At 45.1% G+C, this 57671-nt stretch carries 50 protein-coding genes, 1 tRNA gene and 2 pseudogenes; 15 read left to right on the top strand and 38 right to left on the bottom strand.

Translation table 11 applies throughout. The features are described 5' to 3' along the window. Positions 1-41 precede the first annotated feature (41 nt). Positions 42-653: a YecA family protein gene (locus QTN94_RS05955; RefSeq protein ID WP_331427176.1), complete on the bottom strand. Its 612-nt coding sequence runs from the start codon at positions 651-653 to the stop codon at positions 42-44. 257 nt (positions 654-910) lie between these two features. Between QTN94_RS05955 and dusC the strand changes: the two genes are divergently transcribed. Beyond that, positions 911-1864: a tRNA dihydrouridine(16) synthase DusC gene (gene dusC / locus QTN94_RS05950; protein WP_331427175.1), complete on the top strand. Its 954-nt coding sequence runs from the start codon at positions 911-913 to the stop codon at positions 1862-1864. Here dusC and QTN94_RS05945 read toward each other — a convergent pair. From QTN94_RS05945 to cysB, 6 genes are all read right to left on the bottom strand, one after another. Next, a complete protein-coding gene (locus QTN94_RS05945) occupies positions 1861-3324 on the bottom strand; it encodes a GGDEF domain-containing protein (protein WP_331427174.1) in 1464 nt (487 codons plus the stop codon). The two genes, dusC and QTN94_RS05945, sit on opposite strands and share 4 nt — an antisense overlap. Before the next feature lie 124 nt (positions 3325-3448). Further along, positions 3449-4243: an ABC transporter ATP-binding protein gene (locus tag QTN94_RS05940; RefSeq protein ID WP_269376053.1), complete on the bottom strand. Its 795-nt coding sequence runs from the start codon at positions 4241-4243 to the stop codon at positions 3449-3451. Then, complete coding sequence (locus tag QTN94_RS05935) at positions 4240-5184, bottom strand: ABC transporter permease (RefSeq protein WP_138970751.1); 945 nt, start codon at positions 5182-5184, stop codon at positions 4240-4242. The genes QTN94_RS05940 and QTN94_RS05935 overlap by 4 nt, the downstream gene beginning before the upstream one ends. 63 nt (positions 5185-5247) lie before the next feature. Then, positions 5248-6213, bottom strand: coding sequence for an ABC transporter substrate-binding protein (locus tag QTN94_RS05930; protein WP_138970752.1), 966 nt, complete (start codon positions 6211-6213; stop codon positions 5248-5250). 326 nt (positions 6214-6539) lie between these two features. Next, on the bottom strand, positions 6540-7733 hold the full coding sequence (locus QTN94_RS05925; RefSeq protein ID WP_331427173.1) for a methyltransferase: 1194 nt from the start codon (positions 7731-7733) through the stop codon (positions 6540-6542). 54 nt (positions 7734-7787) lie between these two features. Further along, positions 7788-8762 (bottom strand): HTH-type transcriptional regulator CysB, encoded by a 975-nt coding sequence (cysB, locus tag QTN94_RS05920; protein ID WP_138970754.1) that lies wholly within the window; start codon positions 8760-8762, stop codon positions 7788-7790. A gap of 289 nt (positions 8763-9051) precedes the next feature. Here cysB and QTN94_RS05915 point away from each other — a divergent pair, with 289 nt between their 5' ends. Together QTN94_RS05915 and miaE are read left to right on the top strand one after the other, a co-directional pair. Next, on the top strand, positions 9052-9816 hold the full coding sequence (locus QTN94_RS05915; protein ID WP_331427172.1) for a DNA repair protein: 765 nt from the start codon (positions 9052-9054) through the stop codon (positions 9814-9816). A 74-nt stretch (positions 9817-9890) separates the two neighbouring features. Next, complete coding sequence (gene miaE, locus QTN94_RS05910) at positions 9891-10667, top strand: tRNA isopentenyl-2-thiomethyl-A-37 hydroxylase MiaE (RefSeq protein WP_331417520.1); 777 nt, start codon at positions 9891-9893, stop codon at positions 10665-10667. A 56-nt stretch (positions 10668-10723) separates the two neighbouring features. On the opposite strand, the gene pyrF is transcribed toward miaE, so the two are convergent. The 13 genes from pyrF to tig form a co-directional block, all read right to left on the bottom strand. Continuing rightward, entirely contained in the window at positions 10724-11419 is a 696-nt protein-coding gene (gene pyrF / locus QTN94_RS05905) for an orotidine-5'-phosphate decarboxylase (protein ID WP_331417519.1), read from the bottom strand. 81 nt (positions 11420-11500) lie between these two features. Then, positions 11501-12670 (bottom strand): lipopolysaccharide assembly protein LapB, encoded by a 1170-nt coding sequence (gene lapB, locus QTN94_RS05900; protein ID WP_138970758.1) that lies wholly within the window; start codon positions 12668-12670, stop codon positions 11501-11503. Positions 12671-12697: 27 nt separating this feature from the next. After that, a complete protein-coding gene (locus tag QTN94_RS05895) occupies positions 12698-12976 on the bottom strand; it encodes a LapA family protein (protein ID WP_006881263.1) in 279 nt (92 codons plus the stop codon). 140 nt (positions 12977-13116) lie between these two features. After that, positions 13117-13398 carry an integration host factor subunit beta gene (gene ihfB, locus QTN94_RS05890; RefSeq protein ID WP_006881264.1) on the bottom strand — a complete coding sequence of 94 codons (282 nt, stop codon included), beginning with the start codon at positions 13396-13398 and terminating at the stop codon, positions 13117-13119. 210 nt (positions 13399-13608) lie between these two features. Then, positions 13609-15279, bottom strand: a complete 1671-nt coding sequence (gene rpsA, locus QTN94_RS05885) for a 30S ribosomal protein S1 (protein WP_138970759.1) — start codon at positions 15277-15279, stop codon at positions 13609-13611. Between the two features lie 102 nt (positions 15280-15381). After that, positions 15382-16062, bottom strand: a complete 681-nt coding sequence (gene cmk / locus QTN94_RS05880; RefSeq protein WP_138970760.1) for a (d)CMP kinase — start codon at positions 16060-16062, stop codon at positions 15382-15384. Between the two features lie 142 nt (positions 16063-16204). Then, the gene (locus QTN94_RS05875) at positions 16205-16498 is read right to left on the bottom strand and encodes a ComEA family DNA-binding protein (RefSeq protein ID WP_331427171.1); all 294 of its coding nucleotides are present in this window, start codon (positions 16496-16498) and stop codon (positions 16205-16207) included. 135 nt (positions 16499-16633) lie between these two features. Further along, positions 16634-18493: a peptidylprolyl isomerase gene (gene ppiD, locus QTN94_RS05870; protein ID WP_331417518.1), complete on the bottom strand. Its 1860-nt coding sequence runs from the start codon at positions 18491-18493 to the stop codon at positions 16634-16636. 178 nt (positions 18494-18671) lie between these two features. Then, a complete protein-coding gene (locus QTN94_RS05865) occupies positions 18672-18950 on the bottom strand; it encodes an HU family DNA-binding protein (RefSeq protein ID WP_269376233.1) in 279 nt (92 codons plus the stop codon). Positions 18951-19136: 186 nt separating this feature from the next. Next, the gene (gene lon / locus QTN94_RS05860) at positions 19137-21488 is read right to left on the bottom strand and encodes an endopeptidase La (RefSeq protein ID WP_331417517.1); all 2352 of its coding nucleotides are present in this window, start codon (positions 21486-21488) and stop codon (positions 19137-19139) included. 129 nt (positions 21489-21617) lie between these two features. Beyond that, positions 21618-22901, bottom strand: coding sequence for an ATP-dependent protease ATP-binding subunit ClpX (gene clpX, locus QTN94_RS05855; protein ID WP_138970764.1), 1284 nt, complete (start codon positions 22899-22901; stop codon positions 21618-21620). 65 nt (positions 22902-22966) lie between these two features. Next, on the bottom strand, positions 22967-23593 hold the full coding sequence (gene clpP, locus QTN94_RS05850; protein ID WP_138970765.1) for an ATP-dependent Clp endopeptidase proteolytic subunit ClpP: 627 nt from the start codon (positions 23591-23593) through the stop codon (positions 22967-22969). 105 nt (positions 23594-23698) lie between these two features. Then, positions 23699-25000, bottom strand: coding sequence for a trigger factor (gene tig / locus QTN94_RS05845; protein ID WP_331427170.1), 1302 nt, complete (start codon positions 24998-25000; stop codon positions 23699-23701). 502 nt (positions 25001-25502) lie between these two features. On the opposite strand from tig, the gene QTN94_RS05840 reads away from it, so the two are divergent. Beyond that, positions 25503-27281, top strand: a complete 1779-nt coding sequence (locus QTN94_RS05840; protein WP_331427169.1) for a sensor histidine kinase — start codon at positions 25503-25505, stop codon at positions 27279-27281. Positions 27282-27294: 13 nt separating this feature from the next. Beyond that, a complete protein-coding gene (locus tag QTN94_RS05835; RefSeq protein WP_138970768.1) occupies positions 27295-28638 on the top strand; it encodes a sigma-54-dependent transcriptional regulator in 1344 nt (447 codons plus the stop codon). Positions 28639-28785: 147 nt separating this feature from the next. Here the strand turns inward: QTN94_RS05835 and QTN94_RS05830 are convergent, their stop codons facing one another. From QTN94_RS05830 to QTN94_RS05775, 12 genes are all read right to left on the bottom strand, one after another. Further along, positions 28786-30147, bottom strand: coding sequence for a TRAP transporter large permease (locus QTN94_RS05830; protein ID WP_331417513.1), 1362 nt, complete (start codon positions 30145-30147; stop codon positions 28786-28788). Positions 30148-30150: 3 nt separating this feature from the next. Then, positions 30151-30822, bottom strand: a complete 672-nt coding sequence (locus tag QTN94_RS05825) for a TRAP transporter small permease (RefSeq protein WP_331417512.1) — start codon at positions 30820-30822, stop codon at positions 30151-30153. A 100-nt stretch (positions 30823-30922) separates the two neighbouring features. Then, a complete protein-coding gene (locus QTN94_RS05820; protein WP_331427168.1) occupies positions 30923-31918 on the bottom strand; it encodes a TRAP transporter substrate-binding protein in 996 nt (331 codons plus the stop codon). 411 nt (positions 31919-32329) lie between these two features. Then, on the bottom strand, positions 32330-33445 hold the full coding sequence (locus tag QTN94_RS05815) for an ABC transporter ATP-binding protein (RefSeq protein ID WP_331427167.1): 1116 nt from the start codon (positions 33443-33445) through the stop codon (positions 32330-32332). 5 nt (positions 33446-33450) lie between these two features. Continuing rightward, entirely contained in the window at positions 33451-34308 is an 858-nt protein-coding gene (locus QTN94_RS05810; protein ID WP_138970773.1) for a carbohydrate ABC transporter permease, read from the bottom strand. Continuing rightward, positions 34305-35228: a carbohydrate ABC transporter permease gene (locus tag QTN94_RS05805; RefSeq protein WP_331427166.1), complete on the bottom strand. Its 924-nt coding sequence runs from the start codon at positions 35226-35228 to the stop codon at positions 34305-34307. Before QTN94_RS05805 ends, QTN94_RS05810 begins: the two co-directional genes overlap by 4 nt. A gap of 117 nt (positions 35229-35345) precedes the next feature. Beyond that, complete coding sequence (locus tag QTN94_RS05800) at positions 35346-36593, bottom strand: ABC transporter substrate-binding protein (RefSeq protein ID WP_138970775.1); 1248 nt, start codon at positions 36591-36593, stop codon at positions 35346-35348. A gap of 143 nt (positions 36594-36736) precedes the next feature. Then, the gene (locus tag QTN94_RS05795; protein ID WP_331427165.1) at positions 36737-38197 is read right to left on the bottom strand and encodes an ATP-binding protein; all 1461 of its coding nucleotides are present in this window, start codon (positions 38195-38197) and stop codon (positions 36737-36739) included. Continuing rightward, positions 38187-38909 carry a response regulator gene (locus QTN94_RS05790; protein WP_138970777.1) on the bottom strand — a complete coding sequence of 241 codons (723 nt, stop codon included), beginning with the start codon at positions 38907-38909 and terminating at the stop codon, positions 38187-38189. Before QTN94_RS05790 ends, QTN94_RS05795 begins: the two co-directional genes overlap by 11 nt. Positions 38910-39113: 204 nt before the next feature. Beyond that, on the bottom strand, positions 39114-40580 hold the full coding sequence (locus QTN94_RS05785) for a protein adenylyltransferase SelO (RefSeq protein ID WP_331427164.1): 1467 nt from the start codon (positions 40578-40580) through the stop codon (positions 39114-39116). Between the two features lie 465 nt (positions 40581-41045). After that, a complete protein-coding gene (locus QTN94_RS05780) occupies positions 41046-41657 on the bottom strand; it encodes a DUF2913 family protein (protein ID WP_331427163.1) in 612 nt (203 codons plus the stop codon). Positions 41658-41869: 212 nt separating this feature from the next. Further along, a tRNA-Arg gene (locus QTN94_RS05775) sits at positions 41870-41946 on the bottom strand. A 202-nt stretch (positions 41947-42148) separates the two neighbouring features. Between QTN94_RS05775 and folD the strand changes: the two genes are divergently transcribed. Beyond that, on the top strand, positions 42149-43012 hold the full coding sequence (folD, locus tag QTN94_RS05770; protein ID WP_269376082.1) for a bifunctional methylenetetrahydrofolate dehydrogenase/methenyltetrahydrofolate cyclohydrolase FolD: 864 nt from the start codon (positions 42149-42151) through the stop codon (positions 43010-43012). 34 nt (positions 43013-43046) lie between these two features. On the opposite strand, the pseudogene QTN94_RS05765 reads toward folD, so the two are convergent. The 3 genes and pseudogenes from QTN94_RS05765 to QTN94_RS05755 all read right to left on the bottom strand — a co-directional run. Then, positions 43047-43112 (bottom strand): annotated as a pseudogene (locus tag QTN94_RS05765) (IS200/IS605 family transposase); the annotation flags it as partial. Positions 43113-43275: 163 nt separating this feature from the next. After that, positions 43276-44241, bottom strand: a complete 966-nt coding sequence (locus tag QTN94_RS05760; RefSeq protein WP_138971567.1) for a lytic murein transglycosylase — start codon at positions 44239-44241, stop codon at positions 43276-43278. Between the two features lie 44 nt (positions 44242-44285). Further along, positions 44286-44576 carry a YcgL domain-containing protein gene (locus QTN94_RS05755; protein ID WP_331427162.1) on the bottom strand — a complete coding sequence of 97 codons (291 nt, stop codon included), beginning with the start codon at positions 44574-44576 and terminating at the stop codon, positions 44286-44288. Positions 44577-44737: 161 nt separating this feature from the next. Between QTN94_RS05755 and minC the strand changes: the two genes are divergently transcribed. Genes minC through minE form a run of 3 tightly spaced genes read left to right on the top strand, consistent with a single transcriptional unit; the run spans position 44738 to position 46495 of the window. Further along, entirely contained in the window at positions 44738-45400 is a 663-nt protein-coding gene (gene minC / locus QTN94_RS05750) for a septum site-determining protein MinC (RefSeq protein WP_331427161.1), read from the top strand. Positions 45401-45418: 18 nt separating this feature from the next. Further along, positions 45419-46231 (top strand): septum site-determining protein MinD, encoded by an 813-nt coding sequence (gene minD / locus QTN94_RS05745; RefSeq protein WP_138971564.1) that lies wholly within the window; start codon positions 45419-45421, stop codon positions 46229-46231. Further along, entirely contained in the window at positions 46232-46495 is a 264-nt protein-coding gene (minE, locus tag QTN94_RS05740) for a cell division topological specificity factor MinE (protein WP_138971563.1), read from the top strand. A gap of 342 nt (positions 46496-46837) precedes the next feature. Here minE and adhE read toward each other — a convergent pair whose 3' ends face one another. Continuing rightward, a complete protein-coding gene (gene adhE / locus QTN94_RS05735) occupies positions 46838-49537 on the bottom strand; it encodes a bifunctional acetaldehyde-CoA/alcohol dehydrogenase (RefSeq protein ID WP_269376089.1) in 2700 nt (899 codons plus the stop codon). Between the two features lie 633 nt (positions 49538-50170). On the opposite strand from adhE, the gene QTN94_RS05730 reads away from it, so the two are divergent. Together QTN94_RS05730 and QTN94_RS05725 are read left to right on the top strand one after the other, a co-directional pair. Further along, the gene (locus QTN94_RS05730; protein ID WP_138971561.1) at positions 50171-50809 is read left to right on the top strand and encodes a YchE family NAAT transporter; all 639 of its coding nucleotides are present in this window, start codon (positions 50171-50173) and stop codon (positions 50807-50809) included. Positions 50810-50872: 63 nt separating this feature from the next. Further along, on the top strand, positions 50873-51709 hold the full coding sequence (locus QTN94_RS05725) for an ion transporter (RefSeq protein ID WP_269376091.1): 837 nt from the start codon (positions 50873-50875) through the stop codon (positions 51707-51709). Between the two features lie 151 nt (positions 51710-51860). Here QTN94_RS05725 and asd read toward each other — a convergent pair whose 3' ends face one another. Next, entirely contained in the window at positions 51861-52991 is a 1131-nt protein-coding gene (gene asd / locus QTN94_RS05720) for an aspartate-semialdehyde dehydrogenase (protein WP_331418472.1), read from the bottom strand. A 449-nt stretch (positions 52992-53440) separates the two neighbouring features. On the opposite strand from asd, the gene nhaC reads away from it, so the two are divergent. Next, positions 53441-54886, top strand: coding sequence for a Na+/H+ antiporter NhaC (nhaC, locus tag QTN94_RS05715; RefSeq protein ID WP_331427160.1), 1446 nt, complete (start codon positions 53441-53443; stop codon positions 54884-54886). Positions 54887-54930: 44 nt separating this feature from the next. Here the strand turns inward: nhaC and QTN94_RS05710 are convergent, their stop codons facing one another. Then, a complete protein-coding gene (locus QTN94_RS05710) occupies positions 54931-55164 on the bottom strand; it encodes a hypothetical protein (protein ID WP_331427189.1) in 234 nt (77 codons plus the stop codon). A 178-nt stretch (positions 55165-55342) separates the two neighbouring features. On the opposite strand from QTN94_RS05710, the pseudogene QTN94_RS05705 reads away from it, so the two are divergent. The 3 genes and pseudogenes from QTN94_RS05705 to QTN94_RS05695 all read left to right on the top strand — a co-directional run bounded on the left by QTN94_RS05705 (position 55343) and on the right by QTN94_RS05695 (position 57648). Continuing rightward, a pseudogene (locus tag QTN94_RS05705) lies at positions 55343-56743 on the top strand (IS3 family transposase). A gap of 123 nt (positions 56744-56866) precedes the next feature. Continuing rightward, a complete protein-coding gene (locus QTN94_RS05700) occupies positions 56867-57265 on the top strand; it encodes a hypothetical protein (protein WP_331427159.1) in 399 nt (132 codons plus the stop codon). Continuing rightward, positions 57262-57648, top strand: a complete 387-nt coding sequence (locus QTN94_RS05695; RefSeq protein ID WP_331417851.1) for a hypothetical protein — start codon at positions 57262-57264, stop codon at positions 57646-57648. The genes QTN94_RS05700 and QTN94_RS05695 overlap by 4 nt, the downstream gene beginning before the upstream one ends. Positions 57649-57671 lie beyond the last annotated feature (23 nt).

Below are 57671 nucleotides of genomic sequence, written 5' to 3'. Positions count from 1 at the left end.
AATATGACCGAACAAGGTTAACTTTGTTCGATCAATTTTGTTTATTTTCCGCAGCACTGCTTGAATTTTTTACCGCTCCCACACGGACATTCATCGTTACGACCAATGTTTTTGTATGGGTTAACGCTTTGTGCTTTGGCACCTGTCATTGCTGCATCAGCGGCTTGCGCTACTTCAGCAATCATCAGGTCTATTTGGTCAATAAAGTCACTCAGTAACGGTGGGGTTTCAATGCCCGACGCTTGCATTTGACTACGAGTTTGCTCTTCATCAACCGCTAACATAAAAGTCGTTAACATCGCCTGAAGCATACGCAGTGTTCCATCTCCTACACTGGTCTCCATCCACTGCTCTTCGACAGTCGGCCACAAGGTCATAAAGCCTTCTGCGAAGTCAGCCAGTTGTTCGGCTTGGCGTTCAGGTTCGAGTAAGTTCAATAGCGAGTATTCACCTCGCTGCAAATAAGCGTATTGCTGATGAATATGCGCTTCGATACTCGGTCTCACCTCTACACGCTCAGTAAAAACCGACCCTAGCCAACTTTCTGGGGCTAAAGGTTTGGTTGCCATATTGGCCGCGAGCGTTAAGCCTTCAATAAAGAGTGGTGATTCGGCAGTAATTGAGTCTTCGAGTGTCAGAATTTGATACTTCATTTTCTTGTTCTAGTGTTAATCGTTGTTTAGCGACATTATAACCCTATGCAAGGTCTGCGGTCACTTCGAGACTTCCCTCCCTGATTCGATGACCATACCTTGCTGAAATTTTTGCTACTGTTCCCGTCACGGCTAGTCTCAACGTTTGGTGGCTAGCCTTTTCTTTTTTCTCATTGGCTTTGCACAATCTTAGTTGAGGGATGACTTTATCGGCTAATACCTCTAAAATCACGCCTCCTAAATCTGAGGTGTAATTTATGCGTGTAGTTCTGGGGCCTATGGAGGGCGTGTTAGATCACTTAATGCGAGAGATCTTAACGGATATCAATGACTATGACTTGTGTGTCACTGAATTCGTCCGTGTTGTCGATCAACTCTTGCCTGATCACGTCTTTCACCGCCTGTGTCCAGAGTTACTACAAGGCTCTCAGACAAAATCTGGGGTTCCTGTACATGTACAACTGCTTGGTCAAGATCCACACTGGATGGCTGAAAATGCCGTTCGTGCAGCACAACTTGGTGCCAAAGGCATTGACCTCAACTTTGGCTGTCCGGCTAAACTCGTCAACAAAAGCAAAGGGGGCGCGGCATTGCTGCAACATCCTGAGTTGATTCACAATGTGGTTAAAGCATGCCGAGAAGCGGTTAGCTCAGATATTCCTGTCACAGCTAAGATTCGTTTGGGCTGGGACAACCCTGAAGACTGCTTCGAAATCGTCGACGCGATTCAAAGTGCCGGGGCAAATGAATTGACCGTCCATGCCAGAACCAAAACGGGTGGCTACAAAGCGAGCGAAATCAAGTGGGAGTACATCAACAAAATTCGCCAACGTTTCGATATTCCGCTGATTGCCAATGGTGAGATATGGAATTATCAAGATGGTCAAGCCTGCATTGACACTACTGGAGTTGACTCTTTAATGGTCTGCCGTGGTGCGTTCAACGTGCCGAATTTGGGTAATGTGGTCAAACATGATCATGCGGTGATGCCTTGGTCACAAGTTGTTGAACTGCTCTTGGTGTATTCTCAGTATGAAATGAAAGGCGACAAAGGTCTTTACTATCCTAACCGAGTTAAGCAGTGGTTCGCGTATTTACGTCATCAGTATCCACAAGCAGATAGGCTATTTAGAGAAATTCGCACCTACAACAAAGCTGCACCCATTATTGAGCATATCACCCGATACCGAGATACACTCGTCGCAGCTTAGAACACCAACTGGTCTTTACCTGCGTTTTTCGCTTGATAAAGCTTTTCATCAGCAGCTTTGAATAACACTTCGAAGCTGCTTACTCCTTCTGCTTCAACCACTTCAACACCACCAGACACAGTGAAACCGTTTTCTACAGCCGCCTCTGAATGCTGACAAATATCGTTCCTTACCCTGAGCATACTTTTCTTCAGCGGCTCTATCGCGTTTCCAGTCATATAAATCACAAACTCTTCGCCGCCAATTCGAGCCGCGGCATCACTACTACGAATGCCTAGGCTAATCTGTTCTGCCATATATTTAATAACGGTATCGCCAACATCATGGCCGTGGTTATCATTAATTTTCTTAAAATCATCAATGTCGAAAACCCCGAGCGCGATATAGTGACCGTGCAAGGCGTTATTGGTTAAAAACGCTTCTAAGCCACGTCGATTTAGCAGGCCTGTCATAGGATCTGTCGCGGCAAGCTCTCTGAAATAACCATGCTCAACCCTTGTATTAATCAAAAATAACACCACAACAGAGAACACATAGATAAAGGCCGTCACTAGAAGGCTGTATCGTTGAAAGTAGAAAAAGTGGCGAATCTCTTTTTGTAGATCAAAGAGATAATAGAGAGCATAGTTGCTTGCTACCCCTTCTACGTTAATCATTTTCAGCCTAAACGCATTGTCAGGTGGAGAGAGGTCACTGGTGTTTAGGATATGCAGTTCGCCCGCTAATTTGCCTTGAGTTGCGAGCAGGCGTTGGTAAGAGATATCTACTGACAGCATCCCCTGATGGATATCATTTAGGTAGACTGGCATCGTCATACTCAAAATGGTGTCATTGCTTGCAATGATTGGGGTTGGCCCAGACAAAGTAATTTTATCTCGGTTACTGGCGGTCACCTGCCAGTATGGGCGAGCTTGGATGGTGTCGAGTAATTCCACCGTCAGACTCTTTGCATAATCATCAGGCGAAGACATTACATAGCCTGCTCTGTCGATATAGTGAATGCCTAGCAGATACCCATCGATATCGTGTAAGAATGACAAAATTGGAGCAAGTGACACTTGGTTGGAAACTCGCTGATAGATGTCACTACCCGGAGTACAAAGGCTTTCTCCGCCAACCAACATATAGTTAATGTCGACAGCGGGAATGTCATAATCCCGCCCTTCGGATCTCAGTAGAGCGTCAATCGGCCACATCTGACATAAGCCCTCGACAATTCGACGATTATGTTCAAGCAGCATAAAGTTTGCGTTCTTATCATGGTTGGAAAAGCTATAGTCTATCGCGGCAACGACTTTAGCGGCGCGAGAAGTTGCCTCAACGACACGAGTGTATTCATCATCGATATCGCGATTAACGGCGTCATACTGGTTTTTTAGCGTCAATGCAAGCACGACTAAGGACCAAACCATAGGTGCTAAAAATACAAACTTTAAACTAAAGTGCCTGTCAACCTGCATCTATTTCCTCACTAAAACTAAACCCATCAATACTGTAATACAATTGATGGGTTTAGTAGATATCCAGATTGATATTATCTCATAGATTTGGTGGATATTTCGGTAGCAATTTGTCAGCAACTCGTTAATTTAACAATAAGCTATCATCCGCCAGTTCTTCTCCACGAACCTTAGAAAACATCTCTAAAAGATCTGGAACTCGCATATTCGCTCGCTGTTCACCGGATACATCGAGAACAATCTCGCCTTGGTGAAGCATCACGGTACGGTCACCACAAGCTAACGCGTCTTTCATTGAGTGAGTAACCATCATCACAGTGAGGTTGAACTCCGAAACAATTTTCTTTGTCAAATCAATAATAAACGCAGCCATACGTGGATCCAGCGCTGCTGTATGTTCATCCAATAACAATAATTTGCTATCGGAAAGCGTCGCCATCACAAGGCTCACAGCTTGACGCTGGCCGCCCGATAATAGGCCAATGCTGTCACCTAAACGGTCTTCCAATCCTAGCCCTAGGATACTGATACGCTCCTGAAAAAGTTTGCGACGCTGAGATGAAAGAGAAAGATTCCACCCTCTCTTTTTACCACGCATATATGCGAGTGCCATGTTCTCTTCAATCGTCAACTCTCCACACGTACCAGCTAAAGGATCCTGAAACACTCGAGCACATTGCTTGGCTCGCTGATCCACTGTTTGACGAGTAACATCGAGTTCATCAATCACTACGCGTCCACCGATCATTGGCGTTTCACCAGTAACAGCTCCAAGCAGCGTTGATTTACCTGCACCGTTCGAACCAATCACGGTTAGGAATTGGTGCTCCGGAACCTCAAGAGAAACACCACGCAAAGCACGATTTTCTAAGATGGTTCCTGGATTGAACGTCACCTGAATATCTTCTAGACGAATCATGCTACTTCTCCTGACTCTTTATCCTGCTTAGATAGATTTTTGCTCTCCATCGCAGGGCTAAGCTTTTTTGATTTAAGGTTACCTTTAATCTTGGGCGCAATCAGCGCTGCTGCAACCAGAACTGCCGTGACCAAGTTGAGGTCTGAGGCTTGCAATCCGAACATCCCTGAACTGAGTGCAAATGCTACCGCCAGACGGTAGAGCACTGAACCGACGATAACTGCAACAACAGCCACCCATATTTTTCTTCCTGGAATAAGCGTTTGACCGAGTATCACCGCAGCCAAACCAACCACGATAGTCCCGACACCAGAAGTCACATCAGCAAAGCTGTTCGTTTGAGCAAACAAAGCCCCAGCAAAGCCAACAAAACCATTGGATAACGCCAGACCAAAGTAGGTATAAAAGGATGTGCTCGCCCCTTGCGCTGAAACCATGCGGGCATTGACTCCCGTCGCGCGTAGGCCTAGTCCGAAGTCGCTGTTTAGTAAACGTACCACCAGCCAGGCAGAAACCAACACCAATATGCCGACCAACAGTGGGCGAACTAACATAGGATCGCCGTACGCCTCAAACGGGGTCAGAATAGTCTCCTCACCAAGCAAAGCTAAGTTTGGTCTACCCATGATGCGGATATTGATAGAAAAAGCCGCGATCATCGTTAATATCGATGCCAAAAGATGGAGGATTCCACAGCGAACCGCTAAAAACGCGGTCACCCAGCCAGTCGCAGCACCCGCTACGATCGCCATCAAGGTCGCCAACCACGGATTGATACCGGCAACAATTGCAGTAGCGGCAACGGCGGCTCCCATAGGAAAGCTACCATCTACACTTAAGTCAGGAAAATCAAGCACGCGAAAGGTGAGATAAACGCCGAGGGCTACGAGACCATACAGTAAGCCAATTTCCAAAGCGCCAAAAAATGCAAAAGCAGACATAACAACTCCCTTTTCTGCTAAAGACTCACACCCCCAAGCAACGAGGTTGCTTGGGGGATTGGTTTATTTCACGCTTGTCGCACGGTCTAGTACAGACTGTGGAATCACCACACCAAGTTTGGTCGCAGCGCTTTGGTTAACAACCAGATCTGAGCCCTTTGCCACTTTGACATCAAGCGAACCAGGCGCTGCACCTTCAATGATCGCTGCAACATAATCCGCGGTTTGAACACCCACCTGGTAGTAGTCAAATCCTAAGCTCGCAATGGCGCCTTTTTCTACGTATGAAGTCGCACCACCCAATACTGGTGTCTTAGCCTGATTAGCCGCAACAATCATACCCTCAATCGCACTCGCTACCGTGTTGTCTGTTGGCGCATAAATCACATCTGACTTCGCTGCGATAGCTTGCGTAGCAGATTGCACGTCAGCACTTTTCAGAGCCGTCGCTTCGATAACTTGAATGCCCTGCTCTTGTGCGCTGCGTTTTAGAAGTTCTACTAACGTCACCGCATTCGCTTCACCTGGGTTGAATACCACGCCGATAGATTTGACCTGTGGAAGAATCTCTTTGATCAATTCAACATGCTGGCTGACGGGAGAGAGATCGGACAGACCAGTCACGTTCTTACCTGGTTGTTCCAATGTCTTAACTAACTTCGCACCAACTGGGTCAGTAACCGCGGTAAATACAACTGGGATCGTACGAGTAGCTGAAACGAGTGCTTGGGCAGTAGGAGTCGCGATACCAACTAAAACATCCGGTTTTTCACCCACATATTGACGCGCAATCTGAACCGCAATAGCAGGATTGCCCTGTGCAGTTTTGTAATCGAATTCTAGGTTTTTGCCTTGCTCGTAACCTTTGGCTTTTAGCCCGTCGATTAGACCTTGGCGAGTGGCGTCTAGCGCGGGATGCTCGACAATTTGTGATACGGCTACCTTAGCCGTTTTTGCCATGATACTGGTTGATGAGAGTAACGTAACACCTGCGAGAACGGCGGTCGCAATAGCTTTTCCTGCTTTCATCTTGACTCCTTGATGTCGTACCAACGCCACTGACTATCTAAACATTCTTCGAGGCCAAGAGTGCAATCACTAAATTACGGTGATGACGCCATAAGAATGACAAAGTAACCGCCACTGGTACGGTGCTCTCAGTCCCTTCTGCCTAGCAATAACCTGAGTACACAATTAATGGCGCTGGTATAAGCAATAATATGTTGTGTGAAGTTCTGTTTTGTATTTATAAATTGCACACTTTATGTGCGCATCAATTATTATTACCAGCAAGCTGTACAAAAGAAAAGCACGTTTTAACATTGGAGTAACAAAAAGAGACACCACCTTGCTATCTACACTTTCACAGCATGAATCAGTATGTTACGGGGAGTCATCTCTCGTGAGCAAAACTCCGAGATTTGAACGCGATAGCCGTTCTCATTAAGGAAAAGTCCCTTATCCAGCACTAGCCACATTTCCAAACATCGCCTGAATGGTTGCTGAATCAAACTGATGCGTTCCATTTGCCAATACTTTTCCAAGCCCAATTGTTCAAAATGACTAAAATCAACATCCGGTAGAAGGATACCTTTACTATCACTCGCCCAACGACAAAACGCTTCAAAGCCTTGAGAAAGCTGCGACTTCTTAATACTTGGCACAGGTTGATAGCGTTCGAATCCCAGCACATTACGTAACAGCAGATCAAAGCCAAGACGATATGACATCTCTTCGATTCGGTGCCTTCTCACCCGCTCGCCGCCAGTAACCGTTTCTTGAAGAGGGATCCGCAGCTCAGACTTGCTTAACCCAAGCTTAGATTGTTTCCCTTGGATAGAGAGTGCTTGATAGTGCTCATTGGCGATCAAATGATAGCAACAGGGAGAAAAAGTAATCACTGGTAGCCTCTTGTCGGTAGCATGGTTAAGAAGCGATATATGCAGATCTCCGCAAGCATGCAGAGCGACGGCGTGCTGATTTGAACTGAATACCTGTTGTGCATCGCGACTCAACGCGTCGCCCTGAACAAAGTGCATCGGCAGGTTGTGTTTGTCCGCTTCAAACTGCCCCGCATCACAAAGCATTTGCTGAAACTCAAAACTGGTCACCTTATGCTGGGTTTGACTCGCGAGTATTCTGCCGAGAAATCCCTTACCTGAGCACCACTCTAACCATTCGCTACCGTGGTGATCGCGCAGCGCCGCCTCTCCCATGGATAGGATTTGCTCAAGCTTACGCCCTGGGACACCATTTTCGACACCACGCGCTAGTGCTAACCCCTGCTTGTCGATAGAGGGCAATGTCGTCCACTGGGAAGTTTGCACAACACAAGCCAGATAAGGCGTTAAGGCGTTAATAAGGCTTAGGTTATTCTGTTTATAGCCTTCAATTTCTTTTGGGCTCAAGCCGTCTAACCAAGCACACAGCTGTGGATTAGACTCTTTCCAGGGCAAATGGCTATCTAAACATGAAATGAAAGCCTCAAAACGCCAATATTGCTGATTTTGCGTTAGAAACTGATCGAGTGATTTGAATTGAGTATGCATGACTTCCCCCCGGTGTGCGTAGTGTAGAGGGAAGTCACTAGAGATGGTAGTCGCTTAACGAACAGGAAGGTCGATATCTTTGAACATTTCTTCGATTTCTGCACTCGATTTAAGCGACAACGCCCGCTCAACAACTGGACGTGTTAAATGCGGTGCAAAACGTTCCATAAAGTCGAACATGTAACTGCGTAAGAAGGTGCCGCGTCTGAAACCAATACTTGTGGTGCTCGCACCAAAGATATGACTCGCATCAATTGCGACCAAATCAGTGTCTTGCTCTTTGTCGATCGCCATACTCGCAATAACACCAACGCCAATCCCCATACGCACGTACGTTTTGATCACGTCTGCGTCTGTAGCGGTAAAGACAACTCGCGGTGTTAGGCCATATTTATTGAACGCAGTATCCAGCTCAGAGCGACCTGTAAAACCAAATACGTACGTCACCAACGGATAGGAAGCCAGATCTTGAATAGTCACCTTTTCCTTCTGTGCCAGAGGATGGGATTTTGGCACAACAATGGAACGATTCCAGTGGTAACAAGGCAGCATGATCGCATCTTGGTAAAGATGCAGTGCTTCCGTCGCAATGGCGAAATTAGCGGTACCTTTGGCAATCGCCTCTGACATTTGAGATGGCGTACCTTGGTGCATATGGAGTGATACTTTAGGGTAACGAGCGGTAAATCCTTTAATAACGTCAGGAAGCGCATAACGAGCTTGAGTGTGTGTCGTCGAGATATTGAGAGTTCCCATCTCAGGATGGGTATGCTCACCGGCAACGGCTTTGATGCTTTCGACACGAGCTAAAATTTCCTGAGAAATGCGAATAATATCTTCACCAGCCCCCGTCACTTGAGTAAGGTGTTTTCCACTGCGTTCGAAGATCTGAATGCCCAGCTCATCTTCCAGCAAACGTACCTGCTTACTGATGCCCGGCTGAGACGTATACAGACTTTCCGCAGTAGCTGATACATTTAAGTTATGGTTAACGACCTCAACAATATACTTCAATTGTTGTAATTTCATTCTCGACCTCGTAATCCCTTACTCTACGCCCCATAGCGAGCGAACATAGTTTATAATATTTAGTTATAACGCCTATGGGTTCAAATTGATAGTCCAATCGTTATCAAGCCGTAGAAAAGCAGAGGCTTGTGGCTATTTTGTAATCAAATACGCAGAATCAACCTTGCATTGGTATTTTTCATTAATAAAATCGAACATTTGAGCAATAATACAAAACAGGTGCAGGGAGTGATTAGAATCGTGTATGCTTGCTTGCCAGTAAAATAATAAAACATAAGATACGGAATTTATGAATATAGGGTTAATCATAGCTTTAGTTGCCATCTTACTTGTCTTGGTATTGGGCTATAACATAATGCTTCAATACAAAGTCAAAGCTGAAACTGCACGGAAGCAGGAGAGTTCGCGCTATCTTCAAATCATAGATGCAACAGAAGAATTAATCGGTCACGCACACCATATGCCTTATAGTAAGGAGTTATTGGTGTGTCTAAACACCCGTATCTTAGACGCACTACAAAGTATGCATGAGCTGGATCCAAAGAATAAACAGCTTGAACAACGCGTCGAACACGTCAAACAACAGATCAAACAACTTGAAGAAAATTACCAAGGTGGCGAGAGCACAACCTTTAAAGTGCCAAGCAGTGATAAGCAAGCGATTGTTATGCTTAAGCTGGTTAAACGCCTTCGCGACACTATCCGTAGTGAACACAACAAAGGTCGCTTTGAAACTCAGGCCTACGTTACCGAAAATGCTCGCTTGGAAACCATCCAGATACGCATCAACATTGAAAACGTCATCAAACGTTCAAATGATGCTATCGTACGTGGTCAACCGGGTACGGCTGTGCAACTGCTTCGTAAAGGACTTGATGCTCTTAGCACCAAAAATGACAACTATTCGAATCAAGCACGCGAAAAACTTCAAGGAATGTACGACGACCTTGAATCGAAAAGACAAACTCGAAACGCTGAAGAGTTACACCAAATCGAAGAAGACCAACGTAAAAACGATATGGATGCGCTCTTTGGTGAGAAGAAAAAATGGTAATATAACTGCCATTACACATCCTCTAAAGGTCGCTGTTGCGGCCTTTTTCATTTCAATTGACAGATTTGTTCAAGATGATTGAGTTAAACCAATACCAAACCTTGTTAGAGCCGATAAACGGCTTCTTACACTGTTCTACGCCCGATGCATGGGTTGTGGAAGCCCGCAAACCCGAAAACCTAAAGGTGGTACTCATCGACCACCTCCTTTGCGAGCTCAAGGCCGGACAGTCCGCAATGTACCTAATCCGCAAGTACGCTGTCGATAAGGAAAGCGCACATAGCCTCTTAGATTGGTTCAAACCTTACGAAAACTTCGCCTATCGCAAAATGGGAAGTCTGGAAACATTAAAAGGGAAAAGCCAAATATCGAAAACGATCATGGCCAAATCTGAATCGCCTTACAGCCAAGATCTTATCGACAAAATGGTGATGCTGATTAAAGAAGAGTTACACCATTTTTATCAAGTCTTGGAAATCATGGACAAGCGCAATATAGCCTATGAGCCTGTCCAAGCGAGTCGCTATGCAAAGGGATTAATTAGCAGCATGGCAACGCATGAGCCTCAAAGCTTGATCGATAAGTTAATCATCGGCGCATATATAGAAGCTCGATCGTGTGAACGATTCGCTAAACTCGCACCGCATATGGATGAGGATATTGGCAAGTTCTATGTCTCTCTCTTACGCTCAGAAGCCCGTCACTACCAGGACTATTTAACGCTTGCAGAAGAGATTGCTGACAAAGACATCAGTGAGAGAGTGGCTTACTTCGGTCAGATTGAAGCAGAGCTAATTACTTCTCCCGATAGCGACTTCAAGTTCCACAGTGGCGTTCCAGGTTGCATTTAGCCTTAGATGAGTGACAAAAAAGCCAGCAAATGCTGGCTTTTTAGCACAATCAATCTTTACACAAGTGTCGCATTGATGTTTGCCAACACTGCGGCAGGATCGGCGGCTTGGGTAATTGGACGACCAATAACCAAGTAATCTGAGCCAGCCGCGATAGCATCGACTGGTGTCATGATACGTTTCTGGTCTCCCACTGCCGCACCAGCTGGACGAATGCCAGGAGTGACCAGTTTAAACGCCTTACCCAGCTCACTTTTCAGCATTGATGCTTCTTGTGCGGAACAGACTACACCATCCAGGCCTGAATTTTTTGTCAAATTAGCCAAACGAATCACTTGTTCCTGCGGCGCGATATTAAGGCCAATGCCTGCAAGGTCGCTTTGCTCCATGCTGGTGAGTACAGTCACACCAATAAGTAGCGGACGATCTTTACCATAAGGCTCAAGAATCTCTCTCGAAGCCGTCATCATACGCTCCCCACCACTCGCATGGACGTTAACCATCCACACTCCCATTTCAGCTGCCGCACGAACCGCTTTCGAACACGTGTTAGGAATGTCGTGGAATTTGAGGTCTAGGAAGACTGAAAAGCCACGTTTGTGCAGTTCTTTGACGAAGTCAGGACCAAATAAGGTAAACATTTCTTTGCCGACTTTTAGACGACATGAGCTTGGGTCAATTCTATCAACAAAAGCGAGTGCATCGGCTTGGTTGTCATAATCCAGTGCAACAATTACTTTTTGGTCGATCATTTCATCTCCTAACTATAAATAAATCGAAAAAAAGCAGCGGGATCACCGCTGCCATTTTGTAATGGGTCAAGCCCATAAAAACTATTCACCATCCAACCCACGGATTGGCTTAATCGTTCCCCACCCCTTACACGAGGGACAATGCCAATACATTGAGTGGGTCGAGAAACCACATTTACGGCATCGATAATGCGGTTTCACTTTTAACTGTTCACCAACCAGTTTTTGTAGCGTACCTAAACTGGCCTTTGCCCGACCCTCTTCAGCCTCTGCTAAATGGTAGTCCATCAGACGGTAGAAGCCCTTCATCGTAGGGTTTTTTACCAACTGTCGCGTTAATAGCTCTTGAGCGGCGCCGACACCATCGTGTTGAGCAACGAGTTGAGCCAGCATTAGCTCCGCTGATACACCGACTTTATTGACGATACACTGGCGTAAAAAGCTCAGTAGCTCATCTTCTTGGCCAAGATGGTGATAACATTCCGCTAGTGTTGGGAGAACCTCACTAACAAAATCGCTATCTTGCTCTAAGACACGCTCCATATACTCAATGGTGCTGCGATAGTCTTCAATGTCTAGATAGAGTTTTCCTAAAGCGATAGAAGCTCGTACACACTTTGGGTCTTCCGCTAATGCACGTTTGAAGTACTGCATTGCCTGAGCGTCATGTCCTTCCGCTTTTTCCTGCATCGCCAATTCACACCAAAAGTGACCAATACTCGTACGCATTCGTTTACGACCCATCTTAACGAGTAGAGAGGCATAATTGATCGCCTTGTTCCACTCTCGAGTCTGTTGATAGATAGCGACCAGTTGCTGTAGCGCAGCTTCACGGTGATCCGGTTCATCAACCAACTGCTCAAAGATTTTTTCAGCACGATCAAGAAAACCCGAAGCCATGTAATCTTTTGCTAATTGCTGCAAAGCAATGTTTTTTTGGTCGATGGTTAACCCAGAACGGGAGATGAGGTTTTGGTGGATACGAATCGCTCGGTCAACTTCCCCTCTCGATCGAAATAGGTTTCCGAGAGCCAGGTGAGTATCAATCGTTTCGTTATCGACTTGGAGAAGTTCAATAAAGTGGTCGACCGCCTTATCAGACTGATCCGATAAAAGCAGGTTCAAACCCGTCACATATTGACGTGAGATTTGATTGGATTGTTTCTGCTTGTCTTGCTGGGCGCTGCGATTACCCATATACCAGCCGTAAGCGGCTGCGATTGGCAATAACAAGAACAGGATTTCTAACATCGAGTGACAGCCTACCTAATACGACTTTTAAGCTTTGCCTTGAGTTGGTTCACTTGCTGCTGGAGAGAGCTTAGTTAACTGTTTTCTTAGTTTGCGTACTTGCAACTGAGATTTAAGATGCAAACTACCAAATATTAGCCATGCCAGAAGGAAACCAACAATAAACACACCACCCAACAGTGTGGACAGGTGGAACTCTCCCTGAGCTAACAAATAGTTAAATGTTACAATCGCTTGATTCTGAGAGCCTAAGGCCAGTGCAATCAAAAATAGGGCCAGTACAAGAACGATTTTTATAATTTTCATAGTCCATCACCTAAGATAAGTTCTGCCGCTACGATTATGCAGTAAAAGCATCAAACAAACCATGGTTATCTCTGTAATTCGAATGATAAAAAAGCGGCATACGCTATGTATGCCGCTCATTTTACAGTCAATTCGAGTTACTAACCGATGTTTACTCGCTCACGCAATTCCTTGCCAGGTTTAAAGTGAGGAACAAATTTTCCTTCAAGCTCTACTTTGTCACCTGTTTTAGGATTACGTCCCACACGTGGCTCGCGGAAATGAAGAGAGAAACTACCAAAACCACGAATCTCAATTCGGTCGCCACTTTCCAGTGTTGAAGCCATATGCTCTAAAATATCTTTTACAGCATCTTCAATCTCTTTAGCCGAAAGGTGAGTCTGTTCTGCACAGAGTCTTTCGATCAATTCAGACTTAGTCATAGTTGCCCTCATAGAGTAATTTATCACTTATTATAGTAAGTAATACCAGTTCCAACAAACACTTGCCTACAATTTTAGACAAAAATTGAACAATGTGTGGAATGAAAAACTACATTTAACAAAACATCTTGCAGAGATTGGTATTACCACTAGCCATGAATGAAACATAAAAAAGGAGCCTTTCGGCTCCTTTTTCTTAAAAGCGACTAATTATTCGCCTTTAGCTGCTTTGAAAGCGTCAGCCATAGCGTTACCGAATGCCGCTTCATCAGCGCTGTTCAGTGTAGCCATTGCTTCTTGCTCTTCAGCTTCATCTTTAGCTTTGATAGATAGGTTGATTACGCGGTTCTTACGGTCTACACCTGTGAACTTAGCTTCAACACTGTCACCAACACTTAGGATTAGAGTAGCGTCTTCTACGCGGTCGCGAGAAACTTCAGAAGCGCGGATGTAACCTTCTACGCCTTCTTCAAGTTCGATAGTTGCACCTTTAGCGTCTACTGCAGTAACAGTACCGTTAACTAGTACACCTTTCTTCTTCTCAGAAACGTAAGCATTGAATGGGTCATTTTCCATTTGCTTAACGCCTAGAGAGATGCGCTCACGCTCTGCGTCTACTGCTAGAACTACTGCAGAGATTTCGTCGCCTTTCTTGTACTCACGTACAGCTTCTTCACCAGCAACATTCCAAGAAATGTCAGATAGGTGAACTAGACCGTCGATGCCGCCGTCTAGACCGATGAAGATACCGAAGTCAGTGATAGACTTGATCTTACCAGTAACTTTGTCGCCTTTAGCTTGCGCTTCAGCGAAAGATTGCCATGGGTTAGCTTTACACTGTTTCAGACCTAGAGAGATACGACGACGCTCTTCGTCGATTTCAAGAACCATAACCTCAACTTCGTCGCCAACATTAACAACTTTAGATGGGTGGATGTTCTTGTTAGTCCAATCCATTTCAGAAACGTGTACTAGACCTTCAACGCCTTCTTCGATTTCAACGAAACAGCCGTAGTCAGTTAGGTTAGTAACGCGACCAGATAGTTTGTGACCTTCTGGGTAACGCTTAGCGATTGCTACCCATGGATCTTCGCCTAGTTGCTTAAGACCTAGTGATACGCGAGTACGGTCACGGTCGAACTTAAGAACTTTAACTTGGATCTCGTCACCAACGTTAACGATCTCAGAAGGGTGCTTAACGCGCTTCCAAGCCATGTCAGTGATGTGTAGAAGACCGTCAACACCGCCTAGATCTACGAACGCACCGTAGTCAGTAAGGTTCTTAACGATACCTTTAACTTCTGCGCCTTCTTGTAGAGTCTCTAGAAGCTCATCACGCTCAACGCTGTTCTCAGATTCGATAACTGCACGACGAGAAACAACTACGTTGTTACGCTTCTGGTCAAGTTTGATAACTTTGAACTCTAGCTCTTTGTTTTCTAGGTGAGCAGTATCGCGGATTGGACGCACGTCTACTAGTGAACCGGGAAGGAAAGCACGGATACCGTTTAGTTCAACAGTGAAACCGCCTTTAACTTTACCGTTGATGATACCAACAACAGTTTCAGCTTCTTCACAAGCTTTCTCAAGTACGATCCAAGCTTCGTGACGCTTCGCTTTCTCACGAGAAAGTTGAGTTTCACCGAAACCGTCTTCTACAGCGTCTAGAGCCACGTCTACTTCAGAACCAACTTCAACTTCAAGTTCGCCAGCAGCGTTCTTGAACTGTTCAGCAGGGATAGCAGACTCAGACTTAAGACCAGCGTCAACAAGAACAAAACCGTTCTCGATAGCTACTACAGTACCTTTAACGATAGTACCTTGTTGGAATTCAGTCTCGTTTAGAAACTCTTCAAAGAGTTGAGCAAAAGATTCAGTCATTATTTAATCTTCAATAAATTAAACGTCCACGGGTGTCCTACCACATGGGGTTATTAACTTCGCCGGTCATCATCCTTGCGACCAACGTTCTTACCTAGCAGCCTAGGCTACTAGCTTAGATTCGATATATTGTAGTGCCTTTTCTACCACTTCGTCGATACTCATCGTAGTAGAATCTAGCAAAAGCGCATCCTCAGCAGGGCGTAATGGCGCTACTGGGCGGTTACGATCTCGGTCGTCACGCTCTTGGATCTCGCTTAAAAGGTCGTCAAATTTAACATCTAACCCCTTGCCTTGCAACTGTTTAAGACGGCGACTTGCTCGCTCTTCAGCACTTGCGTCCAGAAAGATTTTCACTTCAGCTTGAGGGAAAACAACCGTCCCCATGTCACGACCATCAGCCACCAAACCTTGACCTTCTGCAAAAGCACGCTGACGACGCAAAAGGGCTTCACGAACACGCGGTAAAGCAGCGACCTTTGATGCAGCCATGCCCGTTTCTTCTTTACGCAGTTCACGAGAAACATCTTCGCCTTCAAGGATAACCTTGACCAGCTCGCCTTCAGCCACAAACTGTACATCCAAATGGGTCGCCAAAGGAACCAGCGCATCTTCCGATTCAAGATCAACGCCATGATGAATTGCAGCTAGAGCTAAGACACGATAGATAGCGCCAGAGTCTAGTAAATGAAACCCTAGTTTTTTTGCAAGCAGCATACAAAGTGTGCCCTTGCCGGCACCACTTGGTCCATCAACGGTTACTACCGGTGTATGAGACGACATGTTTTACTCCGTGTTGTTTTCTGATCAACGTTCGACTCGTTGACCTTGTTTCGGCGTGGAATTATAGAGGGAAATACCCACAGGTTCTAGGCAGGATTTGTCGTATGCGTAAAAAAGAGCGCCAAGGCGCTCTCCAATAAGTTTATAGCTTAATTCGGTCTCGGTTCTGCGCCACAATTGTAGCACCAATACCTTTGACTTTCTCGAGATCCTCGGCACTTGTGAAGTGACCATTGAGCTGACGGAACTCGACGATTGCCTGAGCCTTCGCCAATCCGATGCCTAACAACAGGTCGGCGAGCTCCTCAGCACTGGCTTGGTTGATGTTAACCGTGATCTCGATACCTTGATACTTGGCATCGGTGCTAGCGTCTTCAGCTTGGGTGATGGCAGGAAATGATAGTAGAAGAGTAACTAGCAGTAGTTGTTTTAACATTTTAGTTTCCTTGTTTACTTATGTGCAGGCCCAGACTAACCACTCATCACCAAAAGAAAACCATGTAAACATTAAAACAAAACGGACTGCTGATGCAGTCCGTTAATATAGATATATCAATTACATTTGAGCTGATTATTGCGTCACAATGTAATATTCGATATCGATAGTCTTGCGCAGGATACTGATCAAGCCAGAAAGGTCTTGCTGAGCATTCACTTGTGTCAGTTGTGCACCAATCTGCTGGTTGTATTGCGGGTCAAACTTTGATGCGACATTAACAAGCTCAACCACGACCACATCACCATTGAGGTCTTTCGCCTGAGCAAACTCCTTTTCGCCATCGACAGGTTTCGCCATTGAGAAAACAACGTCTGAAAATGGTGAACTGCGGTCTAGTGTTTCCATCTCACCGAATGACAAACCACTCTCAGCCAATAGCTCTTGCTTACCTTGCTTAAGTTCAGCAACTAGGTTTTGAGCGAGTTCGATAGCGGCTTGCTCGCCTTTCACATTGGCAAGTGACTTAGTAACGTCAGCACGAACTTGCTCCAACGGTAGAACCGTTTCATTGCGGCTATCTTCAACACGGACAACAACGACATGCTCAGGGGCAACTTCAATCACTTCTGAGTTGAGACCATCTTCTTTCACTTCAGGACTTACAATCGCTTGTAATACCGCAGGGGCATTCAAAAGCTCAGGAGCGTCTACTTGAGAGATAAAGTCTGTTGTCTCGATCTTAGCGCTGATTGCTTTCGCAGCTTCATCTAGTGAATCCGGATACTCAAACGCCACTTTCTCTAGTTCACTTTGAAGCGCATAGTATTGATCAACGGCTTGCTGGTCTCGTAGCTCTTGTTTAACTTCCTCTGCAACTTCTTGGTACGATTTCGCAACTGAATCTTTGAGCTCATCAAGTTTAATGATGTGGTAGCCAAAGTCTGATTTAACAAGACCTGTCATATCACCCACATTTTTAAGCGCAAACGCAGCTTCTTCGAATGAAGGATCCATCACATCACGTTCGATCCAACCCAAAGAACCGCCTTCAGATGCACTACCGAAGTCATCAGATTTCTCTTCAGCCAGTGCAGCAAAATCCGCACCTGCATTAAGCTCATCTAGGATGGCTTGCGCTTTAGCTTCATCATCACCCTCAATTAGGATATGACTTACACGACGCTGCTCTTCTGAAGAGTATTTATCGATGTGCTCTTGATAGTATTTTTCAGCTTGCTCGTCAGAAATCTCAATGTTTTCTTTTAGCTTTTGAGCTGATAATTCTACGTAAGCTACTTTAACTTGCTCTGGGCGCGTATAACGCTCAGGGTTTAGTTGGTAATATTCGTTGATCTCTTCTTCTGATAACTCTGCTTTAGCTGCAAAGTCTGCCAGAGAAAGGGTAACCTTTTTGATATCACGAGTTTGGGTCAGTAACTTGCTTTGAGCTTCTACTTCACCCGGCAATGAGAAATCACTACCTTGAATTGCGGTCATCAGTTGATTACGCACTAGGTCACGGCGTAAATATTCTGCAAAGCTATCTGCTGAGAAGCCAGCTCGACGTAGCGCAGCCTGGTAGATTTCTTGATCAAATTTGCCATCAACTTGGAACTGAGGCATTTCTAGAATCATGGTACGAACTTGAGTGTCGCTTACGCGCAGCCCTAGCGACTCTGCGTGTTGCTCTAGAAGCAAGTCATTGACCATACGATCAAGAACTGATTTACGGAAAGACTCTACATAGCTTGGGTCAGCCAATAGATTTGAGAAGTAATCACCAAGCTGAGCTTGCATACGATTACGTTCGTTTTGGTAAGCCTGTTCGAACTCACCACGACCAATTTCAACATTGCCTACTTTCGCCGCAGAGTTATTTGAGCCACCTACAATGTAACTACCAACACCTGCAAATACGAACGATAGGATGATAAGCCCTAGGATAATTTTAACCGCGATGCTGTTAACGCCTTCGCGTAATCGGTCCATCATACTTAAACTACTCTCCGCTTATGTGCCGTACATAAGCCCACTTTAAATCCGTGAGTTCGGCACATTTCATAAATAAAAAATTGAATAGCGCGATAATACCAGAAAAAGAAATGCGCATCAGTATGATGCGCATAATTTAAAAAGGTTCTAAAAAATCACCTCAAGTGACGATTTTTTATTAGTTGCAAGAATCTTTAAGAGCTTTACCAGCTTTGAATGCAGGAACTTTAGCTTCTGCAATTTGAATCTCTTCACCAGTCTTAGGGTTACGGCCTGTACGTGCTGCACGAGTACGAACACTGAAAGTACCAAAGCCAACTAGAGCAACTTGATCACCAGATTGAAGAGTTTCACCAACTGCTTCGATGAATGCATCTAGAGCACGACCTGCAGACGCTTTAGATAGATCTGCATTTTCTGCGATTTTTTCTACTAATTGTGTTTTATTCACTGTGATTCCCCTTTGCGCTGCCTGTTTATATTTTTATGGCAGCTATACGTTCCATTTCATTTCAAATTTGCGACAAACCCTTATTTTTCAAGGCTCGCAGCTATCGTCGATAACGTTAGCGTCCAAAAAAAACGCTGACAAGCATTTTTGTACTTATCAGCGTAATCTTTTACTTATTTTTGCTGCACATCACTATTTTGCGGCAGAAAACTCCACGCCTGAAGGCTCTTTTTCTAACGCAACTTTCAATACTTCATCAATCCACTGTACCGGAATGACCTTAAGATCGGCGATAACATTGTCAGGAATTTCCTCCAAATCACGCTCATTATCTTTAGGAATCAGCACTGTTTTGATGCCGCCACGGTGCGCTGCTAGGAGCTTCTCTTTAAGACCACCGATTGGTAAAACTTCACCACGAAGGGTAATTTCACCTGTCATCGCGACTTCTGCTTTTACAGGGTTACCCGTCAAGCTCGACACTAGCGCTGTACACATCGCAATACCCGCACTAGGGCCATCTTTCGGCGTTGCACCCTCTGGTACGTGAACGTGAATATCACGCTTCTCATAGAAGTCAGAGTTAATACCCAAAGCTTCTGCGCGAGAACGCACCACTGTCATTGCAGCCTGAATTGATTCCTGCATGACATCACCAAGAGAACCCGTCTGAGTTAGCTTGCCTTTGCCTGGCATTGATTGCGTTTCGATCGTCAGCAGGTCACCACCGACTTCAGTCCACGCCAAGCCAGTCACTTGACCGATGCGGTTGCTATCGTCTGCTTTGCCATAGTCATGACGTTGAACCCCTAAGTATTCTTTGAGGTTGTCCATGTTGACGGTGACCGTTTTAAGCTCACTGTTGAGCAAGATGTTTTTCACTGCTTTACGACAGATTTTTGAGATCTCACGCTCTAGGCTACGAACGCCCGCTTCACGAGTGTAGTAACGAATAATGCCAATGATTGCTGAGTCTTCAATGGTAATCTCGTTGGCTTTTAGGCCGTTACGCTTGATCTGCTTGTCGACCAAGTGGCGTTTAGCAATGTTGAGTTTTTCATCTTCTGTGTAACCCGACAGACGGATCACTTCCATACGATCCAATAGAGGACCTGGAATATTCATCGAGTTAGACGTTGCAACGAACATCACATCAGACAGGTCGTAATCGACTTCGAGGTAATGGTCATTGAATGCGTTATTTTGCTCAGGGTCCAATACTTCCAATAGCGCCGATGATGGGTCACCACGCATGTCTGAAGACATCTTGTCGATTTCATCGAGAAGGAACAATGGGTTCTTCACACCAACTTTCGACATTTTTTGAATTAGCTTGCCTGGCATTGAACCGATGTAAGTACGGCGATGACCACGGATTTCCGCCTCATCACGTACGCCGCCAAGTGCCATTCGTGTATATTGTCGACCAGTCGCTGCTGCGATTGAGCGGCCTAGGGAAGTTTTACCCACACCAGGAGGCCCCACTAGACACAAGATAGGACCCTTGAGTTTGTTGATACGGTTTTGCACCGCTAAGTACTCAAGAATGCGCTCTTTAACGCGCTCTAATCCATAGTGGTCTTCGTTAAGGATCTCTTCTGCTTTAGCAAGGTTCTTCTTCACCTTAGTTCGTTTGTTCCAAGGCACCCCTAGCATCCAGTCGATATAACCACGAACAACCGTGGCTTCTGCCGACATCGGAGACATCATCTTGAGCTTTTGTAGCTCTTGTTCTGTCTTCTCGCGCGCTTCTTGAGGCATCTTAGAGTCGATGATTTTCTGTTTCAGAGTTTCAAACTCATCAACACCATCTTCACTTTCACCAAGCTCTTTCTGAATAGCTTTCATTTGCTCATTCAGGTAGTACTCGCGCTGAGATTTTTCCATCTGCTTCTTAACGCGGGTACGAATGCGTTTTTCAACTTGTAACAGATCGATTTCTGATTCCATCTGCCCCATGAGGAACTCTAAACGTTCTGTAACGTCAAGTAACTCAAGAACAACTTGCTTGTCTGCCAATTTCAGAGGCATATGGGCTGCAATGGTATCCGCAAGACGTGCGGCTTCATCGATACCATTCAGAGATGTCAGGACTTCTGGTGGAATCTTCTTGTTGAGCTTAATGAAGCCTTCAAACTGGTTAATTGCACTGCGGACAATGACTTCCTGCTCACGCTCATCTAACTCAGCAGTCGTGAGATACTCAGCATCAGCATAGAAAAATTCGTTTTCAATAAAGTGGTTAATGCGCGCGCGCTGCTGGCCTTCAACGAGTACTTTAACAGTACCATCTGGCAGCTTTAGTAGTTGAAGGATGGTCGCAACGGTACCAACATCAAACATATCGCCTTGAGTCGGTTCATCGGTATCCGCTTCTTTCTGCGCTACCAATAATACTTGTTTGTTGTTGTCCATTGCTGCTTCTAAGCAAGCAATAGATTTTTCACGACCAACAAACAATGGAATTACCATATGCGGGTAAACGACTACATCTCTTAGAGGTAGTACGGGGATCTCGATACGTTCGGAACGTTCCAAGTTCATATTCTTCTCTCTTCCGCTTAGTCCTATGAGCAGTATATGGGGGCTAATTGGTTGGATTCAATGAAAGAATAAAAAAAAGGGAGTAATTGATTACCCCCTTTCTATCTACTTCAATTTCTGTGAATCAGATTATGATTCTGCACCAGCAGCTTGATTATCTGAGTTGCTGTAAATAAGCAGTGGTTCAGACTCACCCTTAATTACCGACTCATCAATCACAACCTTACTTACATCTTTCATCGATGGTAGTTCGTACATGGTCTCAAGTAGCACGCTTTCTAGAATCGAACGCAGACCACGAGCACCAGTCTTACGCTCCATTGCTTTCTTAGCAATCGCACGCAGTGCATCTTCACGGAACTCAAGTTCTGAGTTTTCAAGCTCGAATAGTGCTGCATACTGTTTTGTCAGCGCATTCTTCGGCTCACACAGAATTTGAATCAGTGCTTCTTCATCCAGTTCTGTCAACGTTGTTGTTACTGGTAAACGACCAATAAACTCAGGGATCAAACCATATTTCACTAAGTCTTCCGGTTCTACCTGAGTAAACAGTTCGCCGACAGTCTTAGTTTCGTCTTTAGAACGGACTTCCGCTCCAAAACCGATACCCGTACCTGTCGCTACACGTTGTTCAATCACTTTATCTAGGCCAGCAAAAGCGCCACCACAAATAAATAGAATCTTAGATGTATCTACTTGTAGGAACTCTTGTTGAGGGTGCTTACGACCACCTTGAGGTGGAACTGATGCAACCGTACCTTCAATAAGCTTCAATAGCGCCTGCTGAACACCCTCACCCGATACATCTCGTGTAATAGATGGGTTTTCAGCTTTACGAGAAATCTTATCGATTTCATCGATGTACACGATACCACGCTCTGCTTTCGCTACGTCGTAATCACATTTTTGCAGAAGTTTCTGGATGATGTTTTCTACATCTTCACCAACGTAACCCGCTTCAGTCAGCGTCGTTGCGTCGGCCATAGTGAACGGTACATCTAGGAAACGAGCCAGTGTTTCAGCCAGTAGCGTTTTACCACTACCCGTTGGACCGATAAGCAAAATATTACTCTTACCTAGTTCAACACCTTCGCTCGTTGTATCTCCGTTACGTAAACGCTTATAGTGGTTATAAACGGCTACTGCTAACACTTTCTTAGCGTAATCTTGTCCAATCACATAGTCGTCAAGGTGTTCACGAATGTCTCTTGGCACTGGTAGCGCCTCAGACTGCTTCTTAGGGAGAACATCCTTAATTTCTTCACGAATGATGTCGTTACATAAGTCGACACATTCATCACAAATATAGACTGATGGACCAGCGATTAGCTTGCGAACTTCGTGCTGGCTTTTACCGCAGAAAGAGCAGTAAAGAAGCTTACTACTACCGCTCTCTTTGCTTTTATCTGTCATTCGCTAACCTCTTAGCCTTTACTCATATGACTTGAGTGTATATCAATATATACCAATGTTGCTAGTTATTCACCGCGATGAGTCAGAACCGCGTCAACTAAGCCATACTCTACTGCTTGTTCAGCCGCCATGAAGTTATCACGATCAGTATCGCGCTCAATCACTTCTAGAGGCTGACCTGTATGCTCTGCAAGAAGTCTGTTTAACTTCTCTTTGATCGTTAGAATCTCTTGAGCATGAATTTGAATATCCGAAGCTTGGCCTTGGAAACCACCTAGCGGTTGGTGAATCATTACACGCGAGTTAGGCAATACATAACGTTTACCTGGCGCACCACCAGCAAGTAGGAATGCACCCATTGAACACGCTTGTCCCATACATACTGTGCTCACGTTTGGTTTAATAAACTGCATAGTGTCGTAGATTGACATACCCGCAGTTACGCTGCCACCCGGAGAGTTTATATAAAGGAAGATATCTTTGTCAGGATTTTCTGATTCGAGGAAAAGTAGCTGTGCCACGACAAGATTTGCCATGTGATCTTCTACTTGACCAGTTAAAAAAATAACACGTTCTTTTAGCAAACGAGAGTAGATATCGTAAGAACGTTCACCACGGGAAGTTTGTTCAACCACCATCGGTACTAGCGCGTCTAGAATTGGCGACATTGCATTTTTTTCTTGGTAGCTCATATTCTTATGTCCCTAAAATAAATGGCCCGGATGATAATTATCATACGGACCATTGTTAGCAGAATAGTTAACGCTAAGTCAACCTTCTAAGCAATATATTGCTTATTACGCAGACTGTTGGTTCATTAGCTCGTTAAAGCTAACCGTTTTTTCAGTAACCTGTGCTTTAGCGATGATAGCGTCGATCGCTTGTTCTTCTAGAGCAACGTTACGCATATTGTTCATCATTTGCTCGTTTTGCTCGTAGTAAGCAACAACTTCAGCTGGATCTTCGTAAGCAGTCGCCATCTCTTCGATAAGCGCTTTCACTTTCTCGTCGTCCGCTTTTAGCTCTTCAGACTTGATGACTTCACCTAGTAGAAGACCTACAACTACGCGACGCTTAGCTTGCTCTTCGAACAGCTCACGTGGAAGTTGAGCAGCCGCTTCTGGGTTGCCACCGAAACGCTGTGCAGCTTGCTGACGTAGAGCACCAATTTCTTGGTCGATTAGAGCTGCTGGTACGTCGATTTCGTTCTCTTTCACTAGACCGTCGATAGCTTGCTCTTTGATGCGGTTCTTAACAGCTTGCTTAAGCTCACGCTCCATGTTCTTACGCACTTCAGCTTTAAGAGCGTCAACGCCACCTTCAGCAACGCCGAACTTAGCAACGAACTCGTCGTTTAGCTCTGGAAGCTCACGAGCTTCAACTTTGTTTACTTTGATTGCAAACTTAGCCGCTTTACCTTTTAGGTTTTCTGCGTGGTAATCTTCTGGGAAAGTCACGTCGATGTCGAATTCCATACCAGCAGTCTTACCTGCGATACCGTCTTCAAAACCAGGGATCATGCGACCAGCACCCATTTCTAGTGGGAAGTTTTCAGCTTTACCGCCTTCGAACTCTTCACCGTCGATAGAGCCTACGAAATCGATTGTTGCACGTTTGCCGTCTTCAGCCGCTTCTTCAACTACAACCCAAGTTGCTTGTTGTTTGCGTAGAGTGTCGATCATCTCTTCAACATCTGCGTCTTGAACTTCTGTTGCTGGTTTTTCAACAGTGATGTTCTCTAGACCTTTAAGCTCAACTTCTGGGTAAACTTCAAAAGTCGCGTTAAATACTAGATCTTCGCCTTCTTTAACTTCAACTGGAGCGAAAGTAGGTGCGCCTGCTGGGTTGATCTTCTCTTTAACGATCGCTTCGATGAAGTGACGTTGCATTACTTCACCCATTACGTCTTGACGTACTGCTTTGCCGTACATCTTCGCAACCATTTTTAGAGGCACTTTGCCTTTACGGAAACCATCGAAACGACGGTTTTTTGCGATGTTGCGTAGTTCCGCTGTTACAGCATCTTCGATGTTTGCAGCAGGAACAGTAATGTTTAGACGGCGCTCTAGGCCCTCTAGCGTTTCAACAGTAACTTGCATTATTCATTAACCTCAAAACTGGCTCAGAAAACTGAGCTTATGTGCCCTATCCTCTTTCGGACAGAACCCATCCTTGTTTGTACTCTATGAGTACTCTTTTATAAACCGAGTATCGACAATCGAACAAGCCAATTGTCGGACTAATGAGTGATATCTTTTCGAAGGATATTCGGTAAAGGTATCTCTGATTAGCCTCAAGATAAAATTCAGACGCAGCATTCTACCGAGCAGATCGTTAGCTGTCGAGCCGAACCCTACGATCGCTGCGGGATTACCCTAAAAACTCACTTAACTGCTAAAAAAAACACCAATAAAGCAGTCTTTGTTTCCAGAAATGGGGACATTAATGCCTTTTTCAATGGAAACTAACGTTTTTTTTTGATTAAAGATTAAAAGTCGATCTAAGTCCGGTTTTATCACTCAATTTATCATGATGAGTAAACACATTTGTAACAAAAACATTTACGCTATGGCGGAGTGATGTAGTTTGGCAAGGATTAAGATGTTGACGTATCGACGGGGTAAGTTCTCTCTGCTTGTTCTGTACGTAATTGCGATCATAGGTGGCTCTAGTTGGATTTGGAATTCAAGCGAAAACCACCTTATCGTAACGCATAAGGAACAGCTCGAACGCTTTGCTGAGTTCATCTCCAGCAAATTGGACAAATACGCACACCTGCCACAGTTGATTGCTAAAGATAGTGAGCTAGTTTCTGCACTTCAGTCGCCTAATAACTCCGCCCAAATCGATCTGACCAACCGTTATTTACAGCACATCAACCAAACCATCCAGTCGACTGACGCCTATCTGCTCGACGAGTTTGGCAATACTATCGCATCGAGTAACTGGGACCTAGAACGATCCTTTATCGGCCGAAACTATGCTTGGCGTCCCTATTTCTCTGACGCGATTCTCGGTAAGCCTAGCCAATACTTTGCGCTCGGTTCTAGCTCAAAACAGCGTGGTTATTACTTTTCACACCCAGTCACTTATGCGGCCGAGATCATCGGCGTGATCGTCATTAAAATGGATTTAACTGCGATTGAAGCTAACTGGCAAGACAAGAACAATATCTTTGTTGCTACAGACGCCAATAACGTAATTTTTATGTCAAGCAACGATGACTGGCTGTTTAAGAGTCTAACCACGCTCTCAGAATCAGATCGTCAGTCCATCCTTAACAGTCGCCAATATCTGGATACACCGATTCGCTCATTTGGTCTGGTGGGCGATCTAACTCCGGAACATTCCGAACTGAGGAACCCAAACCTACCCGGATTTGAAAACGACTATCTCGTTTCATCTCGTTCATTGGATAAACACAGCTTAACTCTGCGTGTCCTCACCTCTAAAGTGACCCTGTTGTGGTCAGTGCTGAGTTACTCGCTCATAATCAGTTTAATGTTCGTCATTGCGTATCTCTCGTTTGCACTGGTACACCAGCGTCAACTCAAAAAGCGTCAATTCGAACAGTTACAGTCGGAAGCGAAGCAGAAGCTTGAGTTTCTTGTTATGGAACGAACCTCTGAACTTCAAGCTGAAATCAGTGAAAGAAGCAAAACAGAGCAAGTGCTACGCCAAACACAAAATGAGCTAATTCAGGCAGCTAAATTAGCGGTATTGGGGCAAATGTCAGCCAGTATCAGTCACGAGCTCAATAATCCCCTCGCAGCAATACGCAGCTTTGCTGACAATGGTCGACGGTTTTTGGAGAGAGAAAGTTACGATCGAGTCGATGATAACCTCTCACGCATTTCCGCTCTGACGGAGCGCATGGCAAAAATCAGTAACCAGCTGCGCACTTTCGCCCGTAAAAGTGACAGTAATGATGTGAGCAAACTGGACGTGAAGCCGCTGATTTGGTCGGCGAAAGAGTTACTCTCTCCCCAGTGTAAGGCCAAACAGGTTGAGCTAATTCTTGAACTTGACGAAATATTGCCCGCTGTTGAAGTCAACCCAATACAATTTGAGCAAGTACTAATTAACCTTGTTACCAATGCAATGCAAGCGGTCGAGGAACAAGAGAAACGCAGAATTAAGATCTCGACCTCGGTGTCCAATCACCAACTGCACATTTTTGTCGATGATAATGGACCCGGTATCGCTTATAGTGAGCAACATCAACTGTTTGAGCCTTTCTATACCACTAAGAAGAATGGACTTGGATTGGGGCTATCAATTTCACAACAGATCACCCAAGCGATGGGAGGGGAACTCGACGTCGCGGACTCGCCTCTGGGAGGCGCCCGATTTGTAATCACTCTCCCTGTCGATGCCTAATCAAGGAATTAAGATGTACGATGTTATCTTCATTGATGATGAAAGCGATATTCGCCTAGCGATCGAACAGAGTTTCGAGCTGGAGGATATCAGTGCCCGTTTTTTTGCGAACGCTGAAGATGCTCTATTGGCGATAAAAAGTGACGGTCTACCGAAAGTCGTCATCACCGATATCTGCTTACCGGGTTTGTCTGGCGAAAATATTTTATCCAGCATACTGCACCAAGACGAAAACATTCCGGTCATTCTGATAACGGGACATGGCGATATCTCGATGGCAGTTAATGCCCTACGCAATGGCGCGTATGACTTTATTGAGAAGCCCTTCCCAATTGATCGTTTGATCGATACCACCAGACGTGCGTTGGAAAAACGCGAACTCACTTTAGAAAACCAAGAATTAAAACGCAGCCTTAAAGCGAGTCAAGCGCTGGGTCCACGTATCATCGGTGACACCCCTTCCATTCAACTCCTCCGTGATACCATCGTCCATATTGCAGACACCAATGCGGACATCTTGCTGTTTGGCGAGACAGGCACAGGTAAAGAGCTGTTTGCCCGTTCTATTCATGAGCAAAGCTCTCGACGCGATAATAACTTCGTAGCGATCAACTGTGGTGCCGTACCAGAAAACTTGATTGAAAGTGAACTGTACGGCCACGAGAAAGGCGCTTTTACTGGTGCAGATTCAAAACGAGTGGGTAAATTCGAACATGCCCAAGGCGGTACACTTTTTCTCGATGAAATTGAATCGATGCCCCTTCAAGCACAGATTCGTTTGTTGCGGGTTTTGCAAGAGAGGGTCATTGAACGTGTGGGCTCCAACGAACTGGTTCCTATTGATATTCGCGTCATTGCCGCGACTAAGGTCGATTTAAAACAGGCGGCGGCTGAGGGCTCATTTCGCGAAGATCTCTACTATCGACTGAATGTGGTCACTTTAGAGCTTCCTCCGCTCAGGCAGCGCAAGGAAGATATTCCGACGCTATTTCATCACTTTTTGCTGGTTGCCGCTTCACGCTATGGTAAGTCCGCACCAGCTATCGAAACTCAGCAGATTCATCAACTGATGACGCACGATTGGCCGGGAAACGTTCGCGAACTGAGAAATGCCGCCGAACGTTTTGTACTATTGGGAAGATTAACTCAATTTGATTCAGAGTCTGCGTTCGCAAGCCGAGAGATGAGTCTCGCCGAACAAATTGCGGAATTTGAAAAGAGTGTTATTGAACAAGCACTTAACCAGTGTCATGGCAGTATTAAGCAAACCATGGATAGGTTACAACTCGCGCGTAAAACTCTATATGACAAGATGCAAAAATACGGTTTGGATAAAAGTAACTATAAAGGTGAATAAGCGGTTCATTTTATATTCAGATTGAAAGCGTTAAGTTAGATTCATCAAAAGGAACTGATACAAATGAGCTAAGAATTTAGTTCATCCACTGTCCTAGCAACAAAGCCCCGGATAACGAGTTATTCGGGGCTTTCTTTTTTAGTTCCGTTATTTGGTGATGATTTCAGGGCCCATCAAGGTGGTTGGTAACCACGTTGACACCCAAGGAACATAAGTCACGATAATCAGGAATAAGAACATCACCCCTACCCAAGGCAAGGCGGCTTTCACCACTTGCATCATCGACATCTTAGCGACCCCTGCGGTAACAAACAGGTTGAGACCAACGGGCGGCGTGATCATCCCTATCTCCATGTTCACGACCATCATGATACCTAGGTGAATCGGGTCAATGCCTAGTGCAATAGCTATTGGGAACACCAGAGGTGCAACGATGATAAGTAGACCCGATGGCTCCATAAACTGACCGCCAATCAACAGCAGTAGGTTGACCACAATCAGGAAGGTAATCGGACCAAGACCAGCAGATAACATCGACTCCGTAATCATTTGAGGAATACGTTCTTCTGTTAACACATGCTTAAGGATCAAAGCATTGGCAATGATAAACAGTAGCATAATGGTCAGTTTACCGGCTTCATAAAGCGTATGTTTGGTGTCTTTATGCACAAATGCTTGAACGACTTTCACCAATATAGGCTTGGTATTTTCCTTGTCAGCAAACGGGCCCATATCCTTGTAGATAAAGTTCGCGATTAAGAACGAGTAAACCGCAGCCACGGCAGCCGCTTCCGTTGGCGTAAATACCCCACCGTAAATACCACCTAGGATAATAACGACCAGTAATAAACCCCAGCTCGCATCTTTTGCTGAATCAAACATCTCCTTCCAACCGACAAATGGCTGTTTTGGCAGGTTCTTAACACGCGCAGCGATGTAGATGGCAATCATCAGCATCACCCCAGCCAGAAGACCTGGGATCACGCCACCTAGGAACATACGACCAACCGATACATCCGTCGCCGCTGCGTAAACCACCATCACGATAGAAGGCGGGATCAAAATACCCAGCGTACCTGCATTACAGATAACCCCAGCCGCGAACTCTTTTGAGTAGCCGTTTTTAATCATACCCGCGATAACAATACTACCGATGGCAACAACTGTCGCAGGCGATGAACCAGACAGGGCTGCAAACATCATACACGCAACAACCGATGCCATGGCGAGACCACCACGGAACCAACCGACCATGGCAATAGCGAAACGGATAATACGTTTAGCAACCCCACCCGTAGACATAAAACTAGAGGCAAGAATGAAGAATGGAATCGCGAGTAGCGTATAGTGGCCAGCAAAGGCATTAAATAAGGTCTGAGCAACGGAAGCCAGTGACGCATCAGAGTGCATCATCAGGAAAATAATGCTCGATAAACCAAGGGAAATAGCGATTGGCACACCCACAAGCATAAAGCCAATCACCATGATGAATAAGAATAGAATTTCCATGGCTTAGCCCTCCTTGCTCTGGTTATTATTACTTTTCGGTTCCATTGCTTCTCCAGCGTCTTTGAGTTCCTCTTTCAGAGCTTCGAGCTCTTCTTCAGCCTCATGACCTGCGATCAAGCGGTCCAACTTACCAGTAATAATTTGCAACGTAACTTGAACAAAGCGGAAAGTGAGTAACGCCATACCTATAGGCAGTGCCATGTACGGAATGAATCGAGGTAATTTTTCGTAACGCTCACCTTCATTCAACCAGTCAGCCAAAAACTGCAACATTTCCGGCATCGGAATATCGTCGGTTTCATACCATGCACGTTCAGTTGCGAACGGGTACCAGTAGTTCCAAGAGCCAATAAGCAGCAAGATTGAAAAAGCCAAACAGGATGCCGCAGCGATCAGCGCATAAACTTTACGCAGATGGTCTGGCGCTAGGTTAATAACAACATCAACACCAATGTGAAAATGTTTTTTCACGCCGTATGATGCCCCGACGAGTACCATCCAAGCGAACATGAACACGGTTAGCTCAAGTGCCCACAAGATGTTGTCATTAAATACGTAGCGAAATACTACATTGGCAAAGGTGAGCATGGTCATCGCACCCAAGAAGAACGCGATCAGAGTTTCCTCAATTGCGTCTGTCACCCTGCCAATTCTGGCAAAAATAGACTGTTCCATAAGTTACTTCACTTTCTCAAAAGAAAAGAAAGGCCCTCTTCCCGATATATCCCGAGAAGAAAGAGATACTATGAGGGCCAAAGGTTAGGGGAAATTGTTATTATTTATTTGATGCGATAGCCGCTTCGATCAGGTCAGAGCCGATATCTTTCTCGAACTTCTTCCATACTGGCTGAAGCGCAGTTACCCACTGTTGGCGCTCTTCGGCAGTCAAGGTACGAACGACACCACCCGCTTCGATGATGTTATTTTTGTTCGCTAGGTCGACACGCGAAGATTCAGCATTACGCTCAGTCGTCACTTCTTCAATGATTGTCGCAAGCTGCTGACGTTGGTCTTCTGGTAGACCGTTCCAGAAATCGTTTGACGTAACGACTAGGTAATCAAGAATACCGTGGTTTGTTTCAGTGATACCGTCTTGAACTTCGAAGAATTTTTTACCGTAGATGTTAGACCAAGTGTTTTCTTGACCATCAATAACTTTAGTTTGTAGACCACCGTAAACTTCTTTGAATGACATTTTCTGCGGGTTACCGCCTAATTGCTCAAACTGAGCAACAAGAACATCGGATGCTTGCACGCGGAATTTCAGACCTTTTGCATCTTCAGGAGTGATAAGTGGCTTGTTCGCAGACATCTGTTTCATGCCGTTGTGCCAGAACGCTAGACCTTGAAGGCCGCGACGTTTCATCGCATTTTTCAGCTTCTCACCCGCTTCTGAGTTTTGGAAACGGTCAACCGCTTCTACATCTTCAAATAGGAATGGTAGGTCGAAAATACGGTACTTCTTGGTGAACTTTTCAAACTTTGATAGAGAAGGGGCAGCAAGTTGCACGTCACCGTTAAGAAGAGCTTCTAGAACTTTGTCATCATCATACAGAGTTGAGTTCGGGAATACCTGAAGACACACTTTACCGTTCATCTCTTCATTAACACGTTTTTCAAGTAATGAAGCCGCGATACCTTTTGGGTGCTTATCTGTATTCGTTACGTGACTGAATTTAATCACTGTTTCACCTAGATCACAATTAGCCGCAGCGTTGAAACTGGTCACAGCAAGAATCGATGCAGATAGTAGGGTCAATGGCTTGAACATTATTATTCTCCTTGTTAAATGAACAACCCCATCACTGGGTGTTGATATTTCTATAAGGGCAATAACTAAGCCAACTTTCAATTAATCATAAAAACATCTATAAATCATAAGTTTAATAAAAACACCCCGACTACCACCTGTTTTTAAATCACACTTTTTTGTAAAAATGGGTGGATTTCCACCCATCACATTTATCACAACGGGTGAATTTACACATATTTAACAAAGACTCATTATAAAAAACAAATGGCAGCCCAAGGGCTGCCATTTTTGTTACTAGAGATTCGACGGGCAATAAGGAGACGAAATCGCCCATCTCCCCTCAAATGTGCACGAAGCTCGTTCATGCTATAGCTCTAAGCATAGTCGACTATGTGCATTTTTCTAACAATATTGTTAACAAATTCATCATTAATGAAAGTCGATGCGTTTCTCTGTTGTTGCATCAAAGAACACCGCTTTAGAGAGGTCAAAGTGCAAAGGTGCCACTTGACCTGCGACCACATCAAACTCAGGAGAAAGACGACACGCGACTTCTTGCTCGTTGACTTTGATCATCGCAATCGTATCTGGACCCGTTGGCTCCAAAACTTCCAGCATCAGATCAAGCTTGGTGCTTGCTTGTGAATCCGCATTCTCGCTATCTGTAATGTATTCTGGACGAAGCCCAATAACGATCTCTCGTCCATCTTGCTCACGCATTGATGCCGGTAAACTAATGTGATGTTCTTGACCGTTGCTGCCCTTCACTTTGATCACAGGGTTATCCTGCGCATCCAGATCGACCATAGTTTTGATGAAGTTCATCGACGGTGACCCCATAAAACCGGCGACAAACATATTGGTTGGCTTGTTGTAAATCTCTTGCGGAGTGCCTAGCTGCTGAAGTTCACCATCCTTCATAACTGCAATACGGTCGGCGAGAGTCATCGCTTCAATCTGGTCGTGGGTGACGTACACGATGGTCGTTTTAAGCTGTTGATGAAGGCGCTTAATCTGATGGCGCATCTCTACGCGAAGTTTCGCATCAAGATTCGATAACGGTTCATCAAACAGATATAGCTTAGGGCGGCGGGCCAGTGCGCGTCCCATTGCGACACGTTGACGCTGACCACCCGAAAGCTGTGAAGGTTTACGGTCTAACAGATGATCAATTTGCAGCATGGTTGCAACTCGCTCAACTTCTGCATCTATCTCAGCCTTAGGCATCTTGCGGATCTTCAGACCAAACTCGATATTGCCGCGAACCGTCATATTTGGGTAAAGCGCATAGGATTGAAATACCATCGCAATATCACGGTCTTTCGGTTCAACCTCTGAGACATCATTACCGTCGATAACAATCTCACCAGAACTGATATTTTCCAATCCAGCAATGGTGTTCATCAAGGTCGATTTACCGCAACCCGAAGGCCCAACCAAGATCAGGAACTCGCCTGAATCAATGTTAATGTCGATACCCTTTAAGGTTTCTTGCTCCGCTTTCGGGTAGGTTTTACGGATCTGTTTAAGTTCGAGTGTTGCCATGATAATTATCCTTTTACCGACCCAGCCGTTAGGCCGCGAACAAAGTATTTTCCTGCTAATACATAAACTAATAGTGTTGGCAGCGCCGCGATAATCGCCGCAGCCATATCAACGTTGTACTCTTTGACACCAGTACTGGTGTTAACCAAGTTATTGAGTGCAACAGTTATTGGTTGAGTTTCTGAGCCTGAATAAACCACCCCGAACAGGAAGTCATTCCAAATCGCTGTGAACTGCCAAATCACCGTCACCATGATGATAGGCGTTGAGATTGGTAACAGAATCTTGAAGAAAATAGTGAAGAAGCCTGCACCATCTAGCTTCGCCGCTTTAACCAGTTCATCAGGGACGCTGATATAGAAGTTGCGGAAGAACAGTGTAGTAAACGCCATACCGTAGATAACGTGAACAATCACTAGCCCAGCAGTGGTATTCGCCAAACCTAACTTGCCAAGTACTGCTGCCATCGGCAAAAGGATGACCTGGAACGGAATGAAACAGCCGAACAGCAATAGGCTGAAAAACAGATTAGAACCACGGAATTGCCATTTGGTCACAACGTAACCATTAAACGCGCCTAATAGAGTTGAGATAGCCACGGCCGGAATAACCATCTGGAAAGAGTTCCAGAAGTAACCTTTAACACCTTCACACTTAACACCAGTACAAGCACTGTCCCATGCTTTAAACCAAGCATCGAACACCCACTCAGTTGGTAAACTCATTAAGTTACCCGCTTTGATATCTGGCAAGGTTTTAAATGAGGTAATGAACATTACGAACAGTGGCATCAGGTAAACCAGACAGAAGAACACCAGTGTCGAATAGATAAATAGTCGAGAAAAATTGACACTACGCATCATGATTTTTTCTCCCTAAGTTCAGAGTAAAGATAAGGTACTAAGATGGCTAAGATACCTGCTAGCATCATCATCGCACTCGCCGCACCCAGGCCTATCTGACCACGAGTAAATGAGTGAGCATACATAAATAGTGCAGGCAGATCGGAAGAGTAACCAGGTCCACCGGCTGTCATAGCGGTCACCAAGTCAAAGCTCTTGATCGCAATATGAGAGGTAATAATCACCGCGCTGAAAAACACCGGGCGCAAACACGGCATAATGATTTGCCAGTAGATAGTCGGTAAACTTGCGCCATCAATTTGCGCCGCTTTTATGATCGAAGAGTCGATACCTCGCAAGCCGGCTAAAAACATCGCCATGACAAAGCCAGAGGACTGCCAAACCGCGGCAATAACCAAGGTATAAACAGACATATCCGAGTTAACCAACCAATCAAATTTGAACTCGGTAAAGCCCCAGTCCTGCATTAATTTTTCGATACCCAATCCCGGGTTAAGAATCCACTTCCACGCCGTACCTGTCACGATGAATGACAACGCCATTGGATAGAGATAAATGGTACGGATCGCCCCTTCCTGACGGATGTTCTGGTCGAGGAAGATAGCCAAAGCCACTCCCAAACCAATTGCCACCAGCATAAACAGCAGGCCAAAAATACCAAGGTTAGTGATTGATGTGATCCAACGGTCGTTCTCCATTAGCTTTTCATACTGGGCAAAACCCACGAAGTTAAAGCTAGGCAGAAAGCGCGAGTTGGTCATTGAAAGTGCCGCCGTCCAGAAAATGTAACCATAGATACAAACCACAGTCACAATAACTGTCGGGGCAAGAACGATTTTCGGCAGCCAATGTTGAAGTCGGTCGCCTAGGTTAACCTTGGCTTTTGACTTCTTATCAGACCGAGTAACAACATGCTCCATAACGAGTCCTTACGTCATAAGACCCTAATCAAATTCCTGATCGGGTAATAGAGAAAGGGCAGACAGGCTCCCCACAAGCCTGCCTGCCCTTTGGGGGTGTACTTAAACGAGCGAAGTTTAAATGGCGGCTTTAACGGCCTTAGCCAGTTTTTGAGCCGCTTGCTTAGGATCCGCTTTGTCATCATTGAAGAAGTTAGTCACTACGTCGTAGATGGCGCCTTGTGCATAGCTCGTTGTTGATAGACCGTGCGCCATACTTGGTACTAGGTCACCAGACTGAGCGCTCGCCTTAAATGTCGCCATAGAGTCCAGTGCACACTGGTCAAACTTAGACATATCCATATCTAGGCGCACAGGAATTGAACCTTTGTTTAGGTTAAACACCTCTTGGAACTCTTTAGTTAGGATTGTACGAGCTAGATCTTGCTGAGCTTTCTGATTGTCTTTGTTGCTAAGCTCGAAGAAAGCGAAGCTGTCGATATTGAACGTGAACTGTCCATCCGTACCTGGAGCAGGTGCACAGATGTAATCTTTGCCTGGAACTTTACCAGCAGCGGTAAACTCACCTTTCGCCCAGTCACCCATGATTTGCATCGCCGCTTCACCGTTAATCACCATTGAGGTTGCAACGTTCCAGTCACGTCCTGGTGAGTTTGCATCGATGTAGTCACGCACCTTCTTGAACTTAGTGAACACTTCCACCATCTTGTCACCAGAAAGCACATCCATGTCTAGGTCTACAAACGCTTTGTTGTAGTCTTCACTACCGAGTACATCCAGTGCGACTGCTTCGAATACAGTGGCATCTTGCCAAGGCTGACCACCATGAGCGAGTGGTACAAAACCAGCGGCTTTAATTTTTTCAGCCGCAGCAAAGAACTCATCCAATGTGGTTGGCAACTCTACGCCCGATTTCTTAAGCACTTCAGGGTTAGCCCAAATCCAGTTAACGCGGTGAACGTTGACCGGCACTGCGACGTACTCACCGTTGTATTTCATCACTTTGGTGACTACTGAAGGTAGGATTTCATCCCATTTTTCTTGTTTTGCTGTGCTCTCAAGAGAAGTCAGGAAGCCAAGACCGCCCCACTCCTGAATGTCATGACCTTTGATTTGTGCTGCTGATGGTGGATTACCTGATACAGCACGAGTTTTCAAAACCGTCATAGCAGATTCACCGCCACCACCAGCTACTGCGAAATCTTTCCAAGTGTGGTTTTGCTCTTCTAGCATCTCTTTAAGAACAGCAGCAGATTTTGCTTCACCGCCCGCAGTCCACCAGTGAAGAACTTCAACTTCACCAGCAGTTGCAACATTAGCAGCAGACAATAGAGAGAGGGTAAGTAGGGTTTTATTAAGTTTCATTATTATCTTCCATGTATTGGATTAGACATTCAGGCCAACAGCTCAATGACCCCAAGCGTTCTTGCTTGTACTAAACAGAGTCTATCCAAATTGAAATTTAAGATTGAAACAAACGGTAAATGCCACGTAACAATTATGTTACATTACACCTCTAGGTTCGATGGTATATAGATTTGGGCGCGTAAGCCTTTTCTGGGTAAGTTATCAATAATGAGATCTCCGCCATGTCCGTGAAGAATATTCCGGCAGATACCTAAGCCTAAGCCATGCCCATTTTCATCATTTGCCAATCTAAAATAGGGTTCAAAAACGGCTTCGAGCTTATCTTCAGGAATACCTGGACCATGATCCTCAATGACAATACTGACCCACTCCTGATTGGTGAGCACTTCAATCTCAGCACGATGACCATATTTTACTGCGTTATCGACTAAATTACTGATCACTCGCTTGATCGCTAATGGTTTCGCAACAATTGGCTCAATTGGGTAGGGACCAAACTCAACCGTTTGCTGGTGTTGGTTCAATGGTTCAATCACACTCAGTATCATCTCATTGAGATCAATGTAGGCATTGTTTTCATGTAGGTCGGTGTCACGGACACACTGCAACGCCCCTTTAACCATCATTTCTAGTTCATCAAGGTCACGATTAAACTTGTCGCGTTTGGTGTCGCTTTCAAGCAACTCAGCCCTCAGCCTTAAACGTGTGATGGGTGTTTTCAGGTCGTGGGAAATCGCCGAGAAAAGATGCTCCCTATCCGCTACATAACGACGTATCCGCTGCTGCATACGATTAAATGCACGCGTCGCGGTGATCAATTCGCTCGCCCCCTCTTCCTTTATAGGCGCTTGATCGATGTCCATGCTCATCTCATTCGCGGCCTTAGCTAATCGCTTGAGTGGCTTAACCTGACGCCGTACCAACAAGTAAGTAAGGAACAATAAAATCGTGGTAGAGAAGAGCAGAAACATCATCTGTTCACGACCGATCAAGGTATCGTCGAGAGTGACATAAGGTGCGGGTAATAGAGCCGCAATATAGACCCACTCATGGGTTTTTAGCTCAATTTGTACCACAAGAATCGGTGGTTCAATGGGATTGAGCGTCAGCGTATGGTGAGCCCACGACTTAGGTAAGTCATGCAGATAAATATCATTTTTGAGCAGTCTCAAGTTATCTGGATGAGAAAAGTCGACTTGAATCGACTCGACCTTAGGTAGCTTTTTGGCTAACACACTTTCAATTGCTTGCAATGAAGCCAATTTCAGCGGGGTATCCTCTATCGGGTCGACGATTAACTGCTCTTTATTGAATGAGACGAAAAAACGAGTCCCGCCCATATTTCGGATCTGATCCAATACAATATGGCGATACTTGACCGGCAAAGATTGAAAGAAGGTCACTGTCGAAGAGAACATATTTGCCATGCTTTCAGAAGCAGAGCGGATACCTTCCAGCTCCTTCTGTTTCGACTCGGCGTACCAAATAGTCGTTGCCACACCTTGAGCGAGCACAACCGCCAACAACGTTAACCCCAGAGTTCGGCTGACTAGCGAATTGGGCTTGAAACGGCGTAACCAATTTTGCAATTTATTGCTCATAACTCACAGGCACCGCGAGAATATAGCCATTACCACGCATCGTTTTGATGTAATGCGGGAATCTTGCACTGTCACCTAACCTTTGGCGCAATCGGCTAAGCTGGACATCGATACCGCGTTCAAAGGGTAACGCTTCTCGACCGCGAGTCGCGAAAGAGATGGTGTCGCGGTCAAGAACTTCATTTGGACGTTTAAGAAATAGCATCAGCAATGCAAAGTCACTGCCTGACAAGTCATGAGACTCATGGCGCTCGACATGAGTAATTCTGTGTGCCAAGGGATCCAGTTTCCAATCACCAAATACGATGGTTTTAGCGATAACACTGGCAGGCAGCTCTTCTACTACGTTAACTCGGCGCAACACGGCTTTTATCCGTGCGGTGAGGTGACGTGGATTGAACGGTTTTGCGATATAGTCATCTGCACCAATCTCAAGGCCGATGATCTGATCGGTATCATCGGAGACCGCAGTGAGCATAATGATGGGGACAGAAGAGTGACGGCGCACTTGCTGACACAAAGTAAAGCCATCATCTCCCGGCAGCATCACATCAAGCAGGATAAGTTCAGGATAACCCTGTTGTTCAAGATACGACTTCATCTGTTCGCCGTCATTGACCGCATCAACCTGATAACCTTGCTTCGTCAGGTATTCTTCCAATAACTCACAAATCTCTTGATCATCATCGACAACAAGAATTTTAGCTGACATACCCTTACCTACTACTGAGCGACTTTAGTACTGAGGAGTGTAAACAGTTCTTATTCGGTAATTTGTAAGATATTACTTAGAATTTGAACCCCTTGCGGACTCACATCACATCTTATTAACAAAAAACGAATTATCGAACCTTCTAACCAAACCCATCAACCGCACCCTACTCAAAGAGAAACTCATCGCTTGGAGCCAACGTCATTAAGATGAACAGCTAATCTCCATCTTTTTGCCCCAATCAGGTGGTAGGTTGGCATACTGACTCATCTCAGGCTGCTCATCAAAAGGGTTTCTCAACAAGGTGGCAAGGCGCTCTACTTCGCTGTAATCGCCCTCTTCTGCTCGATCTATTGCAATTTGAGCGAGGTAGTTACGCAAGATGTACTTCGGGTTTACCCGACGCATGGCTTGACAACGTTCGGCGGCGGAAACCACCTCTCCATGGCCATTATGTTCATGCTCACAGCGTTCTAGGTATTGTGCCAACCACTGATTTATCGCCTGCTGGTCGACAAAAAGATCCAGTACCGCTTGAATCCCTTTGATATCGATCGATGACAATTCGCGTAAAAAACGCGTGTAATCAATACCCTGTTGATGCAACAACTCAAACATTGCACCAAACAGTTGCGTATCACTTTGCTGCTGACTATTGATACCCAATTTACTTCGCATCAGACGGCTAAACTCCTGACCTAACAATGGCTCAAACTGCGATAGTGCTTGTTCTAGATCCTCTCTCAATATGAGAGGAGACAAGCTGTGAGCTAAGGCTGATAGATTCCAAAGCGCAATGCGTGGTTGTTGATTAAATGCATAGCGCCCTTGGTAGTCAGAGTGATTGCAAATATAACTTGGGTCGTAATCGTCAAGAAAACCAAATGGACCGTAATCAAATGTATCGCCAATGATCGACATATTGTCCGTATTCATTACCCCGTGCGCAAAACCATACGCCTGCCATTGCGCTATCATTTTTGCAGTACGTTGGACGATTTGATCAAACATCGAGAGATAAGGTTTCTCATCGTCCCGTGCTGAGGGGAAGTGCCACTCAACAACTCTGTCAGCTAATAACTGAAGCTCTTCAAGTTGATTGGTATAGAAGAAATGCTCGAAATGACCAAAACGAATGTGACTGCGTGCCATTCTAATTAATAGAGCACCTTGCTCACACTTCTCTCTATAGACAGAGGTATCACTCACCAACATGCCTAAAGCTCGCGTCGTTGGGATACCAAGTCCTGCCATCGCTTCACTGCATAGATACTCACGAATTGTAGAGCGCAATACTGCCCTGCCATCCCCCATCCGTGAATAAGGCGTTAAACCAGCACCTTTAATATGCAAGTCAAAGACTTCGTTATGATGATTAGTCAACTCACCGAGCAATAGACCACGGCCATCGCCTAATTCAGGGTTATAAACACCAAATTGGTGTCCTGCATACTTCATGGCAACAGGCGGCGAGTTTTCTATGATGTATTCGCCAGTCAGAAACTGTTTCAGATCTCCGTCAGGAGCCTGTAGGGGTAAATTAAATTGCTCAGCAAACTGTCCGTTCCAAATAATCCAACGCGTATTATCAAGAGGTTGCGGTGCGACAGGCGTATAAAAAGCATCTGGCAAGGAGGCAAAACGATGAGAAAGTGACGACAGCGAAAACATATACAAACCATTAACAGTATGAATCACTGCGAAACTAACATAGCAAATGAGTGAGATCCAGAGCCGCCTTGAGTCTCCGTACACTTAAGTGAGTAATTACTTCCTCGTCAAGGCTTGCTCGAAAACTAAATAATACTGAATACCAATACAATACCGAACAATGAAAACAGACAAGTGCGGCTGATAACGCCAAAATTGGAAGGTTGAATCATTTCTTGATGCTGCATAAACCACGCTCTCTTTTTTGTTACATAGTTATTACAATATGATGAATTTTCAATATTTTCACAATGCACACTAAGATTAAATTTTTATGACAAGCGTCTACACTTTTTATTCACCCTGTTCTAGCTATGGATAATTAGAACAATAGGGGGTAAATCACTTAAAAGTTTACTATGTTCACATGCAATAAGTAGAACATTATTATAACGTGTTTAGTCAGGAGGCTATGTGCCACTTTTTTTATTTTTGTAAGCTCAAAGAGATACGTACAAAGTCGCCATCTTCAAATTCGACTTTATGCTCAAATAAGGATGACGAATAAACAGTACGCATCAAGGTATGCTTTTCGCCGTGAGTCCCACGAAACAACATAGAAATATCCGCAACCAAGCGATTACGATTGTTGAAATGTGCGTTGAGATCCGTAGAAAGCACACACAGCAAACAGCCTTTCGGGTTATGTTTTAGATCCACCTCTTGAGGACTTGAAACCAACACAGTGGTGTTTAACTCCCTCTCTAAGGTGTTAACCAACAGCAAAAAACTGTCGAGATGAGGTAACTCGTCCCCTTCTACCGGCGGGAGTAAATTCCCAAGCATCCCTTCCATATCTAAGCGCTGTGAGCGAGCATGGCTGACTAACGAGCGTACTTTCTTCTTGAAGGGTTTGTATTTCTTGCTATTTGCAGCTTTGTTAAGCCAAGCAGAAAGAATATCGTTCACATCGGAACGTGGCTTTCTCGCCAAAGACACTGCGGTATGATTAGTGCGCAAATGAAGTAAAGCGTGAAGAGCAAGTTCTGCTAATAGCGGCTCAAATTCAGGTTTAATTTTAGTATGGATACTGCGCATGGTTCACTAAAGGTAGGTACTCGGTTCGAACTTGGCCAAGACGGAAACGTCAGAGGAGCGACATGCTACCGAAAAGCACAGCTTATGTACAGAGAGCATATTAAATCGGTTGAAATAGCGCCGAATATAGGTTGCGTATGTAACGATCCACCAGCACCACAGAAACGACAAAGCCCAGATAACTCATCGAGTTATCGGGGCTTCTGAATAAATGGCACGCCCTGTAGGATTCGAACCTACGACCACATCCTTAGAAGGGACGTGCTCTATCCAGCTGAGCTAAGGGCGCGCTACAGGGACAGGATTATACGAGTTCGAGGCGTTAAAACAAGAGCTTTTCTTAACATTCTGATCTGAATGACTAAAAAAAGGCCACTGAACTCTTATTTGATTAAAACCACCACAAAGCAAACGTTTGCTTATAGATGTTCGTCAAATAATTTGCGACAATGTGCTGCAAATACGTCGCCATTCATTTCTTAAGGAAAGTCATGACAGCTCAAAATATCGATGGAACTCTTATTTCACAAACTGTTCGTTCAGAAGTTGCAGCACGTGTTAAAGCTCGTAAAGAGGCGGGTCTTCGTGCACCAGGCCTTGCTGTTGTGCTCGTTGGTGAAGATCCTGCGTCACAGGTTTATGTCGGAAGTAAACGCCGTGCTTGTGAAGAAGTCGGTTTTGTTTCCAAATCATTTGACCTTCCAGCGACCACAACCGAGCAAGAACTGCTTGCGTTGATTGATGAGCTTAACGAAGATGCTCAGATAGATGGTATTTTGGTTCAATTACCCCTTCCTGCGGGTATCGACGCCACTCATGTGCTAGAGCGCATCCACCCAGAAAAAGACGTTGATGGTTTCCACCCTTACAACGTTGGTCGCCTAGCTCAACGCATCCCTAAGCTTCGCTCTTGTACGCCAAAAGGGATCATTACTCTACTAGACCGCTACAATGTCGAACTACGTGGTAAGCATGCCGTTATCGTAGGTGCATCAAATATTGTTGGCCGTCCAATGACTCTTGAGTTGTTGCTAGCAGGTTGTACAACAACAACGTGCCATCGCTTTACTAAGGATCTTGAGAGCCACGTTCGCCAGGCTGATGTGGTTGTAGTCGCAGTAGGTAAACCTAACTTTATCCCAGGTAACTGGATCAAAGAAGGTGCTATCGTGGTCGATGTGGGTATTAACCGTCTTGAATCAGGAAAGCTGGTCGGTGACGTCGAGTACGATAAAGCAAGAGAAAAAGCGAGCTTCATTACACCTGTACCTGGCGGTGTGGGACCAATGACAGTGGCAAGCTTAATCGAAAACACCATGCTGGCGTGTGAGCAGTTCCATACCAAGAAGAAATAGCGTAGAACTGGAGAAAGTTTGAAGGGTTGGCGCTTGGCGTCCAGACTATGTGGTACTGACACCTGTAATATACGTGTGAGGCGGATTCATATCTGCTCATGTTCTTTATTTCCTTCATTTGCTGGTTACAAACGAGGACATCTTGAACATGAGCGTTCTTCGGGCATAGCCCAAAGGAACGATCACCACCTTCTAAAGAAGGTGGTTTAAGGTTAGAAAAGAAAAAGGAGCTCTATGAGCTCCTTTGCTAACAAATTGATTCTCTACAGTGTAATTCTGTCCGCTAAATGACTAACAGCAAGTGCAAAGTAATAAGAGCGATTCCACTTCATCAATACATTGTAGTTGTTGTAAACCAGATAGACTCGGCCGTTGGCATTGTCTGGTGCCGTCAACCACGCATTGACATTCACTTGTGGCAATGCGCTTCCATCGTAACGTGTGATACCAAGTTGATTCCACTGCGCTAAGGTTTTCTCTTTACCCTCGACACGTCCCTCTAGGTTCATGTCGAAACCCTTTGGCAGTTTTACCTGACGCCCCCAAGTGTAAGTATCGTTCCAACCTGACTGACTTAAATAGTTAGCGGCGGAAGCGAACACATCCGCTTCGGTGTTCCAAATGTCCTTCTTGCCATCCCCATTACCGTCAGCGGCAAAAGATAGGAACGAACTTGGCATGAACTGACATTGCCCCATCGCGCCAGCCCAAGAACCTTTAAAGTCCTCAACGGCAATATGACCCTGTTCAAGAATCTGCAGCGCCGCCATGGTCTCTTTACGGAAAAAGTCTTCACGACGACCGTCATAAGCCATCGTCGACAGCGCATCAATCACAGGGTAATTACCCGTAAAACGACCAAAGTTACTTTCTACGCCCCATAGTGCAACGATAAACCGTGGCTGAACGCCGTACTCTTCACCAATGCGACTCAGCTCAGCATAGTGCTCTTTGTAGAGCTCTCTAGCTTGTTTTACTTTCCAATCGGGCACTGCGCGTGGAATATACTCATCTAGGGTGAGTTTTTTCTCAGGCTGATTCTTATCGGCTTTCACCGCACGCGGTTTGTGGGTGACATTATCGAACGCTTGCTCAATAACCGCCTCAGAAATACCGTTTTGGCGAGCCTCAACTTTTAAACCTTCAACGTATTCCTCAAAGCTCACTTCATTAGCGAAAACCGATGAGGCGAGCGTGACCCCTAGAGCGACTGACATTAGTTTTTTCACATTGCCCTCCTTGAGCAACAGAATCTAACAGTCCGAATATAAATTTATTCTTCTTCAGGCTGCTGACGAGCTTGTTTTTGCTCTTTGTATTCATCAAGTAAATTTTTCGGTGGTGGCGGTAGTTGAAGGAAAAAGCCGTCATCTTTCAGTGACTGCTTCACTTTCTCTACGTCTACTTGAGCTAGTGTACGCCCCTCTAACTTCACCACCATAGCCATAATAGGTTTGCCAAACATCTGCATTAATGTGTCAGGAACTTGTGAGAAATCATCCTTTTTAGGGATATATAAGTAAGCGCCTTCTTTTTTAGAACTTTTGTATATTGCACAAAGCATTGGAAGCCTTTTATCGTTTTAATTCATGGAACGTCAATGTTTCGCTATTTTTTTAAGCAAAACGGTCAATTGGGCACAAGATAACTTGCTGAGCTTATTCTAGGAATATAACATGACAACCCTAGTCTCAGGCAACGCCCTTAAGAGGTTGTACGTAAAAGATGTCAAATACTCCAGACCTAAAAGGCAGTAGCTTCACTTTGTCAGTTTTACACCTTTCTGACAACGATGTGGACAAAACTATTCATTTCTTACAAGAAAAAGTCGAGCAAGCCCCTGCTTTCTTCGCTCACGCGCCCGTGGTAATCAATATCGCGAAAGTAGAAAGCGATCTTGACTTTTCGAGGCTAAAACAAGGCATATCTCAAGCTGGGATGATTCCTGTCGGCGTTACTGGCTGTAAAGACAAGCGCACGCAAAACCTGGCTTCTGAGGCCAACTTTGCCGTGATGTCTGCCAGTAAGTCGCCTGCTCAAGCACCTGCAAAAATGAGCGCGACAAAAATTGTCCGTACTCCAGTTCGCTCAGGGCAACAGATCTATGCCAAAGACAGCGATCTTATCGTACTGAATCATGTCAGTGAAGGAGCTGAGGTTATCGCAGATGGTTCTATTCATATCCTCGGAACACTTCGTGGCCGAGCGATTGCCGGCGCAAGTGGGAACACTGGTGCAGTCATCATCTGCAATAAACTTAATGCCGAATTAATGTCGATTGCCGGACACTACTGGCTTACGGAGCAATTCTCCGAAGAGTTCTGGCAACAAAAAGTTATGTTCAGTTTGAACGACGACTCGCTCAAGTTCGAGTTGTTAACGATTTAATATTATAAGGAACACATAATGGCACGCATTATTGTTGTCACATCAGGTAAAGGCGGGGTGGGTAAAACAACCTCCAGCGCCGCTATCGCATCAGGCCTGGCTGTAAAAGGAAAGAAAACCGCGGTTATCGATTTTGATATCGGCCTACGTAACCTTGATTTAATCATGGGTTGTGAGCGTCGCGTTGTGTACGATTTCGTTAATGTCATCAATGGTGAAGCAACATTAAACCAAGCTTTGATTAAGGACAAACGTACCGACAATCTATTCATTCTGCCTGCTTCACAAACACGTGATAAAGACGCACTGACCAAAGAAGGCGTGCGCCGCGTTCTTGATGAGCTGGATGAGATGGGCTTTGATTTCGTTATCTGTGATTCACCTGCTGGTATCGAGCAAGGCGCTCTGATGGCGCTATACTTTGCAGATGAAGCCATTGTGACCACCAACCCAGAAGTCTCTTCAGTACGCGATTCAGACCGTATTTTAGGTATTCTCGACTCTAAGTCACTTCGTGCCGAAGAGGGGCTTGAGCCTGTAAAACAGCATCTGCTGCTTACACGTTACAACCCTGCTCGTGTTAATCAGGGTGAAATGCTTAGCGTTGAAGACGTAGAAGAAATTCTGCATATTTCGCTTCTTGGGGTTATTCCAGAAAGTCAGGCTGTGCTGAACGCATCAAACAAAGGCGTACCAGTCATTTTTGATGATCAGTCAGATGCAGGTATGGCCTATGATGATACGGTAGAGCGTCTGCTTGGCCAGCAAGTGGATTTCCGCTTCCTGACCGAACAGAAGAAAGGGATTTTCAAACGACTTTTCGGAGGCTAAATGTCATTACTAGAGTTTTTCCGTCCGCAGAAAAAAAGCTCGGCCAACTTAGCCAAAGAGCGTTTACAAATCATCGTTGCAGAGCGTCGCAGTCAAAGCGACCCTGCACCGTCTTATCTGCCTCAGCTAAAGGAAGATATCCTTAAAGTCATCGGCAAATACGTCGCGGTTGATCCATCAATGGTCGACCTATCTTTTGAGCACAAAGATGATGATATTTCCGTTCTTGAGCTCAATATTAAGCTTCCAGATGACGAAAAATAGAAGCTAGAAGCTAGAAGCTAGAAGCTAGAAGCTAGAAGCTAGAAGCTAGAAGCTAGAAAAAAGGGTTGACGTGAGAGCGTCAACCCTTTTCTTTTAAATTCAGGTAATTAAGCTTAAATATCAGCAAGCGCTGCCTGCAACTTTCGATTCACTCATCACAAGCTCCTCTCGAAGGACGAAGTCCGGTCTATAATCTCGTAGGGCGCAGCCCGTTCTCGGAGCGTAGCGTTCTAACCTCTCACATCTCAAAAAAAAGCCCCAGTCTTTCGACTGGGGCTTAGTCTTTTCCCGATAAGTAGGTTTCGTGCTAGCGAAAACCTATCTCAAACTGAATCTTACTTATTACGCTTCAGCTTTTGCTTTTTTCGCTTTAGGCGCGTCTTTCGCTACTTGGTCAGCTTTCTTTTTGATAACTGTAGTACCTTCGAAAGTTTCACCTTCTACGAACGCTTTACCGTAGTAAGAAGCAAGTAGAACTTCTTTAAGCTCAGCGATTAGTGGGTAACGTGGGTTCGCACCTGTACACTGGTCATCGAACGCTTCAACTGCTAGTTCATCTAGTTTAGCAACGAAATCAGCTTCAGATACACCAGCCGCTTGGATAGACATTGGGATATCTAGGTTAGCTTTTAGTTCATCCAACCATGCTAGTAGACGTTCAATCTTCTGAGCAGTACGGTCACCTTCTTGGCTTAGGCCTAGGTGGTCAGCAACCTCAGCGTAACGACGACGTGCTTGTGGACGGTCGTATTGAGAGAATGCAGTCTGCTTAGTTGGGTTGTCGTTCGCGTTGTAACGTACAACGTTAGAGATTAGTAGTGCGTTCGCCAGACCGTGTGGTAGGTGGAACTCAGCACCAATCTTGTGCGCCATAGAGTGACAAACACCTAGGAATGCGTTCGCAAATGCTACACCAGCGATAGTTGCAGCGTTGTGTACTTTTTCACGAGCGATTGGGTCGCCTGCACCGTTCGCGTAGCTTGATGGTAGGTACTCTTTTAGCATCTTAAGTGCTTGTAGAGCCTGACCGTCAGAGTATTCGTTCGCTAGAACTGATACGTAAGCTTCTAGAGCGTGAGTTACTGCATCGTAACCACCGAATGCTGTTAGAGACTTAGGCATGTTCATAACAAGGTTAGCATCAACGATAGCCATGTTTGGCGTGATTTCGTAGTCAGCTAGTGGGTACTTAGCACCAGTCTTGTCGTCAGTAACAACCGCGAATGGAGTAACTTCTGAACCCGTACCTGAAGTTGTAGTGATACATACAAGCTCAGCTTTCTTACCCATTTTAGGGAACTTGTAGATACGTTTACGGATGTCCATAAAGCGCATTGCAAGTTCTTCAAAGTGAGTTTCTGGGTGCTCGTACATTACCCACATGATTTTCGCAGCATCCATCGGAGAACCACCACCTAGAGCGATGATAGTGTCTGGTTGGAAGCTCTTCATTGCTTCAGCACCTTTCTCTACTACAGATAGAGTTGGATCTGCTTCTACGTCGAAGAACGTTTGAACTTCCATGCCTTGCGCTTTAAGTAGGCGTACTACGTCATCTGCATAACCGTTGTTGAATAGGAAACGGTCAGTTACTAGGAATGCGCGTTTCTTACCTTCTAGGTCGCTAAGTGCGATTGGAAGGCTACCACGACGGAAGTAGATAGACTTAGGTAGTTTGTGCCACAACATGTTTTCAGCTCGCTTCGCTACAGTTTTCTTGTTGATTAGGTGCTTAGGACCTACGTTCTCAGAGATAGAGTTACCACCCCATGAACCACAACCTAGAGTTAGAGAAGGTGCAACGTTGAAGTTGTACAGGTCACCGATACCACCGTGAGTCGTCGGGATGTTGATTAGGATACGAGCAGTCTTCATCTTGTCACCGAAGTAACGGATGCGGTCTGCATTTACGTCTTGGTTAGTGTATAGACCAGACGTGTGACCGATACCACCGATCTCAACCATTGTTACCGCTTGAGCAACTGCGTCTTCGAAGTTGTCTGCACGGAATAGACCAAGCGTTGGAGATAGTTTCTCGTGTGCAAATGCGTCGTCGTAAGATACTTTGCCTAGACCTTCACCAACTAGAACTTTAGTGTCAGCTGGTACTGATACGCCTGCCATTTCAGCGATTGCTGGAGCTGGTTGACCAACGATTTTCGCGTTTAGTGCACCATCGATAAGAAGAACTTTACGAACTTTCTCTGCTTCTGCTTTGCTTAGAACGTAAGCTTTGTGAGAAGCGAAACGCTCTTTAACTTCGTCATATACTTCATCAACAACGATTGCAGCCTGCTCAGAAGCACATACTACGCCGTTATCGAAAGTTTTAGACATTAGGATAGATGCTACAGCACGTTTGATGTCTGCTGTTTCATCGATAACTACAGGAACGTTACCTGCACCTACACCGATTGCTGGCTTACCAGAAGAGTATGCTGCTTTAACCATGCCTGGACCACCAGTTGCAAGGATAAGAGCGATGTCATCGTGCTTCATAAGAGCGTTAGAAAGCTCTACAGATGGCTGGTCGATCCAACCGATGATGTCTTTTGGAGCACCTGCTGCTACTGCTGCTTCTAGAACAAGTTTCGCTGCGTCGTTAGTAGAGTTCTTAGCACGTGGGTGTGGTGAGAAGATGATACCGTTACGAGTCTTCAGAGAGATTAGAGATTTGAAGATCGCTGTAGAAGTTGGGTTAGTTGTTGGTACGATACCGCAGATGATACCTACTGGTTCAGCGATAGTCATAGTACCTAGGTTGTCATCCTCTTCAAGGATGCCACATGTTTTTTCGTCTTTGTATTTGTTGTAGATAAACTCAGAAGCGAAGTGGTTCTTGATTACTTTATCTTCAACAATACCCATACCAGATTCTTCAACCGCTTGTTGAGCTAGCGGGATACGAGCTTGGTTAGCTGCAAGAGACGCAGCGCGGAAGATTTTGTCTACCTGCTCTTGAGAGTAAGTAGCGAACTCTTCTTGCGCTTTCTTGACGCGAGCAATCATTGCATCTAGTTCAGCCATATTAGTTACAGGCATAGGGATTCTCCTAAAATTAGCAAATATTAAAAACTTTTTATTAAGAGTGCTGTTCGGAAGTCTTCTTTGTCAGCAATCAGAACAGGCTTCTTAGTAAATTGCTTTCAAGGCTGAGTATATTATTTCAGGTTGTGAAAAAAATTGACCCAGATCAGTTCTGAAAAACTATTTACCTAATAAGTGGTACACCAATCCCAAAAACAATCGTAACCCAATGATAAATAACAATTTAGATCACATTTTATTATTGAGCAAAAATAAAGCAAACAGTCAGACAACCACGAAAAATCTCAACATCTTGTAAAAAAGTTTCATTTTTTGGCCACAAACTTACATGTAGTCCACAAACTTTGTGCTACTGAGAGTATATCCAATGGATCATTTCTCTCTACAATTGGACTTATTTTTTATTGAAAATGTGCAATTGTTAACGTTTGTGTAAACATCAGCCCGCAAGCTCGTCCATTCTACGTAACAAAGTGTGTCATTTGTGTTTACTATTCTTTCAATAATAAGATTTTCTCAGTAATGAAAGAGGTTCTGCTTTAGTTTTTTTCATTCGTCGATGAATATATTTTCGACTATATTCCGCAAATGACCTGTTCCCTCTGTTGATTACTTTTAGGATCACGAATGCAAACGTTCGAAATCGCTATATTTTTGCAGTTCTTTCTTGGCTTGGTGGCGGCGGTTAACCCCGTTGGGATCATGCCGGTATTTGTTTCATTGACTGGGCATATGACTCAGGAAGAGAAGCACAAGACTGCCGTTACCGCTAACATTGCCGTCGCAATTATTTTGGTTGTCTCGCTACTCGCCGGACAAATGCTATTGGATATGTTTAGCATCTCTCTCGATTCGTTTCGTGTTGCCGGTGGCCTGCTGCTGCTAAGTATCGCCTTCTCGATGATGAGCGGTAAATTGGGCGAAGATAAGCAGAACAAGCAGGAGAAAACCGAATACGTCAGCCGCGAACAGATTGGTGTGGTTCCACTGGCTATGCCCTTGATGGCTGGTCCGGGTGCGATTAGCTCAACCATCGTCTACGGTTCTCGCTACCCTGCAATGTTCGACACTATGGGGATCATCGTCACTATCCTGCTATTCAGTCTTTGTACTTGGCTGTTGTTCCGCTCAGCGCCTTTAATTGTTCGCTTTCTTGGCCAAACCGGAATCAACGTCATCACTCGTATCATGGGTCTGATCCTCGGTGCTCTGGGTATAGAGTTTATCGCTAACGGTCTGCGTAACCTGTTCCCGGGTTTAGCCTAATCTCGCTATCTTCTGGTATGATGTTGCCATTCATTTCGTGTTTAACAATGACAGTGCAACATCATGCCTCGCAAGCCTTTTAAACATCATTTGTATGTGATCATTTTCGGCACCCATACCCCTGCCGGTCGCGCCTTTGATATCGCGCTGATTATTGCCATCATCGCCTCTTTGGCAGTGTTAATCATTGAGTCCCTACCTAATGTATTAGACGATTGGTCACAACAACTTCGATACATCGAATATACCTTTACCGCACTCTTCACAATTGAGTATCTACTTCGACTCTATTGCTCACCTAAACCCAGTTCCTATGCGATGAGCTTTTATGGGGTGGTCGACCTACTCGCAATTCTTCCCACCTATTTGGCTATCTTCTTCCCTGGGGCGAGCTTTATGGGCGTGGTACGTCTGTTACGTGTGATGCGTATCTTCCGTATCCTAAAACTGGTGCGTTACCTTCAAGATTCAAACATTCTGATGCGTTCGCTATTGATGGCTCGACGTAAAATTTTCATTTTCTTTAGTGCTGTGGGAATTTTAGTCACCATCTTTGGTGCGCTGATATTTGTTATTGAAGGTCCTGAGAATGGATTTACCAGCATTCCTAAAAGCATTTACTGGGCAATCGTGACGATCACAACCGTTGGCTACGGAGATATGGTGCCACAGACAGATTTAGGAAAGGCGATTGCGTCGCTAACAATGTTGCTCGGCTACTCGATTCTTGCGGTTCCGACCGGGATTATTACCGCCGAACTAAGCAATGAGATGAGTGCCCACAAACAACTGGTCAAGTGCCCAAACTGTAACCGAGCGGGTCATGATTCAGATGCTATGCACTGTAAGTACTGCGGTAGCCAATTGGCAGACCCAGATAAGCGTGTTGTAGTAGAGTAGAGGCAAGAAAAATTGAAGGGTTGACAATAGTTGTCAACCCTTGTGTTTTTAATTCAGATAATTAAGACCAACAGAACCACGATACTCAGTTACTTTCGAGGCAATCACTGCTGTTGTTCTCGAAGCGCAGCGTTCTAAACTCTCGCCTCTCTTAAGCTTTCTCAGCCAAGATGATTCGCAATGTGCGGCGTAGCGGCTCTGCTGCACCCCAAAGTAGCTGGTCACCGACAGTGAACGCGTTTAGGAAATCATCGCCCATTGCCATCTTACGGAGACGACCAACAGGGATAGACAGTGTGCCAGTCACTTTAGCTGGCGTCAGCTCTTGCGCGGTGATGTCACGATCGTTTGGAATCACTTTAACCCAATCATTATGAGTTGCGATGATCTCTTCAATCTCATCCATAGGTACATTCTGCTTTAGCTTGATAGTAAGCGCTTGAGAGTGACAACGCATCGCACCGATACGTACACAGGTACCATCGATAGGAACCGGTGAATCTTGGAAACCAAGAATCTTGTTCGCTTCAACACCCGCTTTCCACTCTTCTTTGCTTTGACCATTGTCGCGCTTCACATCAATCCATGGGATCAATGACCCTGCTAGAGGAACGCCAAACTTGTCTGTTGGGAACGAACCGCTGCGCATGGTATCAGCAACTTTCTTGTCGATATCAAGGATAGAGCTCGATGGGTTAGCAAGTTCACTGCTAACTGAGTCATTGATTACACCCATTTGAGAAATAAGTTCACGCATGTTCTGTGCACCAGCACCCGAAGCCGCTTGATAAGTCATGGCACTCGTCCATTCAACCAAGCCTTTTTCGAACAGACCACCAAGACCCATTAGCATCAAGCTAACCGTACAGTTACCACCAACAAAGGTGTTAGTACCAGCGTGAATACCTCGCTGGATTTGCGCCAAGTTTACTGGATCGAGTGTGATGATAGAATCTTGCGCCATACGTAAGGTTGACGCTGCGTCAATCCAGTAGCCCTTCCAACCAGCTTGGCGCAGTGCTGGATATACTTGCTCCGTGTAGCTACCACCCTGACAGGTAATGACGGCATCAAGCTGCTTTAAGCTTTCAATATCAAATGCGTCTTGTAGCATTCCAGCATCTTTGCCTACCTTACTATTTCCAAATAAGGGAGCTGGGATGCCAATTTGAGATGTGCTGTAAAAAACTGGTTCAATAAGGTCAAAATCTTTCTCTTCAACCATACGTTGCATAAGTACAGAACCGACCATGCCGCGCCAACCAACTAAACCTACTCTCATTCTCAACTCTCCGTGTAATCAACTTAAATAATGGGATACCCCAATATTCAATTTTCGAAGCAAAATCTCAAGGAAAAATTGCATCAAATCTGTAACTTTTATCTACTCCCACTCCAAATAAGTGCAAAACCTACATTTTGCTCCCTTTTTGTTCGATTGTTATTTTCACAAACAAAACAAATGCTTCTTAAAACATAAGTGAAAAATACGTGCCACACCTTGATTACATTTCAAAACATTTCAACTCATTAAAATTAACGAATTACCATATATTTAACCGCAATAAATCACCATTACAGACTCAAATCACATTGAATGGACATTTTATCGAAATATTATTCTAACTACGGTAAAGTGCCACTCGTACCAAAAAGGAGTTAACACTCGTAAAGCAGATAGTGCAGTGGCTTCTATTTGCTCTTGCTCACAACATTTATAAGAGGCTCTGTATGACGCAACTTACCCCACGTCTACCCAGCTTGATCCAGGTTATCGTCTCCCTTGGATTGTTCCTATTGATGGCATTTTCGTTCACTGCCCAATTGGATCTTCCTATCCAGCTTGCCCTATACATTGGCTGGTTCATTATCATGGTGCTCGGCATACGTTTAGGACACCAGTACAAGGATCTTGAGAAAGCAGCATTGGACGGCATATCCAACGGCTTGGGAGCGGTACTCATTCTACTGGCAGTCGGCGCGCTTGTTGGCACTTGGATTTCAGGCGGTATCGTTCCTACCATCATTTACTATGGTCTGAAAGCAATTCACCCTTCAATTTTCCTTCTTGCAACGATGATCATCTGTTCACTGACGGCACTCGCAACGGGCACATCATGGGGTGCGGCCGGCACCGCGGGTATTGCGATGATGGGGATTGGTCAGGGACTTGGCGTTCCAGCACCGATTACCGCTGGTGCGGTACTTTCTGGCTGTTACTTTGGCGATAAGATGTCACCACTGTCTGATTCCGTGATCCTAGCTTCTTCGATGTCCAACGTAGAAGTCGTAGAACACATTAAAGGGATGCTGCCAGTGGCTTTAATCAGCTACATCATTACTGGCATCATGTTCACCGCGTTTGGTTTCCACTACGCTGGCAACGTTGACATGACTCAGGTGCAATCTGTTATTCAGGCGATGGAAGAGCAGTTCTACATCACCCCTTACTCATTCGTCCCTGTCGTGATCGTTCTTGGTCTACTGGCGATGCGTATGCCTTCATTCCCTGTGATCAGCTTCGGCTCACTTCTCGGGATTATCTGGGCGGTGATGATTCAAGATGTTAACTTCCTTCAAGCATTCAACACTGCGTGGGCACCTTTTGAAATCTCATCTGGCGTAACGTTCATTGACTCAATCCTAAACCGTGGTGGCATGTCATCAATGCTCGGTTCAGTTGCAGTCATTGTGTTTGGTCTAGGATTTGGTGGCTTGCTCGATAAAGTGGGTGTGCTAGAGACCATCGCAAAACTATTTGAACGTCGAGTACAGAGCGCAGGTTCACTTGCCACAAGCACGATTGCTACCGCCTTTATGGGTAACGTTTTCGGTTCAGCGATGTATGTGTCACTGATCCTAACCCCTAAGATCTGTGCTAAGAACTATGACCGTCTAGGTTACAAGCGTAAAAATCTTTCTCGTAACGCAGAGTTTGGCGGTACCTTGACTTCGGGCATGGTGCCTTGGAGCGATAACGGTATCTACATGGCGAGCATCCTTGGTGTCGCAACACTTTCTTATGCGCCGTTCATGTGGTTAAGCTTTGTTTGTATCCTCGTCACCATCATTACGTCATATATGGGTTGGTTTGTTGATAAATGCGAACCAATTGAAGGCGCTGAATTGGCTTCAGAGGCTCAACAACCAGAGCAGCTGGCTAAGCAAACGGTTTAACCTCTATTGACTGCGAAAAAGCGCCTAATCTGGGGTAACTCCTATCACTTAACGTGTTTGGAACGAACAGGGTAGCGAGTTTTACTCATACGAACGGTCCTTGATTTGGGCCGTTTTTTTCGTTCTGGCAGAATGTAACGCTTCACTTGCTCTCGCATTGCCCTCAACTTCCCAACGCTCGAAGTAGACATCCATTTCGACAATAACTTAGCCAATGTTTCCACTGGCATATTGGTGATCCACTGCTGATTTTCTTGTTGGTGCTGTTCTGAAAACAAAAAGTTAGCAACAAAGTAGCCACTTTCTTAGTCGGTGGCTGGACCGAGTCACTTGCCAGTCTCTGGATCTAACGGGGTACTACGATACTCTTCACCAGCTAAAATGTCGTAGTGCCCCCTCTGGCAGGATAGTTGTCACTGTTAAAATTTAACCAGTGTAGGGCGGTAAGAGTGAATTGTGTCTCGTATTCCAACAGAAAGAAAAGAAGCCATATTGAAGAAGCTACTGCCTCCATACTCATTGTCAGTGAGCGAACTTTCAAAAGAGGAAGGTATTAGCACCGCAACCCTGTATCATTGGCGACAGCAACTCAGACGTTCAGGAGCCGCAGTGCCAAACAGCAACACTTCATCAGAGCAGTGGTCTGCTCAAACTAAACTCGCCATCGTCTCCGAGACTTACTCGATGACCGAGAATGAACTCAGCCAATATTGTCGTGAAAAAGGTCTGTTTCCAGAGCAAGTTCAACGCTGGCGCAGCGAATGCATGCAAGGCTTCATGTCGAGTAAAGAGCGGGAAGCGGAAGCAAAGAAACAGGCCAAAGCGGATAAGCTTGAAATCAAAGAACTTAGGAAGGAGTTACGCCACAAAGAAAAGGCGCTCGCTGAAACGGCTGCCCTGTTGGTTCTACGAAAAAAGCTCAGAGCCTTTTACGGGGAAGAGCCAGAGGACGACTAACCTCAACCGATGAAAGGCAGTACCTGATTACGCTTATCCACGATGCCAAGCAAAGTGGTTGCCGCTTAGAGCGAGCTTGTTATGAGGTTCAAATTGACCTGAGGACGTATCGTCGATGGTATCGGCAAGGAGAGATCCAAGCGGATAAAAGACCGACCAGTGTCAGACCAGAGCCAGCTAACAAGCTCTCTCAGCAAGAACGTGATGCAATTATCGAGGTGTGTAACCGCCCAGAGTTCGCGAGTTTACCTCCAACTCAAATCGTACCGACACTGCTTGATAAAGGTGAGTATATCGCCTCAGAGTCGAGCTATTATCGAGTACTGAGTGCACAAGGACAACTTCACAACCGAGGCCGTCAACGGAGCAGAAAAACGCATGCTAAGCCAACGAGTTATACGGCGACAGGTTCGAACCAAGTCTACACATGGGATATCACTTACTTGCCTTCAACGACCCGAGGCCAGCACTATTATCTGTACGTCATAGAAGATATCTACAGCCGCAAAATCGTGGGGTATGAAGTCTATGAATGTGAGTGTGGCGAGTTAGCATCACAACTCCTGCAACGGACGTTGATGCGAGAACAGTGCTTCAGCCAACCGCTGGTTCTTCACTCAGATAACGGTGCGCCTATGAAGTCGCTGACGTTCAAAGCGAAGATGGATGAGTTAGGCATTACCTCATCGTATAGCCGTCCAAGAGTCAGTGATGATAATCCGTATGTTGAGTCGTTGTTCCGCACGGTAAAGTACATGCCAAATTGGCCGACAAAAGGCTTTGAAAGTCTCGGTATTGCTCGCAGCAAAACAGCGAAAACCTGAGCGCTGGCCTGGTGATATCAGGAACTGTGAACCAGTTGGTAACGTACACCTAAATCCAGAAAGAGAAGCAGCTTAATAAGCAAGCAAATGATGGCAACTATCTTGAAAAACACCGCTCTCTACTCATTCTATTATCCATAATGCTGATGAAATTATTGCAAAAGGTCTGGTACCGAATTTAGGTAAGCGTATAGCGAATGTGGCGATTGGTATCGCGACATCTCGTGGAGTTGGTTACGTAGGGCTAGTGCTTGGTGCAGCAAGTGGTACGAAGAATATTTATGAAGCCTGCTCTGTTGACGGCTCAGGAGAATGCGGCAAAGTGACGTCTCGTGAAATAACAGGATTTATTGGTGGTGTCGGTGGGGGAACCATCGGTGGAAATATCGCAGCCGGCGGTACTCTTTTGGTATTGGGTATTGTAGGAGTTACCTCTGCGCCTGTGTTAGCGATTGCTTCAATTAGTGCTTTTGTTGCAGGAGGCGCGGTTGGTGGAATTGGCGGCTCAATGTTAGGTAAAGCTACTGGTGACATTATGTATATTGCTTATCAGTGGGGGAAAGATCAGGTTGAAGCTATTCAGGAAAATGCTAGATGATTACATTTAAATTAGTTTTGGCCTTATTTACAGTGCTTATATTTTGGTGTTTTATTATTTGGTGTGTACTCGGTGCGATTATGTTCGCTATGGTTTCATTCGGAAATATTGAACGAATTGTATTTATTGACAAGCAATTAGCTAGGAATTTGGATAAATATTACGATGAGCAAGGATATATGAAATGGAACTATCAAATGTCCTACGCAATTGGAACTCGATTGATGTGTTACTGGCTTGCCTATCCTTTTATCAGACATAGAGTGACCACTAAATCTAAAAAATTCAGACTGTTTATGTGGGTTAATTGTATTGGCAGCTGGATCTTTGTTATCGCATCATGCTTTTCCCTATTGGTGGAATGGCTGGAGACTATAGGTTAATCATTCACTGAAGCTGTACACCG

Origin of the sequence: Vibrio sp. M250220, assembly GCF_036533795.1 — a bacterium.
Taxonomy (GTDB): Bacteria; Pseudomonadota; Gammaproteobacteria; order Enterobacterales; family Vibrionaceae; genus Vibrio.
This window is presented reverse-complemented; position numbering and strand designations above follow the sequence as displayed.

What these genes read in the sequence shown, in the direction of transcription:
- miaE (WP_331417520.1), top strand. Translation starts at nt 9,891, where the DNA reads ATGATTGAGTTAAACCAATACCAAACCTTGTTAGAGCCGATAAACGGC.
- ihfB (WP_006881264.1), bottom strand. Translation starts at nt 13,398, where the DNA reads ATGACTAAGTCTGAATTGATCGAAAGACTCTGTGCAGAACAGACTCAC.
- QTN94_RS05755 (WP_331427162.1), bottom strand. Translation starts at nt 44,576, where the DNA reads ATGCTTTGTGCAATATACAAAAGTTCTAAAAAAGAAGGCGCTTACTTA.
- QTN94_RS05935 (WP_138970751.1), bottom strand. Translation starts at nt 5,184, where the DNA reads ATGTCTGCTTTTGCATTTTTTGGCGCTTTGGAAATTGGCTTACTGTAT.
- clpX (WP_138970764.1), bottom strand. Translation starts at nt 22,901, where the DNA reads ATGACAGATAAAAGCAAAGAGAGCGGTAGTAGTAAGCTTCTTTACTGC.
- ppiD (WP_331417518.1), bottom strand. Translation starts at nt 18,493, where the DNA reads ATGATGGACCGATTACGCGAAGGCGTTAACAGCATCGCGGTTAAAATT.
- QTN94_RS05800 (WP_138970775.1), bottom strand. Translation starts at nt 36,593, where the DNA reads ATGAAACTTAATAAAACCCTACTTACCCTCTCTCTATTGTCTGCTGCT.
- minE (WP_138971563.1), top strand. Translation starts at nt 46,232, where the DNA reads ATGTCATTACTAGAGTTTTTCCGTCCGCAGAAAAAAAGCTCGGCCAAC.
- rpsA (WP_138970759.1), bottom strand. Translation starts at nt 15,279, where the DNA reads ATGACTGAATCTTTTGCTCAACTCTTTGAAGAGTTTCTAAACGAGACT.
- QTN94_RS05835 (WP_138970768.1), top strand. Translation starts at nt 27,295, where the DNA reads ATGTACGATGTTATCTTCATTGATGATGAAAGCGATATTCGCCTAGCG.
- QTN94_RS05820 (WP_331427168.1), bottom strand. Translation starts at nt 31,918, where the DNA reads ATGTTCAAGCCATTGACCCTACTATCTGCATCGATTCTTGCTGTGACC.
- QTN94_RS05955 (WP_331427176.1), bottom strand. Translation starts at nt 653, where the DNA reads ATGAAGTATCAAATTCTGACACTCGAAGACTCAATTACTGCCGAATCA.
- QTN94_RS05825 (WP_331417512.1), bottom strand. Translation starts at nt 30,822, where the DNA reads ATGGAACAGTCTATTTTTGCCAGAATTGGCAGGGTGACAGACGCAATT.
- QTN94_RS05785 (WP_331427164.1), bottom strand. Translation starts at nt 40,580, where the DNA reads ATGTTTTCGCTGTCGTCACTTTCTCATCGTTTTGCCTCCTTGCCAGAT.
- QTN94_RS05790 (WP_138970777.1), bottom strand. Translation starts at nt 38,909, where the DNA reads ATGTCAGCTAAAATTCTTGTTGTCGATGATGATCAAGAGATTTGTGAG.
- minD (WP_138971564.1), top strand. Translation starts at nt 45,419, where the DNA reads ATGGCACGCATTATTGTTGTCACATCAGGTAAAGGCGGGGTGGGTAAA.
- tig (WP_331427170.1), bottom strand. Translation starts at nt 25,000, where the DNA reads ATGCAAGTTACTGTTGAAACGCTAGAGGGCCTAGAGCGCCGTCTAAAC.
- QTN94_RS05895 (WP_006881263.1), bottom strand. Translation starts at nt 12,976, where the DNA reads ATGAAAATTATAAAAATCGTTCTTGTACTGGCCCTATTTTTGATTGCA.
- QTN94_RS05805 (WP_331427166.1), bottom strand. Translation starts at nt 35,228, where the DNA reads ATGGAGCATGTTGTTACTCGGTCTGATAAGAAGTCAAAAGCCAAGGTT.
- QTN94_RS05815 (WP_331427167.1), bottom strand. Translation starts at nt 33,445, where the DNA reads ATGGCAACACTCGAACTTAAACAGATCCGTAAAACCTACCCGAAAGCG.
- QTN94_RS05915 (WP_331427172.1), top strand. Translation starts at nt 9,052, where the DNA reads ATGAATATAGGGTTAATCATAGCTTTAGTTGCCATCTTACTTGTCTTG.
- adhE (WP_269376089.1), bottom strand. Translation starts at nt 49,537, where the DNA reads ATGCCTGTAACTAATATGGCTGAACTAGATGCAATGATTGCTCGCGTC.
- QTN94_RS05940 (WP_269376053.1), bottom strand. Translation starts at nt 4,243, where the DNA reads ATGATTCGTCTAGAAGATATTCAGGTGACGTTCAATCCAGGAACCATC.
- QTN94_RS05840 (WP_331427169.1), top strand. Translation starts at nt 25,503, where the DNA reads ATGTTGACGTATCGACGGGGTAAGTTCTCTCTGCTTGTTCTGTACGTA.
- QTN94_RS05795 (WP_331427165.1), bottom strand. Translation starts at nt 38,197, where the DNA reads ATGAGCAATAAATTGCAAAATTGGTTACGCCGTTTCAAGCCCAATTCG.
- cmk (WP_138970760.1), bottom strand. Translation starts at nt 16,062, where the DNA reads ATGTCGTCTCATACACCGGTAGTAACCGTTGATGGACCAAGTGGTGCC.
- QTN94_RS05725 (WP_269376091.1), top strand. Translation starts at nt 50,873, where the DNA reads ATGCCTCGCAAGCCTTTTAAACATCATTTGTATGTGATCATTTTCGGC.
- QTN94_RS05830 (WP_331417513.1), bottom strand. Translation starts at nt 30,147, where the DNA reads ATGGAAATTCTATTCTTATTCATCATGGTGATTGGCTTTATGCTTGTG.
- QTN94_RS05780 (WP_331427163.1), bottom strand. Translation starts at nt 41,657, where the DNA reads ATGCGCAGTATCCATACTAAAATTAAACCTGAATTTGAGCCGCTATTA.
- folD (WP_269376082.1), top strand. Translation starts at nt 42,149, where the DNA reads ATGACAGCTCAAAATATCGATGGAACTCTTATTTCACAAACTGTTCGT.
- QTN94_RS05810 (WP_138970773.1), bottom strand. Translation starts at nt 34,308, where the DNA reads ATGATGCGTAGTGTCAATTTTTCTCGACTATTTATCTATTCGACACTG.
- cysB (WP_138970754.1), bottom strand. Translation starts at nt 8,762, where the DNA reads ATGAAATTACAACAATTGAAGTATATTGTTGAGGTCGTTAACCATAAC.
- minC (WP_331427161.1), top strand. Translation starts at nt 44,738, where the DNA reads ATGTCAAATACTCCAGACCTAAAAGGCAGTAGCTTCACTTTGTCAGTT.
- QTN94_RS05945 (WP_331427174.1), bottom strand. Translation starts at nt 3,324, where the DNA reads ATGCAGGTTGACAGGCACTTTAGTTTAAAGTTTGTATTTTTAGCACCT.
- QTN94_RS05925 (WP_331427173.1), bottom strand. Translation starts at nt 7,733, where the DNA reads ATGCATACTCAATTCAAATCACTCGATCAGTTTCTAACGCAAAATCAG.
- nhaC (WP_331427160.1), top strand. Translation starts at nt 53,441, where the DNA reads ATGACGCAACTTACCCCACGTCTACCCAGCTTGATCCAGGTTATCGTC.
- asd (WP_331418472.1), bottom strand. Translation starts at nt 52,991, where the DNA reads ATGAGAGTAGGTTTAGTTGGTTGGCGCGGCATGGTCGGTTCTGTACTT.
- pyrF (WP_331417519.1), bottom strand. Translation starts at nt 11,419, where the DNA reads ATGATCGACCAAAAAGTAATTGTTGCACTGGATTATGACAACCAAGCC.
- lon (WP_331417517.1), bottom strand. Translation starts at nt 21,488, where the DNA reads ATGAACTTGGAACGTTCCGAACGTATCGAGATCCCCGTACTACCTCTA.
- QTN94_RS05695 (WP_331417851.1), top strand. Translation starts at nt 57,262, where the DNA reads ATGATTACATTTAAATTAGTTTTGGCCTTATTTACAGTGCTTATATTT.
- QTN94_RS05930 (WP_138970752.1), bottom strand. Translation starts at nt 6,213, where the DNA reads ATGAAAGCAGGAAAAGCTATTGCGACCGCCGTTCTCGCAGGTGTTACG.
- QTN94_RS05875 (WP_331427171.1), bottom strand. Translation starts at nt 16,498, where the DNA reads ATGTTAAAACAACTACTGCTAGTTACTCTTCTACTATCATTTCCTGCC.
- clpP (WP_138970765.1), bottom strand. Translation starts at nt 23,593, where the DNA reads ATGAGCTACCAAGAAAAAAATGCAATGTCGCCAATTCTAGACGCGCTA.
- lapB (WP_138970758.1), bottom strand. Translation starts at nt 12,670, where the DNA reads ATGTTAGAAATCCTGTTCTTGTTATTGCCAATCGCAGCCGCTTACGGC.
- dusC (WP_331427175.1), top strand. Translation starts at nt 911, where the DNA reads ATGCGTGTAGTTCTGGGGCCTATGGAGGGCGTGTTAGATCACTTAATG.
- QTN94_RS05730 (WP_138971561.1), top strand. Translation starts at nt 50,171, where the DNA reads ATGCAAACGTTCGAAATCGCTATATTTTTGCAGTTCTTTCTTGGCTTG.